General features: G+C 72.4%; 52 protein-coding genes and 1 pseudogene (1 of these 53 running past the window's edge). 30 read left to right on the forward strand and 23 right to left on the reverse strand.

Annotation, left to right across the window (positions count from 1 at the left end; all coding sequences use genetic code 11):
• Positions 1 to 229: 229 nt before the first annotated feature.
• Positions 230 to 1,459: a cation:proton antiporter gene (locus OG899_RS26255; RefSeq protein ID WP_168131648.1), complete on the reverse strand. Its 1,230-nt coding sequence runs from the start codon at positions 1,457 to 1,459 to the stop codon at positions 230 to 232.
• Between the two features lie 6 nt (positions 1,460 to 1,465).
• A complete protein-coding gene (locus OG899_RS26260; RefSeq protein WP_125498151.1) occupies positions 1,466 to 1,936 on the reverse strand; it encodes a cation:proton antiporter regulatory subunit in 471 nt (156 codons plus the stop codon).
• Between the two features lie 221 nt (positions 1,937 to 2,157).
• On the opposite strand from OG899_RS26260, the gene OG899_RS26265 reads away from it, so the two are divergent.
• Positions 2,158 to 2,595 (forward strand): hypothetical protein, encoded by a 438-nt coding sequence (locus OG899_RS26265; protein ID WP_251505327.1) that lies wholly within the window; start codon positions 2,158 to 2,160, stop codon positions 2,593 to 2,595.
• 126 nt (positions 2,596 to 2,721) lie between these two features.
• Here the strand turns inward: OG899_RS26265 and OG899_RS26270 are convergent, their stop codons facing one another.
• A complete protein-coding gene (locus OG899_RS26270; protein WP_125498116.1) occupies positions 2,722 to 3,267 on the reverse strand; it encodes a nuclear transport factor 2 family protein in 546 nt (181 codons plus the stop codon).
• A gap of 94 nt (positions 3,268 to 3,361) precedes the next feature.
• Here OG899_RS26270 and OG899_RS26275 point away from each other — a divergent pair, with 94 nt between their 5' ends.
• Positions 3,362 to 3,970, forward strand: a complete 609-nt coding sequence (locus tag OG899_RS26275; RefSeq protein WP_125498115.1) for a TetR family transcriptional regulator — start codon at positions 3,362 to 3,364, stop codon at positions 3,968 to 3,970.
• A 199-nt stretch (positions 3,971 to 4,169) separates the two neighbouring features.
• Here OG899_RS26275 and OG899_RS26280 read toward each other — a convergent pair whose 3' ends face one another.
• The gene (locus tag OG899_RS26280; protein WP_125498114.1) at positions 4,170 to 4,667 is read right to left on the reverse strand and encodes a MarR family winged helix-turn-helix transcriptional regulator; all 498 of its coding nucleotides are present in this window, start codon (positions 4,665 to 4,667) and stop codon (positions 4,170 to 4,172) included.
• A gap of 75 nt (positions 4,668 to 4,742) precedes the next feature.
• Between OG899_RS26280 and OG899_RS26285 the strand changes: the two genes are divergently transcribed.
• The 3 genes from OG899_RS26285 to OG899_RS26295 all read left to right on the forward strand — a co-directional run bounded on the left by OG899_RS26285 (position 4,743) and on the right by OG899_RS26295 (position 8,695).
• Complete coding sequence (locus tag OG899_RS26285) at positions 4,743 to 6,872, forward strand: MMPL family transporter (protein WP_125498113.1); 2,130 nt, start codon at positions 4,743 to 4,745, stop codon at positions 6,870 to 6,872.
• A gap of 236 nt (positions 6,873 to 7,108) precedes the next feature.
• The gene (locus OG899_RS26290; RefSeq protein WP_125498112.1) at positions 7,109 to 7,960 is read left to right on the forward strand and encodes an oxidoreductase; all 852 of its coding nucleotides are present in this window, start codon (positions 7,109 to 7,111) and stop codon (positions 7,958 to 7,960) included.
• Positions 7,961 to 8,098: 138 nt separating this feature from the next.
• Positions 8,099 to 8,695, forward strand: coding sequence for a TetR/AcrR family transcriptional regulator (locus OG899_RS26295; RefSeq protein ID WP_406311185.1), 597 nt, complete (start codon positions 8,099 to 8,101; stop codon positions 8,693 to 8,695).
• Between the two features lie 126 nt (positions 8,696 to 8,821).
• On the opposite strand, the gene OG899_RS26300 is transcribed toward OG899_RS26295, so the two are convergent.
• Positions 8,822 to 9,811 (reverse strand): YafY family protein, encoded by a 990-nt coding sequence (locus OG899_RS26300; RefSeq protein ID WP_125498110.1) that lies wholly within the window; start codon positions 9,809 to 9,811, stop codon positions 8,822 to 8,824.
• A 91-nt stretch (positions 9,812 to 9,902) separates the two neighbouring features.
• Here OG899_RS26300 and OG899_RS26305 point away from each other — a divergent pair, with 91 nt between their 5' ends.
• From OG899_RS26305 to OG899_RS26320, 4 genes are all read left to right on the forward strand, one after another.
• Positions 9,903 to 10,304 (forward strand): VOC family protein, encoded by a 402-nt coding sequence (locus OG899_RS26305; protein WP_189428070.1) that lies wholly within the window; start codon positions 9,903 to 9,905, stop codon positions 10,302 to 10,304.
• A 248-nt stretch (positions 10,305 to 10,552) separates the two neighbouring features.
• Complete coding sequence (locus OG899_RS26310; protein ID WP_125498108.1) at positions 10,553 to 10,954, forward strand: hypothetical protein; 402 nt, start codon at positions 10,553 to 10,555, stop codon at positions 10,952 to 10,954.
• Between the two features lie 202 nt (positions 10,955 to 11,156).
• A complete protein-coding gene (locus OG899_RS26315; protein WP_373296061.1) occupies positions 11,157 to 11,846 on the forward strand; it encodes a molybdopterin-dependent oxidoreductase in 690 nt (229 codons plus the stop codon).
• Complete coding sequence (locus OG899_RS26320) at positions 11,830 to 12,486, forward strand: cytochrome b/b6 domain-containing protein (protein WP_125498106.1); 657 nt, start codon at positions 11,830 to 11,832, stop codon at positions 12,484 to 12,486. Before OG899_RS26315 ends, OG899_RS26320 begins: the two co-directional genes overlap by 17 nt.
• A gap of 240 nt (positions 12,487 to 12,726) precedes the next feature.
• On the opposite strand, the gene OG899_RS26325 is transcribed toward OG899_RS26320, so the two are convergent.
• Positions 12,727 to 13,329: a TetR/AcrR family transcriptional regulator gene (locus OG899_RS26325; RefSeq protein WP_125498105.1), complete on the reverse strand. Its 603-nt coding sequence runs from the start codon at positions 13,327 to 13,329 to the stop codon at positions 12,727 to 12,729.
• 471 nt (positions 13,330 to 13,800) lie between these two features.
• Here OG899_RS26325 and OG899_RS26330 point away from each other — a divergent pair, with 471 nt between their 5' ends.
• The 3 genes from OG899_RS26330 to OG899_RS26340 all read left to right on the forward strand — a co-directional run bounded on the left by OG899_RS26330 (position 13,801) and on the right by OG899_RS26340 (position 15,327).
• Positions 13,801 to 14,364, forward strand: coding sequence for a hypothetical protein (locus tag OG899_RS26330; RefSeq protein WP_125498104.1), 564 nt, complete (start codon positions 13,801 to 13,803; stop codon positions 14,362 to 14,364).
• A gap of 396 nt (positions 14,365 to 14,760) precedes the next feature.
• A complete protein-coding gene (locus tag OG899_RS26335; RefSeq protein ID WP_125498103.1) occupies positions 14,761 to 14,988 on the forward strand; it encodes a DUF2945 domain-containing protein in 228 nt (75 codons plus the stop codon).
• A 6-nt stretch (positions 14,989 to 14,994) separates the two neighbouring features.
• Positions 14,995 to 15,327: a DUF3140 domain-containing protein gene (locus tag OG899_RS26340; RefSeq protein ID WP_125498102.1), complete on the forward strand. Its 333-nt coding sequence runs from the start codon at positions 14,995 to 14,997 to the stop codon at positions 15,325 to 15,327.
• A gap of 21 nt (positions 15,328 to 15,348) precedes the next feature.
• Here OG899_RS26340 and OG899_RS26345 read toward each other — a convergent pair whose 3' ends face one another.
• The 4 genes from OG899_RS26345 to OG899_RS26360 all read right to left on the reverse strand — a co-directional run bounded on the left by OG899_RS26345 (position 15,349) and on the right by OG899_RS26360 (position 19,795).
• The gene (locus OG899_RS26345; RefSeq protein ID WP_168131642.1) at positions 15,349 to 16,143 is read right to left on the reverse strand and encodes an SDR family NAD(P)-dependent oxidoreductase; all 795 of its coding nucleotides are present in this window, start codon (positions 16,141 to 16,143) and stop codon (positions 15,349 to 15,351) included.
• 110 nt (positions 16,144 to 16,253) lie between these two features.
• Complete coding sequence (locus tag OG899_RS26350; protein WP_125498100.1) at positions 16,254 to 17,819, reverse strand: FAD-dependent oxidoreductase; 1,566 nt, start codon at positions 17,817 to 17,819, stop codon at positions 16,254 to 16,256.
• Positions 17,816 to 18,538 (reverse strand): methyltransferase domain-containing protein, encoded by a 723-nt coding sequence (locus tag OG899_RS26355; protein WP_125498099.1) that lies wholly within the window; start codon positions 18,536 to 18,538, stop codon positions 17,816 to 17,818. The genes OG899_RS26350 and OG899_RS26355 overlap by 4 nt, the downstream gene beginning before the upstream one ends.
• 51 nt (positions 18,539 to 18,589) lie before the next feature.
• Complete coding sequence (locus OG899_RS26360) at positions 18,590 to 19,795, reverse strand: lycopene cyclase family protein (protein ID WP_125498098.1); 1,206 nt, start codon at positions 19,793 to 19,795, stop codon at positions 18,590 to 18,592.
• A gap of 285 nt (positions 19,796 to 20,080) precedes the next feature.
• On the opposite strand from OG899_RS26360, the gene OG899_RS26365 reads away from it, so the two are divergent.
• The 5 genes from OG899_RS26365 (at position 20,081) to OG899_RS26385 (ending at position 26,116) form a co-directional block, all read left to right on the forward strand.
• Positions 20,081 to 21,367 (forward strand): polyprenyl synthetase family protein, encoded by a 1,287-nt coding sequence (locus OG899_RS26365; RefSeq protein ID WP_189428073.1) that lies wholly within the window; start codon positions 20,081 to 20,083, stop codon positions 21,365 to 21,367.
• The gene (gene crtI / locus OG899_RS26370) at positions 21,364 to 22,905 is read left to right on the forward strand and encodes a phytoene desaturase family protein (protein WP_189428074.1); all 1,542 of its coding nucleotides are present in this window, start codon (positions 21,364 to 21,366) and stop codon (positions 22,903 to 22,905) included. The genes OG899_RS26365 and crtI overlap by 4 nt, the downstream gene beginning before the upstream one ends.
• A complete protein-coding gene (locus tag OG899_RS26375) occupies positions 22,902 to 23,921 on the forward strand; it encodes a phytoene/squalene synthase family protein (protein WP_125500616.1) in 1,020 nt (339 codons plus the stop codon). The genes crtI and OG899_RS26375 overlap by 4 nt, the downstream gene beginning before the upstream one ends.
• Positions 23,918 to 24,940 carry a DUF5914 domain-containing protein gene (locus tag OG899_RS26380; protein WP_168131639.1) on the forward strand — a complete coding sequence of 341 codons (1,023 nt, stop codon included), beginning with the start codon at positions 23,918 to 23,920 and terminating at the stop codon, positions 24,938 to 24,940. Before OG899_RS26375 ends, OG899_RS26380 begins: the two co-directional genes overlap by 4 nt.
• Before the next feature lie 261 nt (positions 24,941 to 25,201).
• A complete protein-coding gene (locus OG899_RS26385; protein WP_125500614.1) occupies positions 25,202 to 26,116 on the forward strand; it encodes an acetamidase/formamidase family protein in 915 nt (304 codons plus the stop codon).
• Positions 26,117 to 26,253: 137 nt separating this feature from the next.
• Here OG899_RS26385 and OG899_RS26390 read toward each other — a convergent pair whose 3' ends face one another.
• Both OG899_RS26390 and OG899_RS26395 read right to left on the reverse strand, forming a co-directional pair.
• Entirely contained in the window at positions 26,254 to 27,153 is a 900-nt protein-coding gene (locus OG899_RS26390; protein ID WP_229814148.1) for an NADP-dependent oxidoreductase, read from the reverse strand.
• Positions 27,154 to 27,439: 286 nt separating this feature from the next.
• Positions 27,440 to 28,195 (reverse strand): SDR family NAD(P)-dependent oxidoreductase, encoded by a 756-nt coding sequence (locus OG899_RS26395; RefSeq protein ID WP_125500612.1) that lies wholly within the window; start codon positions 28,193 to 28,195, stop codon positions 27,440 to 27,442.
• A 157-nt stretch (positions 28,196 to 28,352) separates the two neighbouring features.
• On the opposite strand from OG899_RS26395, the gene OG899_RS26400 reads away from it, so the two are divergent.
• Positions 28,353 to 28,787 (forward strand): Rrf2 family transcriptional regulator, encoded by a 435-nt coding sequence (locus OG899_RS26400; RefSeq protein ID WP_125500611.1) that lies wholly within the window; start codon positions 28,353 to 28,355, stop codon positions 28,785 to 28,787.
• 216 nt (positions 28,788 to 29,003) lie between these two features.
• On the opposite strand, the gene OG899_RS26405 is transcribed toward OG899_RS26400, so the two are convergent.
• Complete coding sequence (locus OG899_RS26405; protein ID WP_189428075.1) at positions 29,004 to 29,477, reverse strand: MarR family winged helix-turn-helix transcriptional regulator; 474 nt, start codon at positions 29,475 to 29,477, stop codon at positions 29,004 to 29,006.
• Positions 29,478 to 29,682: 205 nt separating this feature from the next.
• Between OG899_RS26405 and OG899_RS26410 the strand changes: the two genes are divergently transcribed.
• On the forward strand, positions 29,683 to 30,660 hold the full coding sequence (locus tag OG899_RS26410; RefSeq protein WP_168131638.1) for an alpha/beta hydrolase: 978 nt from the start codon (positions 29,683 to 29,685) through the stop codon (positions 30,658 to 30,660).
• 171 nt (positions 30,661 to 30,831) lie between these two features.
• Here the strand turns inward: OG899_RS26410 and OG899_RS26415 are convergent, their stop codons facing one another.
• Positions 30,832 to 30,957, reverse strand: a complete 126-nt coding sequence (locus OG899_RS26415) for a hypothetical protein (protein ID WP_260604214.1) — start codon at positions 30,955 to 30,957, stop codon at positions 30,832 to 30,834.
• Between the two features lie 1,148 nt (positions 30,958 to 32,105).
• Between OG899_RS26415 and OG899_RS26420 the strand changes: the two genes are divergently transcribed.
• The 4 genes from OG899_RS26420 to OG899_RS26435 all read left to right on the forward strand — a co-directional run bounded on the left by OG899_RS26420 (position 32,106) and on the right by OG899_RS26435 (position 36,165).
• A complete protein-coding gene (locus tag OG899_RS26420) occupies positions 32,106 to 32,888 on the forward strand; it encodes an HAD family phosphatase (protein ID WP_125500609.1) in 783 nt (260 codons plus the stop codon).
• A gap of 1,090 nt (positions 32,889 to 33,978) precedes the next feature.
• The gene (locus OG899_RS26425) at positions 33,979 to 34,779 is read left to right on the forward strand and encodes a thaumatin family protein (RefSeq protein WP_221886905.1); all 801 of its coding nucleotides are present in this window, start codon (positions 33,979 to 33,981) and stop codon (positions 34,777 to 34,779) included.
• A 13-nt stretch (positions 34,780 to 34,792) separates the two neighbouring features.
• Positions 34,793 to 35,647 carry a glycoside hydrolase family protein gene (locus tag OG899_RS26430; RefSeq protein ID WP_125500673.1) on the forward strand — a complete coding sequence of 285 codons (855 nt, stop codon included), beginning with the start codon at positions 34,793 to 34,795 and terminating at the stop codon, positions 35,645 to 35,647.
• A gap of 80 nt (positions 35,648 to 35,727) precedes the next feature.
• Positions 35,728 to 36,165 (forward strand): septal ring lytic transglycosylase RlpA family protein, encoded by a 438-nt coding sequence (locus OG899_RS26435; protein WP_229814149.1) that lies wholly within the window; start codon positions 35,728 to 35,730, stop codon positions 36,163 to 36,165.
• 105 nt (positions 36,166 to 36,270) lie between these two features.
• Here OG899_RS26435 and OG899_RS26440 read toward each other — a convergent pair whose 3' ends face one another.
• From OG899_RS26440 to OG899_RS26455, 4 genes are read right to left on the reverse strand one after another with little or no spacing between them, the layout of a single operon-like run.
• Complete coding sequence (locus OG899_RS26440) at positions 36,271 to 37,212, reverse strand: hypothetical protein (protein ID WP_168131637.1); 942 nt, start codon at positions 37,210 to 37,212, stop codon at positions 36,271 to 36,273.
• Positions 37,209 to 37,952: an SDR family NAD(P)-dependent oxidoreductase gene (locus tag OG899_RS26445; RefSeq protein ID WP_168131636.1), complete on the reverse strand. Its 744-nt coding sequence runs from the start codon at positions 37,950 to 37,952 to the stop codon at positions 37,209 to 37,211. Before OG899_RS26445 ends, OG899_RS26440 begins: the two co-directional genes overlap by 4 nt.
• Positions 37,949 to 39,178: an MFS transporter gene (locus tag OG899_RS26450; protein ID WP_168131635.1), complete on the reverse strand. Its 1,230-nt coding sequence runs from the start codon at positions 39,176 to 39,178 to the stop codon at positions 37,949 to 37,951. Before OG899_RS26450 ends, OG899_RS26445 begins: the two co-directional genes overlap by 4 nt.
• A gap of 10 nt (positions 39,179 to 39,188) precedes the next feature.
• A complete protein-coding gene (locus tag OG899_RS26455; protein WP_168131634.1) occupies positions 39,189 to 40,637 on the reverse strand; it encodes a radical SAM/SPASM domain-containing protein in 1,449 nt (482 codons plus the stop codon).
• Positions 40,638 to 41,480: 843 nt separating this feature from the next.
• Here OG899_RS26455 and OG899_RS26460 point away from each other — a divergent pair.
• The 3 genes from OG899_RS26460 to tpg all read left to right on the forward strand — a co-directional run bounded on the left by OG899_RS26460 (position 41,481) and on the right by tpg (position 45,431).
• A complete protein-coding gene (locus OG899_RS26460; protein WP_168131633.1) occupies positions 41,481 to 42,143 on the forward strand; it encodes a hypothetical protein in 663 nt (220 codons plus the stop codon).
• A 465-nt stretch (positions 42,144 to 42,608) separates the two neighbouring features.
• Complete coding sequence (gene tap, locus OG899_RS26465; protein ID WP_168131632.1) at positions 42,609 to 44,861, forward strand: telomere-associated protein Tap; 2,253 nt, start codon at positions 42,609 to 42,611, stop codon at positions 44,859 to 44,861.
• 12 nt (positions 44,862 to 44,873) lie between these two features.
• Positions 44,874 to 45,431, forward strand: a complete 558-nt coding sequence (tpg, locus tag OG899_RS26470) for a telomere-protecting terminal protein Tpg (RefSeq protein WP_125500663.1) — start codon at positions 44,874 to 44,876, stop codon at positions 45,429 to 45,431.
• Between the two features lie 285 nt (positions 45,432 to 45,716).
• Here tpg and OG899_RS26475 read toward each other — a convergent pair whose 3' ends face one another.
• The gene (locus OG899_RS26475) at positions 45,717 to 47,036 is read right to left on the reverse strand and encodes a hypothetical protein (RefSeq protein WP_168131631.1); all 1,320 of its coding nucleotides are present in this window, start codon (positions 47,034 to 47,036) and stop codon (positions 45,717 to 45,719) included.
• A gap of 96 nt (positions 47,037 to 47,132) precedes the next feature.
• Positions 47,133 to 47,783, reverse strand: coding sequence for a DUF6518 family protein (locus tag OG899_RS26480; RefSeq protein ID WP_206345493.1), 651 nt, complete (start codon positions 47,781 to 47,783; stop codon positions 47,133 to 47,135).
• 1,166 nt (positions 47,784 to 48,949) lie between these two features.
• Here OG899_RS26480 and OG899_RS26485 point away from each other — a divergent pair.
• The gene (locus OG899_RS26485) at positions 48,950 to 50,032 is read left to right on the forward strand and encodes an LLM class flavin-dependent oxidoreductase (protein WP_168131630.1); all 1,083 of its coding nucleotides are present in this window, start codon (positions 48,950 to 48,952) and stop codon (positions 50,030 to 50,032) included.
• Positions 50,033 to 50,408: 376 nt separating this feature from the next.
• Positions 50,409 to 50,585, forward strand: coding sequence for a hypothetical protein (locus OG899_RS26490; RefSeq protein ID WP_168131629.1), 177 nt, complete (start codon positions 50,409 to 50,411; stop codon positions 50,583 to 50,585).
• A gap of 46 nt (positions 50,586 to 50,631) precedes the next feature.
• Here the strand turns inward: OG899_RS26490 and OG899_RS26495 are convergent, their stop codons facing one another.
• The gene (locus OG899_RS26495) at positions 50,632 to 51,081 is read right to left on the reverse strand and encodes an AfsA-related hotdog domain-containing protein (RefSeq protein WP_338105790.1); all 450 of its coding nucleotides are present in this window, start codon (positions 51,079 to 51,081) and stop codon (positions 50,632 to 50,634) included.
• Positions 51,082 to 51,145: 64 nt separating this feature from the next.
• Positions 51,146 to 51,898 (reverse strand): annotated as a pseudogene (locus tag OG899_RS26500) (methyltransferase); the annotation flags it as partial.
• Between the two features lie 512 nt (positions 51,899 to 52,410).
• Here OG899_RS26500 and OG899_RS26505 point away from each other — a divergent pair.
• Complete coding sequence (locus OG899_RS26505) at positions 52,411 to 53,283, forward strand: sigma-70 family RNA polymerase sigma factor (protein ID WP_168131627.1); 873 nt, start codon at positions 52,411 to 52,413, stop codon at positions 53,281 to 53,283.
• 924 nt (positions 53,284 to 54,207) lie between these two features.
• Here the strand turns inward: OG899_RS26505 and OG899_RS26510 are convergent.
• A complete protein-coding gene (locus OG899_RS26510) occupies positions 54,208 to 54,684 on the reverse strand; it encodes a carboxymuconolactone decarboxylase family protein (protein WP_168131626.1) in 477 nt (158 codons plus the stop codon).
• A 279-nt stretch (positions 54,685 to 54,963) separates the two neighbouring features.
• On the opposite strand from OG899_RS26510, the gene OG899_RS26515 reads away from it, so the two are divergent.
• A protein-coding gene (locus OG899_RS26515; protein WP_168131625.1) for an AfsR/SARP family transcriptional regulator crosses the window boundary here: on the forward strand, positions 54,964 to 55,766 show its 5' portion. It continues 19 nt past the right edge of the window; the window shows 803 of its 822 coding nt (coding positions 1–803); it begins with the start codon at positions 54,964 to 54,966; the stop codon falls past the right edge of the window.

Here is a 55,766-nt window from a genome sequence, read left to right on the forward strand (position 1 = left end):
GTTTCCTGCGCCGGATTGGCCCGTCGGCAGGGAGAGGGAGCCCGCGGACGTCACCGCGCGAAGGCAGCGGCGCCGTTGCGTGGGGAAGACCCGTGCCCGAGCGGCGGGTCGGGCGCCCGGTGACACGACGTCACGGGCAACGTCACGGGCACGACCCGGCGGGCGGACGGCCGGGGCGGCGCGGGCGGGAACCGGCCCCGTCCGGCCGGTGCCGCCCCGCCGCCCTCGTTCAGCCGACCGTCTCCTGGTCCACCGCCGCGTTCTTGGCCTGCGGCTGCGGTGCCGTCCTGCCGGACGTGCCCCACCGGGCGGTCAGGCGCAGCGCCACCGGCTCGGTGAAACGGGCCGTCAGGGGACCGAGGATCACCAGGATGAGCACGTACGCGGTGGACAGCGGGCCCAGGGAGGGCTCGATCCCCGCGGTGACCGCCAGCCCGGCGATCACGATGGAGAACTCGCCGCGGGCCACGAGCGTGCCGCCCGCACGCCACCGGCCCTTGGGGGAGACACCGGCCCGTCTCGCGGCCCAGTAGCCCGTGGCGATCTTCGTCAGTGCGGTGACGACAGCCAGTGCGAGGGCGGGCAGCAGCACCGGCGGAATGCTGGACGGATCCGTGCGCAGTCCGAAGAAGACGAAGAACACGGCGGCGAACAGATCCCTGAGAGGGGCGAGCAGATTGTGCGCCCCCTCGGCGACCTCACCGGACAGGGCGATGCCCACCAGGAAGGCGCCCACCGCGGCCGAGACCTGCAGCTGCTGGGCGACACCGGCCACCAGCAGGGTCAGACCCAGCACCACCAGCAGCAGCTTCTCCGGATCGTCGCTGGAGACGAACCGGGAGATGTGCCGGCCGAAGCGCACCGCGAGCAGCAGGACGAGGCCGGCCACACCGAGCGCGATCGCCAGCGTCACGCTGCCGGCCGCCAGCCCGCTCCCGGCGAGCAGGGCGGTGATGATCGGCAGGTAGACCGCCATGGACAGATCCTCCAGCACCAGGACGCTGAGGATCACAGGTGTCTCCCGGTTGCCGAGCCGCCCCAGGTCACCGAGGACTTTCGCGATCACTCCGGACGACGAGATCCAGGTCACGCCGGCCAGCACGACGGCGGCCACCGGCCCCCAGCCCAGCAGCAGCGCCGCCGCGGCCCCGGGCAGCGCGTTGAGCGCGGCGTCGACGAGACCGGCCGGGTACTGGGTCCTGAGGTTGGAGACCAGGTCGCTGGCGGTGTACTCCAGCCCCAGCATGAGCAGCAGCAGGATCACGCCGATCTCGGCGCCGATCGCCACGAACTCCTCGCTCGTGCCGAGGGGCAGCAGGCCGCCCTGACCGAAGGCCAGCCCGGCCAGCAGGTACAGAGGGATGGGGGAGAACCGGAAGCGTCCGGCGAGGCGGCCCAGAAGTCCCAGACCGAGGATGATCGCGCCGAACTCGATCAGGAAGGTGGCGGACGAGTGCACGGATGGTCACTCTCGTCCGAGTATCTCGGCCGCGGCCTCCACGCCCTCGCGGGTCCCGATCACGATCAGGGTGTCACCGCCGGCCAGCCGGAAGTCCGGCCCCGGAGACGGGATCGCCTCGGCCCGGCGCAGCACGGCCACGATCGACACACCGGTCTCGGTGCGCATCCGGGTCTCGCCCAGCACACGGCCGTTCCAGTACGACGTGGCCGACAGGCCGATCCGCTCGGCCACGAGCCCCAACTCCGTCGTCGACAGCAGGCTCGGGCTGTGGTGCGCGGGCATCAGCGCGTCGATGAGCGCCTCGGCCTCCCCGGCGGACAGCCGCACCGACAGAGCGCACGCATCGGGGTCGTCCTGGCCGTACGCGCTCAACGTCCGAGATCCGTCCCGGTGCGCGACCACGGACAGACGACGCTGTTCCCGCGTGGTCAGGTCGTAGCGGACCCCGATCCCCGGCAACGGCGTACTGCTCATACGCGCAGCGCCCACAGCTTTCTCCCTGTCTGATTCGGGTGTTTCTTTGGACAATCTTTGCTGACACCCTAACGTGACGGCGTCCGGCACCCGGCCACGCCGGCACTGTCCCCGCCCCGTTCGGCGCCGAGCCGTGATCCGGCCGCCCCGCCATGGGGTCCGCCCTGGTGGTGGGCGACGCGTGCCTGTCCGGGGGCGGAGAGCACCGGAAGGAAGGCAGCATGATTGAGTGGACGTCACTCGGTGCCGGAGCGAGACCCGTTCCCAGGCCCGTGGCCACGCCGCTGGTGTGGGCCGCCGCATCCGGCGGCGCACTGCTGCTGGTGGCCGTCCTCGACGTCCTCGTGGGCCCGAACCGGCCAGTGCTCGCCCTCGCCGTCCTGGCCCTGCTCGCCGCCCTGCTGGGGCGGCGCGCCCGCTTCACCGCCGCCCCCGGCACGGCCGTGCTGTGCTGGCTGTTCCTGAACGGCGTCGCCGTCCCGCCCGCGGGCACCCTCACCTGGGACGGGCACCGTGACATGCTGTGGCTCTCCTGCCTGCTGGCCGCCGCCCTCACGGGTACGGCGCTGGCCCGCCTGCTCCACGCCCGCGCCGCCTACCGGCGCGTCACCACAGGCCTCGACACCACGCGGCCGACGCATCCCGCGGGAGGACTCTGAGCCGCCGCCGTACGTGCAGAAGCAGCCGTACCGAAGGCGAACGGACGCGACCGGCAGGGCCGCGGGCCCTCCGGCCGGTCCGCCGAGGTGTGCGACACGCTTCCGCGTCCGGGTCGGGGACGCCGGTCAGGTTTCCTGTTCCTGCCGGGCGTGCTGCAGATGCGCCCTGCCCGCCTCGCGCAGGAGCTCCACTGCGGGTCCCGAGCCGTCCATCGGCCTCAGAGTGCGCGATGCGACGCGCCAGCCGTCCTGGCCGCGTTCGAGCGTCCAATGGTTGGCCAGCACACGGTGGATGCGGTAACCCTGCGACGAGCCGTGGTTGGCCAGCTCCCGGGTTTCGCCGCCGGTGTCCGGGGTGATCAGCGCGAGATAGGAGACGGCGACCGCCGTGTCGCCGTCGATGTCCACGAGCGGCAGACCGCCGAAGTGAGCCAGGCCGCCGGCGATGGCGGCCCGGTGCTCGTCGCGCTGGACGAGCTGCACCATCGCCTCGCGTCCCTGTGCTCCGTCGAGGCCCGGGCCGCGATCGAAGACGAAGTCCTCGGTGTAGACGGCCTCGATGAGGTCGCGCTCGCCCGTGTCGCCGCTGAGTGGGTGCGTGGCGAGCAGGTTGTAGATCTCCAGACGGTCCTCGATCGCCCGCAGCCGGGCTTCAAGTGTGTCGGATGTCATACGAGTCCCTTCGAATTCCAACTGAGGGGTTGGAGTCTGTCACCGGCCGTCCGTCACCGCAACCGGCTGGTGAGGCTTTGTTTCAATGGGGCACATGGCATGGGACACCCAGCGGACGAAACAGCGGCTCCTGGACGCCGCGGTGCACGAGTACAGCGAGCACGGACCGCTGGGGGCGCGTGTCGACCGGGTCGCCGAGCGGGCCGGAGTGAACAAGGAGCGCATATACCAGTACTTCGGCAGCAAACAGAAGCTGTTCGCCGCGGTCCTGGAACAGGAGATGACCAAGCTCGCCGCCGCGGTGCCGCTCACCGCCGAGCAGGCGCACGACCTGGGAGAGTTCGCGGGACGGGTCTACGACTACCACCGTACTTACCCGCACTACCTGCGGCTGCTGCTGTGGGAGGGGCTGGAGATCCGCCCCGGACGAGGCGAACCGGGGCCGGTCGCGGCCGCTGCGGAACGGGCGGCGCACTACGCGGACGACATCGCCGCCGTCGTGCGCGCCCAGCGTGCCGGGGCGCTGCGCGACGATGTGCGCCCCGGCTACCTGCTGTATCTCGCCCGTGCCCTTGCTGTCTGGTGGCTGGCCGTTCCCTCCACGGCCGCACTCATGCTCGGGCAGGCCGCCGGGGAAGGGCCCCTGGAGCGTCGGCGTGTGCTGGCCGACCTCGTCCGCGACGCGACGCGCCCACGCCCCTGACACCCTCACGCGACGCGCGCTCTGCGGGCACGCCCGTGCCCTCGGACGGCCCGCCGAGCGCGACCCTGCGGTGGCCGAAGGACACGGACACCCGTCTTGCGTCCGACGTGTCCGCTGACGAGGAATCAGAAGACGTGTGAGCGGAACCCGGCGCGGGGGACGGTCCTCCGGCTCGGGCGACTCGGGCCGGCCGGGTGTGTCAGTCCGTCCGCCGGCGCAGCAGGGCGAGTTCCCGGTTCAGGTCCGCCAGGAAACGGACGACCACCCGCAGCTCGTCGGTGGTGAAACGCTCGCGCACCGTGTCGGTGGTGCGGGCCAGAGGCCTGAAGTACTCCCTGGCCAGGTCCTTCGCGCGGTCCGCGTACTCCAGGTGCACCACCCGGCGGTCGTCGGCCGCCCGGACGCGCCGGATGTGACCCGCGCGTTCCAGCCGGTCCAGGCAGGCGGTCATCGCACCCGAGGTGAGGTTGAGCTGCCTGCGCAGACGTCCGGGGGTCATGGGTGTGTCCGGGTTCTCGATGTCGAGGATCGCGATCAGGGCCTGCATGTCGGTGAGGTGCAGGCCGTGCGCCTGAGCGAACTCCTGGACGATGCGGTTGAACTCGCTGTTCATGCGCCGCAGTTGGACGGCGAAAGACGGTAGTCCGGTCGGGCAGTCCTCCGGCGCGGGTGGTGCGGGGGTCGTGGAGCCGCTCATGCCGCCAGTATAAGATCGCTCGATGATTGACATACTTGATCGTCGACCTAGATGTCCCGTGACGTAGGAACGTACATGACGACCGCATCACGCCGGGCCCGGTGGCTCGTGCCCCTCGCTCTGTTGATCGTCTGGCTCGGTGTGGGCGGGATGCTCGGCCCGTACGCGGGCAAGCTGGGCGACGTGGCCACCAACGACCAGGCCTCCTTCCTGCCGCAGAGCGCCGAGTCCACGAAGGTGCTCGACGCCCGCGAGGCGTTCGACCAGCGCGAGACACTTCCCGCGATCGTCGTGTGGACGGCCGACGGCGAGCGGATCACCGCAGCCCAGCGCTCGGCCGCCACCCGCGCCGTCGCCCGACTCGCCGGCCGGACCGGCGTCGTCGGCACCCCCTCACCGGCCCTGCCCTCCGAGGACGGGCTGGCGCTGGAGGCCGTCGTCCAGCTGGAACCCGACCTCGGCCACGGGTTGTCCGACGTCGTGGACGCGGTGCGCGAGACGGCGAAGAGCGTGCCCGGCACCACGGCCCAGGTGGCCGGCCCGGCGGCCAGCCAGGTCGATCTGTCGGGCGCGTTCGCGGGGATCGACGGACTGCTGCTCGGCGTGGCGCTCGCCGCGGTGCTGGTGATCCTGCTGCTGGTCTACCGCAGCGTCCTGCTGCCCTTCGTGATCATCATCGGTTCGGTCTTCGCTCTCGGCCTGGCCTGTGCGATCGTCTACGCCCTGGCCGACCACGGCGCGGTCCGGGTCGACGGACAGGTGCAGGGCATCCTGTCGATCCTGGTGATCGGCGCGGCCACCGACTACGCCCTGCTCCTCGCGGCCCGCTTCCGCGAGGAACTCGCCGAGCGCGGCGACCGGTTCGCCGCCGCCCGGGCCGCCGTGCGCCGGTCCTTCGGCGCCATCACCGCCAGCGCCGCCACCGTGGCGCTCGGCCTGCTGACACTGCTCGCCAGCGACCTCACCAACAATCGCGCCCTCGGGCCGGTCGGTGCCGTCGGCATCGTGTGCGCCGTGCTCTCGGCCCTCACCTTCCTGCCGGCCGTCCTCGCCCTGCTGGGCCGCAGCGCCTACTGGCCCGCCCGGCCGACGACGCCGGACACGTCCGCCGAGGGCCGCGGTGTGTGGCGCCGCGTCGCCGCCGTCGTCGACCGCAGGCCGCGCCGGGTGTGGGTGGTGACCGCACTGGCCCTCGCCGTCTTCGCGGCCTTCGCCCCGTCCCTGTCCGCCAAGGGCGTCCCGCTCGACGAGATCTTCGTCAACGACGCGCCCTCGGTCGCCGCACAGCGCACGCTCGGCGAGCACTTCCCCGGAGGCTCCGGCAACCCGGTGGTCATCATCGCCGACGCCGACCACCGTGCCGAGGTGACAGCCGCCGCCCGCGCGACGAAGGGGGTGGACTCGGCCGACGCCGTCTCCGCCTCCGGGCGGCCCGGTGGCGGAGAGCCGCTGGTCGTCGACGGCCGGGTGCGCATCGACGCCGTCCTGCGGGACGCGGCGGACAGCGACGCCGCGAAGAAGACCGTCGAGCGGCTGCGCGCCAGGGTGCACGCGATCCCCGGAGCCGACGCACTCGTCGGCGGCTACACCGCTCAGCAGTACGACACCCAGCAGACCGCTGCCGCCGACCGCACCCTGATCGTCCCGGTCGTGCTCGCCGTGATCCTGTTGATCCTCGTGCTGCTGCTGCGCTCCCTGCTGGTGCCCGTGCTGCTGGTGGCGACCGTCGCACTCAACTTCCTCGCCACGCTCGGTGTCTCCACGCTGGTGTTCGAGCACCTCTTCGGATTCAGCGGCACGGACGCCTCGGTCCCGCTGTACGGCTTCGTGTTCCTGGTCGCCCTGGGCGTCGACTACAACATCTTCCTGATGTCCCGGGTCCGCGAGGAGGCGCTGACGCTCGGCACCCGGCAGGGTGTGCTGCGCGGTCTGACCACGACCGGCGGAGTGATCACGTCGGCCGGTGTGGTGCTCGCTGCGACCTTCGCTGCGCTGATGGTCATCCCGCTGGCCTTCCTGGTGCAGGTCGCCTTCATCGTGGCGTTCGGTGTGCTGCTCGACACCCTCGTGGTCCGTTCGCTCCTGGTGCCCGCGCTGGTGATCGACATCGGACCCCGGGCGTGGTGGCCCGGCGCACTGGCACGTGCCGGTGGCCGGAACACCGAGGAAGGACAACCCAACGCGGTGGCTCCGAAGGGGAGTTGACGCATCGGTCCGCCATGGGCCACCCGGGCCGGCCGCGGCAGGCCGCCCGGGACACAGCACGGCAGAGCGCCGGGGCTTCGCGCCCCGGCGCTCTGCCGTGTGCGGTGCCGAGAGGCAGGTGCGGATCACGAAAATCAACGCGGTGTCGAAAAAACTCGACGTGGTGTAGATTCGAAGACGTGGCGGGAACTCCGCCATGGCGGTACGCCGCCACGGACGAAGGAAGTGAGTGCGGCGTGAAAACCTTTCTGATCACCGGGGTGAGCAGCGGACTCGGCCGGGCGTTCGCCCAGGGGGCCCTGGACGCGGGACACACCGTCGTGGGCACGGTCCGCAAGGAAGCCGACCTGACCGCGTTCGAGCAGCTGGCGCCGGGCAGGGCGCACGGCCGTCTTCTCGACGTCACCGACGACGAGGCCGTCTTCCGTGTGATCGACGACGCCGAGGCGACCGTCGGTCCGCTGGACGTGGTGATAGCCAACGCCGGGTACGGCCTGGAGGGTGTCTTCGAGGAAACCCCCCTGTCCGAGGTCCGCGCCCAGTTCGCGACCAACGTGTTCGGTGCCGCCGCCACCTTGCAGGCGGCCCTGCCCCACATGCGCGCGCGTCGCTCGGGACACCTGATGGCGGTGACCTCCATGGCCGGTCTCATGACCGTGCCGGGCATGTCCGCCTACTGCGCGAGCAAGTTCGCCCTGGAGGGCCTGCTCGACAGCCTGCGCAAGGAGGTGTCGGGCTTCGGCATCCATGTCACGGCCATCGAGCCCGGTTCGTTCCGCACCGAGTGGGCCGGCCGGTCGATGACCCGGGCCGAGCGGTCGATCGCCGACTACGACGAGCTGTTCGAGCCGCTCCGTGCGGCACGCATCAAGGCCAGCGGGAACCAGCTGGGCAATCCGCAGAAGGCCGCCGAGGCCGTCCTGCACATCCTGGACGTGCCCGAGCCGCCCGGCCACCTGGTGCTCGGCTCGGACGCCCTGCGCCTCATCGGGCAGGCACGCCAGGCCGTGGACGACGACATCCGTACCTGGGAGGCGCTGTCGCGCACCACGGACTTCCCCGACGGTGCGCAGATCACGAGCAACTGACCCCCGGACGCGTGCCCGGCCGGCTCACACCGGCCGGGCCGGTCGGCGGGGCGGCCCCGGCGGCGCGGCGACCCGTGGCAGGGCCGTTGCGCGGCCGAAGTAGAGTGCTGCGGAGTTCGAACAGCAGGGGAGAAGACCGTGGGAAGGCGCAGTGATGCCCTCCGCAAGGGAGACCTGCGTGAGCAGGCTCTTCTGGATGCCGCCGAGGCGCTGCTCGCACACACCAGCCTCGAGAACCTGACGGTGGAGGCGATCGCGCAGAAGGCCGGGATCTCCCGGGCATCCCTGTACTTCTACTTCGGCAACAAACACGAGGTGCTGGCGGCCCTCGTCGAGCGGACCATGCGCACGATCCGGACGTACGCCGACGTCACGGAGCAGCAGGGGAGCGTCCCGCCCGTGGAAGCCATGGAGAGGGCCGTCCGCGCGACCGAGCAGGTGTGGCGGGAGCACAGCACCGTCATGCGTGCGGCCGTCGATTACGCGGCGCTTCACCCGGTCATCGGCAACGCCTGGAGCGAGACCGTCGAACGGTTCGCCCGGACCATGACGCACGTCCTGAGGCGGGCGGGCCTGCCCGACGGCGACGACCCCGGCAGCGCTCAGGCCCTGGCGGACGCCCTGTGCTGGATGACGGAGCGCACCTTCTACCGCGCCGCCGGTGCTCCGGACGAGGACCTGGGCCGGGCGAGCGCGACCATCATCGAGGTCTGGCGCAAGGTGATGACGGCCTGACGGGGCAGGTCCACGGGTGCACCCGGCCGTCGCGCCTCCGCGGGGTGCGGTGGCCCATGGCCGTGCGCTCGCCCTGCGCCCCTGTCCGTCTGTCACCCGCCATGCCGACCGGATCGATGAGGACCCTCATGCCTGCCGGGCATTGCGGTCGAGACGGCGCGCGAGCGCGAGCACGAGAGCGCGCAGCTCATCGGGTTGCTCGACGACGAAGGGCCGATCGAGGGCGGCGATGAGGGGAGGCAACCAGTCCAGTCGGTCGGTGCGGATCTCGACCCGCAGCCACCGTTCGGTGAGCGCGCCCGCATCCGCAGTGGCCCCGTGTTCCTCGGTGATGGGCGCGTCGGGCGGCAGCCATGCGCGGATCTGCTGCACCGTGCCGTGGACCCGCAGCTTCACCGTGTAGCGGAACTCGTCCTTGGCGAAATGCGACAGCAGACGCGCTGCCGGATCCTGGCCCTCGGGTGCCTCGAACGAACCGGGCAACGTACGCGCGTCCGCGATGCGGTCGAGACGGAAGATGCGGTCCTGGCCGATCCCGGCGTCCTGGCCGGTGACGTACCAGCGGCCGGCATGTCCGACGATGCCGTACGGGTGCAGCACGCGTTCGCTGTGCCGTCCCGTCCGGTCGGTGTAGCGGATCGACACCGGCCGACAGTGCCGTGCGGCGTCGGCGAGGGTGAGGAACAGCTCCGGGTCGGGGGTGGTGAGCGCACCGGGCCGGTGGGTGTAGGTCACCGATCGCAGCAAGGTGTCGAACCTGTCCGCGAGGTGCCGGGGCAGCACCCGGCGGATCTTCGCCGCCGCCGTCTCACCGGCGGTGCGCTGCTCGGGTGTCAGACCTGCCGTGCGGCCGGTGGCCAGCCCGATCAGGACGGCCAGTGCCTCGTCGTCGTTGAACATCAGGGTGGGCAGACGGTACCCGGGTGCCAGCCGGTAGCCGCCGTAGCGGCCGCGCACCGACTCCACGGGCACGCCGAGGTCGATCAGATGCGTCACATAGCGCCGCACGGTGCGCCCCTCGACCCCGAGCCGGTCGGCGAGTTCGGCGACGCTGCGAGTGCCGCCCGACTGCAACAGTTCCAGAAGGGCCAGGACACGGCCGGTCGGTCGGGACATGACGACACCGTAAACCACATACCGGACCGATTCTGTCCTCTATTTCGCCTACCGTGCCGCGTGCAGCCCGCACCACAGGCAGGAGAGCCCCATGGATTTCGTGTCGACCCGGATCATCACCGCCGACGTCGCCCGCCTCGTCGCGTTCTACGAGCGGGTCACGGGGGTGGAGGCGACCTGGGCCACCGAGGATTTCGCCGAACTCGTCACCGCGCACGGAACCCTCGCCGTCGCGTCCGAGCGCACCGTCCCGCTGTTCGCCGAGGGGTCCGCCCGTGCGGCGGCCAACCACAGTGCCGTGATCGAGTTCCTCGTCGACGACGTGGACCGCGTGCACAAGGAACTGGCCGACGTCGTCGGCGAGTTCGTCAACGGTCCCGCCACCATGCCGTGGGGCAACCGGGCCCTGCTCTTCCGTGACCCCGACGGCAACCTGGTCGACTTCTTCACCTCCCACACCCCGGCCGCCGTCGCGAGGTTCGCCGGGCGATGAAGCAGCCCGTCGGTCGCGGCGGCGGACACCCGCCCGGCTCGCCCCGCCGCGCCGCGGACATCCGGGGGTCCGACATCCCGTGCGGACGTCGCCGCAGGTGCACGGCGCGTCTGCCCCACACCCCGGAACACCACGGCACCGGACGTTTCCCCGAACCGGCCGGCCCGTGGCGGGAACGGCCCTCGTCGGACCACCTCGATGCAACACCCCCGAACCATCACCACGAAAGACCACCAGGGAAGGAATCCATGATGGAAACTGTGCTCAGCGTGGGACTCGACCCCCGTGTCGTCGGTGACCCCGCGGCGCCGAGCGAGGCGTTTCCCGAGGTCGACGCGGCGCAGGTCCGAGCAGGTCTCGCGCAGGCGGAGAAGGAACTCGAGAGCATGGGACTCGGCTTCGAGATCTGCCTCCTCGACCGGAGCGAAGCAGCCGCGGACGCCTTTCGCGCCGCGGTGACCCGGAAGCACTACGCGGTGATCGTGATCGGCGCCGGCGTGCGCATGGAGCCGTCTCTCACTCCGCTGTTCGAGAAGCTCGTCAACATCGCCCGGACCCACTCACCGAGGTCCGTGCTGTGTTTCAACACCGGACCGGACACGACCGTCGAGGCGGTGCGGCGGTGGTGGCCTCCGGCCGCAGAGAACTGACCGCCGGCCGGACCGGCTGGGGTAGAACGTTCTGTCTTGACTCTTCCGGGTGCTCTTGCGATGCTGACGAGCAGTCTGTTCCCTCTTTCGGACATGCCGTCGACGGACGCGCCCGGGTGCGCAGGAGACCGTCGGCCGGTCCGGCGAACGCGGAGGAGTCGAGCGCGTGAACCCAGAGACATCTCAGGAACGGGGCACCCCCGTGGGACGTCGCGTGTTTCTCGGCACACTCGCACTCGGTGCGGTGGGTGTCGCGGCCGGCCCCCACCTGCAGCGGGGTGTGGAGGCGTTCCTGGGGGGTGCCGCCGAGCTGGACCCGTCCGGTCTGACCGGGCTGCTGCCGAACGGAGGAGGTTTCCGCTACTACACGGTGACCTCCTCCGTGCCGCACAAGGACGAGCACACCTACCGTCTCACCGTCGACGGGCTGGTCGACCGCCCGGGGAGCTACACCCTGGCCGACCTCAGGGCGATGCCCCAGACACGTCTCGTCCGGGACGTCCAGTGCGTGACCGGCTGGCGGGTCCCCGGCACTCCGTTCGAAGGGGTCAGCCTGTCCCACCTGCTGGACGCCGCAGGAGTGCACCCGTCGGCCGGCGCGGTGCACTTCACCTGCTTCGACGGGGCGTACACCGAGAGCCTCACCCTGGAGCAGGCGCGCCGCGCGGACGTCCTGGTCGCCCTGCGCATGCAGGACAAGGACATCGGCCACGCCCACGGCGGTCCCGTTCGCCTCTACGTGGCACCCATGTATTTCTACAAGTCCGCCAAGTGGCTGTCCGGGATCACGGTCACCGAGGAGGTCCGCCCCGGATATTGGGAGAAGCGCGGCTACGACGTCGACGCCTGGGTGGGCCGGTCGAACGGACGGGACGATGAGCCCACGGCCTGAGATCTCGCCCGACGGCGCACACCTGCACCGGTTCAGCCGGGCGGAGCGCTGGGCCCATCGCACGACGGCCGCCCTGATGGGTGTGTGTGTCCTGACCGCGGCCTTCCTCTACATCCCGGTGCTCTCCGAACTCGTCGGCCGTCGCACCCTGGTGGTCACCGTGCACGAATGGGCGGGCATCGCTCTCCCGGTCCCCGTGCTGGCCGCGCTGGGCTCGCGCGCCCTGCGCGCCGACCTCGGTCTGCTGAACCGCTTCGGTCCGCACGACCGCCGCTGGCTGGCCGCAGCTCTGCGCCGGGACAAGCGGCCCTCGTCACGTCCGGCACACAAGTTCAACGCCGGTCAGAAGCTGTACGCCTCCTGGAGCGCCGGTGCCGCACTCGTCCTGCTCGGCACCGGGCTGATGATGTGGCAGACACACCTCGTCCCGCTGCAGTGGCGCGTGGGCGCCACGTTCATCCACGACTGGCTGGCGCTCACCCTCGGTGTCGTCCTCGCCGGTCACATCGGAATGGCCATGGCGGACCCGGAGGCCCGGCACGGCATGCGCACCGGGTGGGTCGCCCGCAGCTGGGCGCGGCGCGAACACCCGCTGTGGGAGGCGGAGGCGCTGCGGGAGACGGGGAAGACGCCGTCGTGACGGATGACGGCTCGTCGGTCCTCGGGCGAGCCGTGCACGCAACGAAGACGGAGCCGTGCGAACGGCGAGACGGTCGGGCGCCGCCGCGCCGTCCGTACGTCGACCGCGCTTCGGCCGGGTCCGGGCGGCGTCGTGGCCGGGAGAGCCTCCCCGCGCGGGTGCGATGTCGACTCGCGTGTCCGCGTGTGTCACCGTACCGCGTGCGGGCAGGGGGCACCGGCCGCACGAGGTGCTGCCCGGCTACGCCTGCGCCGAGGAGGCGCCGCGCAGCTTCAGCATGTCCTCGACACCGTCGAGGAAGGTCTGGGTGATCAGACCGGGGTCGAAGAGGCAGCCGGCCGCCATGGCGCCGTCGCGGAGCATGGCGAAGTGCCGGGCGGCCGCGTCCGCGGGTGTGCAGCCCGCCTGCGCCAGCAGGTGTGTGACGGTGTCGAGGAACCACTGCCGGTGGGCGAGAACCGCCTGATGGACCGGGTGAGCGGGGTCGTGGTACTCCGCGGCGGCGTTGAGGAAGGCGCATCCACGAAAACCGGAGGACTTGATGGTGTCGGCGATGGCCGTGGCGATGGCCCGGACCTGGTCGGCAGGGGCCGGGTTGTCCGCCACCGCGGCGGCGACCTGCCCGCGGATCGCCTGGTCGGCCTGCTCCAGATAGGCGAGGACGAGCTGTTCCTTGCCGGCGAAGTGACGGTACAGCGTGGCACGCGTCACCTGCGCTTCGGCGATGATCCGGTCGATGCCGACGGAGTGGATCCCCTCCGTGTAGAAGATCCGCGCTGCGGTGTTGAGGAGGCGCGTGCGCGCCTTGGACGTGCTGGCGCCTTCGGTGGTGGTCCGGCTCATGGTGCGCCACCCTATCAAACGGTAGAACGATCGGTCTCATCTTTGGGGGCGCCTCGTTCCGCGCACGGTGCGGCGCGACGGGGTGCGTGGTGTCGAACCCGACCCGTCGAATGCCCGCGATCCGTACCGCTTCGCCGCCCTCCGGGGTCGTCTGCCGATCGGGGTGGTCGGTAGGTAGAACGTTCGGTCTTGACAGCCGGATCCCGGTCGGTCCATGCTGCTGAGACAGAACGTTCGTTCTTCCTCTCGAGTGGCGTCGGAGGCACCTGACTCCTGGCCATTCCCTGGGGACGAACGACGCACAGCACCGCCCGTCAGGCGCCCCACCTGCGAGACACACCAGGTCCCGCAGCGCAGCCCCTCGCACACCGTCGCGGGGCGGGCCCGCCCGGCCGGCCGGCGTCACCCGCGGACATGGCGATCGCGGGACGTTCGACGCCTCCTTCTTCATCGGCCTTCGAGAGGATCACCGTGACCACCACGATCGCTGCCCCGTCCGGCATCGCCGGGACCGCCTCCGCACTGCGGCGGCTGTACTTCGTCCGTTTCGCGTTCGCCATCGTCTGGGCTCTCGTGATGTTCACGATGGCCTCGAAGATCACCCCCATCGGGGCCGTCCTGCTGGTGCTGTACCCGCTGTTCGACGTCGGTGCGGTCCTCTACGACGCGAAGGTCTCGCGCAGCACGGGCTCGCCCGCCCTGCTGTACGTCAATGTCGCGGTCAGCCTCGCCACCGCCGTCGGGGTCGCCGCCGCCTGCACATCGGGCATTCCCGCGGTGCTGCGTGTGTGGGGAACCTGGGCGGTCGTGGCCGGCCTGGCCCAGCTGATCGTGGCCGTCCCCCGCCGCAGCATGGGCGGCCAGTGGCCGATGATCCTCAGCGGCGGCATCTCGGTTCTTGCCGGAGGGTCCTTCATCGTCTCGGCCGGTGCCGATCAGCCCTCGCTCACCGGCGCCATCGGGTACGCCGTGCCGGGTGCCGTCTTCTTCCTCCTCTCGGCCCTGCGCCTGGGCCGCACCGCGAAGGGCGCCTGACCGGAGCGACCGGCCGCCCATGACCGGTCGTGACCGGTGCCGGGCCGACCGGGGAACGTCGCCGACCGGGTGGTGCGGCACGGTCCGACCGACGATCCGCGGTGGCCTGGACCGCCCTGCGGGCCCTGCCCTCGACCGCCCCTCCGCCTGACCGCCGAGCCCGGCGGGCAGGCGGAGGCGAGCCGCCTGTCCCGCCGTATTTCCTGGCGGAGCGTGTCGGGGCGTGGCGCAGGCCGCGCGGTCCGGTGCGGTCGCGACCCCGCTGCACAGCCCCCGCCCAATCGCGCACGCCGCAGTGTTCCGGGCCGTCCGGCGGTGCTCACCTCGCGGGAGCGGGCGGAAGCCGCCACGCTGGAAAGGAGGGGGGCCGTCGGCGCAAGCGTGAGGAGAGTCGGCATGGCCAAGAAGCGCGACGAGGGCGGGAAACCGAAGAAGGGTGATCACGTCACCTGGAGCAGTCACGGCAGTCAGGCCGAGGGCGAGGTGGAGGAGAAGATCACCGAGCGGACCGAGGCCGCGGGCCGGACGGTGGACGCCTCGCCGCAGGACCCGCAGTACCAGGTGCGCAGCGAGAAGTCCGGCCGGTCGGCGGTGCACAAGCCGTCCGCTCTGAAGAAGAAGTGAGCAGCCGTGGACGACGGTGAGCGCACAGAGGTCAGCCGGGCGTTCCACGAGCTGGTGAACATGAAACCGGCCGCGCTGGAGAAGTGGCTCGAGACCGACGAGTCACGCAGCGCCGGACAGCACAAGGACGGCGGGGAGTCGACCGGGCACGCCTCCGGCCGACGGATCGTGGAGATCCTGCGGACGAAGAAGAGCGACCTGTCGGACGACGACTACCAGCACATGCGCAAGGTCGTGGGGTACATCCGCCGCCATCTGGCCCAGCAACCGTCCGGTGACGTACGGGACACCCGGTGGCGGTACTCGCTGATGAACTGGGGGCACGACCCGCTGGAGTGACGGCCCGCCCGCCCGAGCGGGTCAGGGCAGGATCGAGTCCACGTATCCGCCGTCGACCCGCAGGGCCCCTCCCGTGGTCGCGGAGGCCTGGTCCGAACTGAGGTAGACGACCATGTGGGCGATCTCCTCCGGCTCGATGAGCCGTTGCAGCAGCGACTGCGGCCGGTGCCGGCGCATGAACGCGCGCTGGGCCTCCTCCCAGGGCAGCTCCCGGTCGACGAGCTGGTACACGAAGTCCTCCACGCCGGCGGTGTGCGTGGGGCCGGCGATGACGCAGTTCACCGTCACCCCGGTGCCGGACGCCTGCTTGGCGAAGCCACGGCCCACGGCGAGCAGCGCCGTCTTCGACATGCCGTAATGGATCATCTCCGCGGGGATCACCACGGCCGAGTCGCTGGCGATGTACTGCACGCGACCCCAGCCGCGCTGCATCATGCCCGGCAGATACAGCCGGGTCAGGCGCACGGCGGCGAGCACGTTCACCTCGAAGTAGCGCCGCCACTCCTCGTCGGTGATCTCCAGCGGGTCGGCGGCGCCGAAGATGCCGAGGTTGTTGACGAGGACGTCCACCTCGGGCAGCGCCTCGGCCAGCCGGGCCGTGCCGTCCTCGTCGGTCACGTCCGCGGCGACCGGGACCACGTCGGCCCCCGGCACCTCCTCCGCCAGCCGTGCCGCCGCATCGGCCACCCGCCGCTCGGTGCGGCCGTTGAGCGCCACACGGGCCCCGGCCCGGGCCAGTCCGGCGGCGATGGCCGCGCCGATGCCCTGGGTGGAGCCGGTGACCAGAGCGGTCCGTCCTGCCAGTTCGATGCGCATCCCACGGCTCCCTTCCGGGTGTCCTCGCCCCTCGCCCCGTGCCGGACCCGTCCAGGGGGCCCGCGGCGGACGTGATGCCGCGGCGCCCGAGTACCACGCCCCGGCACGGCTCATCTCTTCAGCCGGCGGGCCAGCCCGCGCAGGACGGGACTGCGGCCGCGGAGCGGCACCGTGTACACCGGGTGGCCCTGCAGCCCCCACCGGCCCAGCAGGGCGTTCGCGGCGAGCAGCCCCGTCGTGGCGGCACGTTCCATCAGCGCCACGGGCAGGTGGCAGCGGACCAGGTCGCCGGCGACCATCAGACGCGGATGCGGGGTGCGCACGGTCGGCCGGTCGCGGTAGCCGCCCACGGGGAACAGCGGACAGTCCGCGTGCCACTCGTGACGTGCGTCGACGACTCCCGCGGTGCGGGTCTCGGGATAGACGCGGTGCAACTGGTCGATCAGATGCCGCTGCGCGGCGCTGCGCGAGATGCCGTCCGGCAGTGCGTAGGCGTGCAGTTCCACGACGGACCCGCCGGTGCGCGCGGCCCACCGCCGGGCCTCGTCCTCCCAGCGGTCCAGGACGCTGACGTTGTCCAGGGCGCCGAAACCGCCGGTCGCGAGGAACCCCGGCCGGTCCGGGGCGACCGGCCGGTCCAGCCACAGCCGGCTGACCAGGAACGGCGGGGCGGTGCGCAGCCGGGCGATCCGCTCCCGCCAGGCCGCGTCGCCGAGCTCGCCGGAGCGGGCGACGAGACCGCGCAGCGCGGCGGTGTCCAGTGCGAGGACGACGCCGTCGTGCACCGTCGCCTCCCGGGCGGTGGCGACCCTCAGGCGGCCGTCGGGCGCCGGCGCGACGTGCTCGACCGGGGTGCCGGTGCGGACGCGGACCCCGTGCCGCCGCAGGCGCTCGGTGAGCGGATCCCACAGGGCGGCCGGGTAGGGCGCGCGGGGCACGTCGAACAGCAGACCCTCGGACGAGCCGAGGAAATAGATGTGGAACATCAGCGCCAGCTCCGCCGCCGACAGCTGCCGCGGGTCGGCGAAGAAGCTGCGCGAGAACACCTCGAAGGCGAGATGGCGCGCCGCGTGCGGGAACCGCACGGCATCCAGGTAGTCGTGGGCGCTGAGACGGTCCAGCCGGTCGTAGACGTCGGGCACCCGGACGTCGCACAGGGGCAGCGCCGACTTCACATCGAGGCGGAACAGGTCCCGCACCCCGAAGGTGGGACTGAGCAGGGCGAAGGCCAGCGCGTTGAAGGGCGGGGTCCGGGGCAGGTGCCGGAAACTGTCGCGGACTCCTCCCGCGTGCAGCAGCGGATAGTCCGGCAGGCCGGTCAGCCGCCCGAGCGCCGGGTCGGTACGGCGCAGCAGCGCACGCAGGTTGTAGTACTGGCGGAAGAAGGCGTGGAAGCCACGGCTCATGGTCACCTCGGTGCCGTCCTTCAGCCGGGTGCTCCAGCCTCCGGCGCGTCCGCCGACGTAGGGCTGACGCTCGTACAGGGTGACGGCCACACCGCGTTCGGCCAGTGCGGTGGCGGCGGCCAGGCCGGCGATCCCCGCGCCGACGACGGCCACGGCAGGCCGGAACCCGTCGGCGCGGCGGCGTCCCGGAGCGGCGGGCAGGACACCGGCCCGCCGGTCCCTGCCCCCGTGCGGAACGCACACGGCACGGGCCGTGCTGCCCTCGGTCATGATCTGCTCTCCTTGCGCTGGGCGAGAAACGTGTGCGTGATCCCCGTCTGCCAGCCCGGCAGCGGCAGGGCCCGTACCCGGTCGAAGCCGGCCGCGCGGAGCCGGCCGGCGAAACGGCCGGCGGTGTCGAACTCCACGACGGAGCGCCACAGGTGACGGACGAGAGCACCGTCGGCGAGAAGGACGGCGGCCAGGGGCTGGACGATGCCGCGGCACACCAGCGTCCACACCGCTCGATCGGTGCGGCGGCCGCTGAGCGTGTACTCGTGCACCGCGAGCCGCCCGCCGGGCCTCAACAGATCGTGCACGGCGGCCAGGACCGCGTCCGGGTCGCGGATGTTGCGCAGCAGATACGCCGCGAACACCGCGTCGAACGGCCCGCGCACCCCCGCGTCGGACAGGTGCTCGACCGGCGCGTGCACGAACGTCACGTCGTGCGCCCACGGCTTGGCGGCGGCCCGGCGCAGCATCCCGGCGGAGGCGTCCACGGCCGTGATGTGCGCGGCGGGCAGCACCGAGCGCAGGGCGGCGGTCGAGGCGCCGGTGCCGCAGCCCAGGTCCAGCAGGCGCAGTCCCGCACCGCCCGCGGGCAGACCGAGACGGCGCACCGAGCGGCGCAGGTGCGCGTGATAGCCGGGATTGAGCGCCACCAGCGTGTCGTAGTGGCGGGAGGCACGGTCGAAGGCGGCGGCGAGCGACTCGTCGCGCAGCAGGGTCACACGGACTCCACAGGTGTGTCGCGTCCAGTACGGCGCAGCGGCGGCCGGGTGTCACACGGGAAGGCTCTCCTCGAAGGGGCGGCGGGGCAGGACCGGCAGTTCGAGGGCGGAGCGCAGCATCGGCGTGACCGGGGTGTGCAGGCCGATGGACAGGTCCTCGTACAGACGGGTGTCGCCGTCGAGGAACCGCAGCAGCCGTACCGGGGGGACACGCGCGAAGAGCCGGCTGAACAGGGCGGGGCCGTCGACCCGGCCGGTGGACAGGGCCCGCAGCAGCACGGCGTCCATGGCGCGGGACCGCCGGGAGTGGACCTCGGGCGGCACCGGCCGCCGCCCGCGCCGCAGGGCGGCGGCGACGGCACGTGTCTGCCGCTGCAGGCCGGCGAAGGTGTAGCCGGTCGCCGGGCGGGTGGCACCGCCGGCGGCGCCGATGCGGAACACCGACGCCCCGGTCTGCCGCGCGGGCACGGCGTCCGTCATCGGGATGACACCCGCCTCGGTGCCGAGGATCCGCCGCTCGCCCAGGTGCAGCACGTCGTCGCAGTAGTGACGCAGCGCCTGCTCGTAGCCGCTCGAGGTCAGCGGCCGCGGCGAGAACTCGGTGTACTCCACCAGCGCCTCGTGCGCACTCGTCGGCAGGACGTAGCCGAACGACAGGCCCTCGGCGGGCTGCGGAGTGCGGAAGTCCATCAGCTCCGCGACCTGGGGATCGAACACCGGCCGGGACGTCCGCACGAACCAGCCGCAGAAGTGCTGCAGCAGCGTCGTCCGCGCGGCCGGCAGGCTGCCCAGCGGCCGGGAGTCGAACACCCAGCGGGAGCGCAGCACACCGCGGGCGCCGCCGGCGTCGTGGAACCGGACGACGGCACCGCCGACGACGTCCTCCACCGCGTCCACGGTGGCCTGCAGACGGCGCACGTTCGGGCTGCCCGCGAGCGTCCGGCCGACCAGGGCCTCGAAGTCGTCGGAGCGGATCATCTTGTACCGCAGCGGAGCAAGCACGGCGACAACCGGATCGCCCGCGGGCGGACGCACCCGCAGCCGCTGCCAGCACGCGGTGACCGCCGCGTCGAACCGGCCCCGCCCCTTCTCCCAGAAACACCAGGTCCGCCGCGGCGGGCGCAGCGGCCCCGGCGGCGGGTCCACCAGGACCACCGACGGGGTCCGCAGTCCCGGCGCGGGCCCGGCCAGGCGGTGCGCCAGCGACAGCCCGGCGGCTCCCGCCCCGATCACGGCGACCTCCGACTCCAGCAGCATCCGTGTTCTCCCGGCCGTCCTGCGGTGCGTGGCGTACGCGCTTCCTGCGGTGCGCGCACACGTCTCGTGCGGTGCGTTCCGTACGCGGTATTCCCGTCGGCGGGCCGCCCGGGGCATGCCTCACCCGTCTGCCGCAGCAGGTGGGCAGCCGGCCGCCGCCGCGGGGAAGGGACAGTGCGAACCAGCGCTCCCGGCGCCCCCGGCCGGTGCAGCGCCGTGTCCGTCGTCTGCCGTCCGGCGAGCGCAGCGGCGGAGCGAAGGGCGAACGCGACGGAAGGAAGTGGGATGCGCCCCACATCGGCTCAGGATCACCGCGGCGGAGCCCCGCCGCCCGTCCCCGGCCGGCCCTCCGGCACGGTATCGCCCACCCGGCCGCACCCGGACGCGGCGGACGACCCCACCGCCCCGGACCCGGAGGGACCGGTGTCGGCCGACGACCCGAGCCTGGTCGACGCCGATGTCCCCGCCGCCGTCGGACGCGTCCTCGACACCGTGCTCCACCGGCGTGTCGCCCGCGCCCGCGCCGTCGACGACCTGTTCGGCGGCGATGTCGCCCAGCGTGTCGCGGACTTCACCCGGACCGGCGGCAAACGGACCCGGTCGCAGCTGCTGTGGTGGGCGGTGCGCGCCTGCGGCGGCAGCGACCCGGACACGGCCGAGGCGGCCCTGCGGATCGGCGCGGCACTGGAGCTGCTGCAGACCTGCGCCCTGGTCCACGACGACGTCATGGACCGATCGCTCCTGCGGCGCGGACGGCCTGCCCTCCACGCCGACCTGGGCGCCCGGTACGCCGCGACCGCGCCCGCCGCAGACGTCGACCGGTTCGGCGAAGGCGCCGGCATCCTCGCCGGTGACCTCGCACTCGCCTGGGCGGACGACCTGGTCGCCGACACACCGCTCCCACCGCCGGCCGCACATCGGGTGCGCAGCCTGTGGAGCGACCTGCGCACGGAGATGGTGGCCGGGCAGTACCTCGACCTGCACGGCCGGCTGACGGCCGCGTACACACCGCAGCGCGCGCTGCGCACCGCGTGCCTGAAAAGCGCCCTGTACTCCGTCGCACGACCCCTCGCCCTGGGCGCCGTCCTGGCCGGAGCGCAGGAGAGCACCCTGCGCGCACTGAGCGCCGCCGGCCGCGACGTCGGCCTCGCCTTCCAGCTCCGCGACGACCTCGACGACCTCTACGGCGACCCCGAGCGCACCGGCAAGGACAGCGGCGCCGACTTCCGCCAGGGCGCACCCACCTATCTGCTGGCCCTGGCACGGTCCAGAGCACGGGCCGCCGGCGACCGCACGGCCCTGTCCGTCCTGGCCCGGGCCGCCGACGGCACCGCTACGGACCGTCCGGGGCTCGGCGAGGTACGGCAGGCCGTGACCGGCACCGGCGCGCCCGGTGTCGTCGAGGCCACCATCCGCCGCCTGGTGACCCGGGCACTGCGCTGCCTGGACGACGCACCCCTCGAGGCACACGCCGGCGCACGGCTGCGCTCGCTGCTGTGCGCGGTGGCCGACACCGGCGGCACACGCCCCGACCCCTGCCCGCCCCCGGACCCGGAGGAGCCGCAGCGATGACCCGTACGCTGCCCGGTCGCACCGATCATGTCGTGGTCGTCGGAGCCGGACTGGCCGGACTGTCGGCCGCCCTGCACCTGCTGGGCGCCGGACGCCGGGTCACCGTGGTGGAACGCGACCTCCACCCCGGCGGCCGGGCCGGGCGGCTCCGGCTCGGCGGCTACCGGATCGACACCGGCCCCACCGTGCTGACCATGCCCGACCTCGCCGACGAGGCCTTCGCCGCCGTCGGCGACAGCCTGTACCGGCGCGTGGAGCTGATCCGGCTCCAGCCCGCCTACCGCGCCCTGTTCGCCGACGGCAGCAGCCTCGACGTGCACAGCGACGCCGACCTGATGGCCGCGGAGGTGGAACGGTTCGCCGGAGCCCGCGAGGCGGACGGCTACCGACGGCTGCGCACCTGGCTCGAACAGCTCTACAGGGCGCAGATGCCCCGGTTCATCGACGCCAACTTCGACTCCCCCCTCGACCTGCTCACCCGTGACCTCGCCCGCCTCGCGGCGCTCGGCGGCTTCGGCCGACTGCACGCCCGCATCGGCCGCTTCCTCACCGACGACAGGCTGCGCCGCGTCTTCTCCTTCCAGGCCCTGTACGCCGGCGTACCACCCCAGCGGGCCCTGGCCGCCTACGCCGTCATCGCCTACATGGACACCGTCGCCGGGGTGTACTTCCCCCGCGGCGGCATGCACGCCCTGCCGCGGGCGATGGCCGACGCCGCCGCCGAGGCGGGCGCCGAGCTGCGGTTCGGGCAGCCGGTGACCCGCCTGGAGCGCACAGGCTCCCGTATCACCGCGGTCGTCACCGCCCAGGACCGCATCCCCTGCGACGCCGTCGTCCTCACCCCGGACCTGCCCGCCGCCTACCGCCTCCTCGGCCACCGGCCCCGCAGACGGCCGCGGCTGCGGCACGCGCCGTCCGCCGTCGTCCTGCACGCGGGCACGCACCGCACCTGGCCGCAGCTCGCCCACCACACCCTGTCGTTCGGCGCGGCATGGCGAACCACCTTCGACGAACTCACCCGCACCGGGCGGCTGATGAGCGACCCGTCCCTGCTCGTCACCCGCCCCACCGCCACCGACCCCGCACTCGCCCCGCCCGGCCGTCACCTGCACTGCATCCTCGCACCCTGCCCCAACACCGACATCGGCCCCACGGCCGCCGCCTGGAGCGACCTCGGCCCCCGCTACCGCGACACCCTGCTGCGGGAGCTGGAACGCCGGGGTCTCGACGGACTCGCGGCCGCCGTCGAGGAGGACTGCCTGGTCACACCGGCCTTCTGGCACATGCAGGGCCACGCCGCGGGCACCCCGTTCTCCGCGGCTCACACCCTCACCCAGACCGGCCCGTTCCGCCCCCGCAACCTGGTGCGCGGCACCGAGAACGCCGTCCTCGCCGGCTGCGGCACCACACCGGGCGTGGGCGTGCCGATGGTGCTGCTGTCCGGGAAACTCGCCGCCCGACGCATCACCGGCCCGCACCGCCGGGCCTCCACCACGGTGCACACACCCGCGCTCACCACGGCGGAGGGCACCCGATGACCGACCGGGAACTGGACGCGGCCGGCATCACCGACCCGGCGCTGCGCACCGCCTACCGGGTGTGCCGCACGCTCAACGCACGCCACGGGAAGACCTACTTCCTCGCCACCCGGCTGCTGCCCGTCGCACGCAGACCCGCCGTGCACGCCCTGTACGGCTTCGCCCGCTGGGCCGACGACATCGTCGACGCGCTCGATCCCGCCCTCGGCACCGACCGGCGGCTGCAGGCGGTCACGGACCTGTCCGCGATGCTGGAGACCGCCCTGCGCACCGGTCGCGCCCGGGAGCCGGTGGTGGCCGCCGTCGCCGACACCGCCCGCCGCTACCGCATCCCCCACGCCCACTTCCGCGACTTCATGACCGCGATGCGCAGCGACCTCACGGTCACGGACTACCCCACCTACGCCGACCTGCGCGCCTACATGCACGGCTCCGCCGCCGTGATCGGACTGCAGATGCTGCCCGTGCTCGGCACGGTCGTACCGCAGCACGAGGCCGCCCCGTACGCCGCCGCGCTCGGCGTCGCCTTCCAGCTCAGCAACTTCCTGCGCGACGTCGGCGAGGACCTCGACCGCGGCCGCGTCTACCTGCCCGCCGACCTGCTCGCCGCCCACGGAGTGGACCGGGCACTGCTGCGCTGGAGCCGCGACACCGGACGCCACGACCCGCGGATCACCGGCGCACTCGAGGAGTTCGAGGCCCTCACCCGCGACGTGTACCGGCAGGCGGCACCGGGCATCGCCCTGCTCCACCCGCTGTCCAGGCCCTGCATCCGCACCGCGTTCGTCCTCTACGGCCGCATCCTGGACGCCGTCGCCCGGGACGGCTACGCCGTGCTGCACCGCCGCGCCGTGGTTCCGCGCCGGCACCGGGCGCTGCTCGCCGCCGACGGGCTGACGCGGGTGACCGTCGCCCGGTTGCGCGCCCGCAGGGCCGGACATCCCGTGCTGCCGCTCCCGCCGGCCGGGGCCGTCACCGTGCCACCGGGCCGGCCCGTCGCCGAGGAGACCGTATGAGCCCGCGTCCCCTGCCCTTCACCCTGCGCCGCGACCCCGTGCCGTGGGCCCGTCAACGGCCCACCTGGCGCGACGCCCAACCCGCGGTCGTCGCACAGGCCCTGAAACGGGCCCAGACGCGCCCCACCGGCAACTGGTACGTCGTCGGTGCCTCCCGCGACCTGCGCGCGGACCGGCCCCTGGCCCGCACCGTCGCCGGCGAGGAGGTCGTCGTCTGGCGCGGACCGGACGGCCGGGCCGTGGGCGGCCCCGGCATCTGCCCCCACCTGGGCGCACCACTGCGCGACAGCCCGGTCCACTGCGGCACCCTCGTGTGCCACTGGCACGGACTGGCCCTCGACGGCACACCCCGGGCGGGCTGGCAGCCGCTTCCGGTGCACGACGACGGCGTTCTGGTGTGGGTCCGGCTCGATGCGGCAGGCGGCGAACCACCCCTGGAGACACCCGTCGTGCCCCGTCGGCCCGACCCGGAGCGGTCCTTGACGGCCGTGTTCGCCGGCACGGGCCGATGCGAGCCGCAGGACGTGGTGGCCAACCGTCTCGACCCCTGGCACGGCGCCTGGTACCACCCGTACGCGTTCGTGGACCTCACGGTGGTCGACGTCCCCGGGAACGGCGTCGGCGCGGACGACGAGGACGGGGACGACGGGGACGGGGACGCCGTCACCGTCGACGTCTCCTTCCGGCTGACGGGGCGCCTGGTCGTGCCCGTCCGGGCGGTGTTCACCGCTCCGGGACCGCGCACCGTCGTCATGCGCATCACGCGCGGCGAGGGAGAAGGGTCCGTGGTCGAGACGCACGCCACCCCCCTCGGCGAGGACGAGCGGGGTACGCCCCGGACGGCGGTCGTCGAAGCGGTGCTGGCGACTTCGGCCCGGCGCGGCTTCGCCGCCGCCCGGCGGGCCGCCCCGCTGCTGCGCCCCTTGATGCGGGCCACCGCCGGGCGACTGTGGCGCGACGACCTGGCCTACGCCGAACGCCGCTGGGAACTGCGGTCCAGGGGACGCTTCCCCGGCTGACCCCGGACGCCCCCGGCGCCGCGCTCCGCGGCGTGGGCCGCCCGCCATCGACTCCGCACGCGGGCACCCCGCCCGAGTGTGTGCCCAGGCCATCGTCGCGGGCACACACCTATGGAGCGTGACTCCTGCGGACCGGGGCCGTCGTCCAGGACCGTGGCTGTCGCCCCCTCGTCACAGGCACGGGTGTCCTGCTGTACTACCGGCCTGACCCACCGGATCAGCGGCCGTGCCACCGCGCGTCCCCACGGAGAGGCGACACCCATGCACCTGCAGGCGACCGAGGCCCACAACGTCTGGGACAACACGATCCCCCCGGCGCTCACCGTCGCGCCCGGTGCCACCGTCACCGTCGCGACCCAGGAGTCGAGCGGCGGACAGCTCGGCCGCACGTCCACGGCGGCCGACACCGCCGAGCTGGACTTCGGTCGGCTCAACCCCGTCACCGGCCCGATCCGCGTCGACGGCGCCGAACCGGGCGACGCCCTGGTGATCGACGTCCTGGACACCCAGGTCGACGACTGGGGCTGGACCGCCTGCATCCCCGGATTCGGGCTGCTCGCCGAGGACTTCCCCGAGCCGCACCTGCGCATCGTCTCCATCGACGGGGCCCGCGCCGAGCTGCTGCCCGGCCTCGGTGTGCCGGTCCTGCCGATGGTCGGCACCATCGGGGTGGCCGTCCCCGAGCCCGGTGCGCACTCGGTCGTCCCGCCACGCCGCTGGGGCGGCAACATGGACATCCGGCAGGTCGGCCCCGGTGCCCGTCTCAGGCTGCCCGTGGGGGTGGAGGGCGCCCTGCTCAGCCTCGGTGACGTGCACGCGGCGATGGGCGACGGCGAGGTCTGCGGCACCGGCGTCGAGACCTCCGCCACGGTGCGGCTGCGCGTGGGCCTGGAGAAGGGCGCGGCACCGCGGACCCCGGTGCTGGAGACCGCCCCCGCAGCCCGCCGTACCGGCGCCGCACTGCTCACCACCGGCATAGGCCCGGACCTGATGACCGCCGCGAAGGACGCCACCCGCCGGCTGATCGACGAGGTCGTCCGCCGCACCGGCATCGACGCGGCCGACGCCTACCTGCTCGCCGGCATCGCGGGCGACCTGGTGATCTCCGAGATCGTCGACGCACCGAACTGGGTGGTCAGCATCCACCTGGACCGGTCGCTGCTGGCGGGTCTGTGATGCCGCACGGTGAGCGGGGGAGGGGCGCCGCACGGTGAGCGGGGGAGAGGAACGGCGGGCGTTCGCGAGCCCCTCGGCGGCCGGGCGGGGCGCACGCGGTCCTCGTGCGCCCCTCCGCGTGAACGCTGACCGCGCTGTCACGCCCGGTGTCCGAACTCCAGCACCAGGCGTCCGCGGGTGCCGCCGGCCTCCAGGACGCGGTGGGCCTCGGCCGCCTGCTCGGCCGGAAAAGTACGGGCGACGCGGAGCGTGACGGCACCCTCCTCCGCCTGACGGCGCAACTGGTCGAGCTTGGCCTGCTCCCGGGCGTACTCACGGACCCAGACGGGCACGAAGGTGATCCCGCGCTCCGCCTCACCCGCGTAGCCGCGCAGGGTGGCGATCGTGCCGCCGTCCCGGACCGCCGGGACCATCAGGTCGTTGAGCAGAGCGGAGTCGATCACCGCGTCGACCCCGTCGGGCACCGCCTCCCGGACGGCGGCCGGGAATCTCTCGCCCCGCGGAAGCACGACGTCGGCGCCCAGCTCGGCGACGAGCTTCTCGTCGGCCGGCGACGCGTCGGCCACGACCGTCAGGCCCTCGGCCTTCGCCAGCTGCACCGCGTACCCGCCGACCGCTCCGGCGGCCCCGGTCACCGCGAGCGTCTGCCCCGGCCGCAACCCCAGCAGGTCGAGGGCGAGGCGGGTGGTGAGACCGTTCATCGGCAGAGTCGCCGCCTCCACGTCCGAGGCCCCGGCGGGCACCCGGGCGACCGACTCGGCGGGGACCACGATCTGTTCCGAGTACGCGCCGTAGGAGCCGTAGGGCACCACGATCGCCATCACATGGTCGCCGACCTTCAGGTCCGTGGTGAGACCCTCGCCGATCTCCTCGAGCACCCCGGCGGCGTCCATCCCCGGCACGTACGGCGGGGGCGGCACGTCCGTACCCCGGTACCGCATGCCGGACCGCACGACCGTGTCGGTCGGGTTGACCGCGGCCGCGTGCACCCGGATGCGCATCTGTCCCGGCCCGGTCTCCGGCTCGGGCAGCTCCACGACCTGCAGCCCTCATCACACGCTCCTCACGGCCTCGACAGCGGCAGCCCCCGGCACCGGTCGGCTCCCGCGCACACGAGCAGAGCCTCCCGTGTGAGGCACGAGCCGAAACGAGTCCGGTACGGCACCGGTGGACAAGGAAGTGAATCGTGGAACAGCGTGGTGTGTTCCGCAGGGGTGCGCCCCCCGCGCCTCGATGACGCCCGCCGTGCGCCCCGGAGGCGGGGTGCGCTCCGGGGCGCACGGCAGGCGTCCGGTCGAGGCGGGGTGGCCGCCGGCGCCCGGCTCAGGCGTTGTAGCCGCCGTGGGCGTCCAGGACCGCGCCCGTGACGTACGACGCGGCCGGGCTCGCGAGGAACGCGATCGCCTCGGCGATCTCCTCGGGCTTGCCCAAGCGCTGCAGGGCCAGCGAGCCGAGCAGGACCTCGAGGGTCTCGGGGCCGGGCCCGTCCATGCCGCCGTCCATCAGCCCGGCCTCCACGACATTGGCCGTGATGTTCCGGGGCCCGAGGTCACGCGCGACGCCCAAGGTGTACCGCTCGATCCCCGCCTTGGTCGCCGCGTAGTCGGCGAGGCCCGGGACGCCGGTCCGGGAGCCCAGTCCGGAACTCACCGTGATGATGCGGCCCCCCTCACGCAGGACACGGGAGGCGGCCCGGGTGACGGCGATCACGCCGAGGTAGTTGGTGGCGTGCATCCGGTCCAGCGCGGCGGTGTCGGCGTCCGGGTCGTCCACGGTGCGGCCTTGCTCCACCGAGATCGCCGCGTTGTTGACGAGGATGTCCAGGCCGCCGAAGTGCGCCACCACGTCGTCGATCAGCCTCGGTGCGCCGCCGGTGTCGGCCTGGTCGCTCCGGAAGGCGACGGCCCGTGTCCCCTTCGCGATCACCTCGTCGACGACCGCCTGCGCCCGCTGTGCGGAGCTGAGATAGGTGAAGGCGACGTCGGCCCCCTGTTCGGCCAGCAGACGTACGGTCGCGGCCCCCAGCCCTCGCGAACCTCCGGTGACCAGCGCGACCTTGCCCTGCAGTGGCTTGCTCATCGTTCTCGCCTCGTTCGTCGTCGATCTGTCGAGTGGTGCAACCGAAGTGGTTACGACACTGACGCAACTGTAAGTGTTACGACGAAAGGATGCAACCATGGTTGTTACGACAGTGCGGACGTACCATGAGGCGTCGCAGCCGGGGAGGAGGGGCCTGATGAGCGCCAACAGCAGGTTGACCATTGCCGCCCACGCGCTGGCGTGGATCGGTCTGTATCAGCGCCAGGGGAACGAGGTCGCCACCTCCGAACAGATCGCGGGCAGCGTGAACACCAACCCGGTGGTCATCAGGCGGCTGCTCGGCGACCTGCGCAGGGCCGGGCTGGTGGAGTCCCGGCGTGGTGCGGGAGCGGGCTGGTCACTGGCGCGCGAGCTGGATGCGATGACCCTGCTCGATGTGTACGAGGCGGTGGAGCCCGGCCCGCTGTTCGCGATGCACCGCGCGCAGCCGGACCCGGAATGCGTGGTGGGATCCGGCATCCAGCCGGCGCTGCAGGGCATCTACGAGGGCATCGAGGAGACCCTGAGGCGGGAGCTGGCCCGTGTCACGCTCGAGAAGGTGCTCGACGACGTGCTGGCGGTACCGCGCTGACGGGTGCCGCGCGGCACGACTGGTGCCGGCTGGCTGGAGGGCGCCGTGCGCGGGGTGACCTTGCTGCAGCAGGTCCCGGATGGCCGGCGCAGCGGCGCGCCGCTCGCCCGCCGGTCGAGCCCGGCGCACGAGTGGCGCGCCGGCGTACGCGGTGGAGTGCTCAAGCGGCGGGGGCGCGGTCGCGCACCCACGGCCGTCCTCGATGCGCCGGTGCGCTCAACCGGTGCCGGTGTCGGCGCCGGTGACGTTGGCGGTGAGCCGGCGCAGCAGCGCCTTGGCCGTCCGGTGCTGCTCGGGGGTCAGCCCCATGGCGTCGGCCATCGCCGGGGGGACACGACGCGCGCGGTCCTGCAGCGCCCGCCCTGCGTCGGTCAGGCTCACGACGACCGACCGTTCGTCGTCGGGGTGGCGTCGCCGGATCACGAGGCCGGCCGCCTCCAGCCGTTTGATCAGCGGTGACAGGGTGCTGGACTCCAGCTGGAGGGCGGTGCCGAGGTCGCGCACCGAGGCGGCACCGCGGTCCCACAGCACCAGCATCACCAGGTACTGCGGATAGGTGAGGTCCAGCTCGTCCAGCAGGGGCCGGTACCGGGCCGTGACGGCGCGGGACGCCGCATAGAGGGCGAAACAGAGCTGGTCGTCGAGGAGCAGGGAGTGTTCCTCGGTGGTGCTCTCGGGTTCTGTCGTCATGTCGTTCTCGCCTCTGATCCGCCGTGGAGGGCCTGCCGCGGCTCTCCCGTCTTCACTGTAGTCCACTCATGGCGCATCCGACTCAGTCGTTCCCAAATTAGTTGCGCACAACTAAATCGAGCGCTACATTATCTCCGTGCCCGCCGGAACGGCCGGCACAAACCCGCCGGAGCCACCTGGCCCGGCCTCTATGGAGGAGACTCTGATGAGCGAGAACAACACGACCTTCGGCCCCCGCCCCGTTCTCGAGCCCGCCGCCCGGGAGTTCGCGGAGGCGACCGCCAACCCGCCGTACCTGTTCGACCTCGGTCCGGTCGAGGGCCGCAAGACGGTCGACGAGGTGCAGTCCGGCGAGATCGACAAGCCGGACGTCGACGAGGAGTGGGTGACCGTCCCCGGCGGCCCCACCGGCAGCGTGCGGGCCCGGATCGTCCGCCCGGCCGGCGCCACCGGCACCCTCCCGGTGATCCTCTACATCCACGGCGCCGGCTGGGTGTTCGGCAACGCCCACACCCACGACCGGCTGGTGCGCGAACTCGCCGTCGGAGCGGACGCCGCCGTCGTCTTCCCCGAGTACGCCCTCTCGCCCGAGGCCCGCTACCCGGTCGCCATCGAGCAGAACTACACCGTCGCCCGGTGGATCGTGCAGGAGGGCGCGGCCAAGAACCTGGACGCCACCCGCATCGCGGTCGCCGGCGACTCGGTCGGCGGCAACATGAGCGCCGCCCTGACCCTCATGGCCAAGGAACGCGGCGACGTCCCCCTGGTGCAGCAGGTGCTGTTCTATCCGGTCACCGACGCGAGCTTCGACACCCCGTCCTACCACCAGTTCGCCACCGGCTACTTCCTGCGCCGCGACGGCATGCAGTGGTTCTGGGACCAGTACACCACCGACGAGAGCGAGCGCGCCGAGATCACCGCCTCCCCGCTGCGCGCCACCACCGAGCAGCTCGCCGGCCTGCCGCCGGCGCTGGTCATCACCGCCGAGGCCGACGTCCTGCGCGACGAGGGCGAGGCCTACGCCAACAAGCTCCGCGAAGCCGGTGTGCCCGTCACCGCGATCCGGTATCAGGGCATCATTCACGACTTCGTGATGCTCAACGCGCTGCGCGGAACCCACGCCGCCGAGGCCGCCATCACCCAGGCCATCACCACCCTGCGCGCCGCCTTCCGCACCGCCTGACCCCTGGTGCGCGACCGGCGGCCCCCGCCCGGCTCGGTCACCGTGCGCACCGGTTGTGCACGTCACTGCGCGCACTGCGGCCCGCTCGCAGGCCACACCGTCCAACGGTGGGCCCTGCGAGCGGGCCGCAGGCGTGGTGAAGGAACGTGCCGGAACGGGCGCGCCGGCCGGTCAGATGGAGGCGCCGACCGGTTGTTCCTCCGTCTCGGCGAGATGCGGCTCCGGCGGCTCCCGGCGCAGTCCGCCGGTCAGGACGCACAGATGCACCACGCCCACCACCAGCCACAGATCGAGCACCGGAGTGCAAAGCCGGGTATCGAGGCGGCCGCAGACGCGGCGCGGCAGCACACCGTCGCGGCCCACCCGCGTACATCGGACGGCTGGGTGCTCGCCTGGATCGCGACGCACGAGGCGAGCCCGCCGACGAGCCCGATCGCACGGGTGGCGTTGACCACCGCGGTGAGGCGATCACCACGACCAGCCACCCCTGGACGGGCAGCGCGGGGAACCGCACGTGCACGTACAGGGCCTGGATCAGCCAGGCCGCCATCGGCAGGAAGAGGTGGTCCAGCAGCAGAGCGCCGGGAACCAGGCGTCGTAGCAGATCGACACGCCCACCCGGCCGGACTCGCCCATGTCCACCACCACGAACTGTGTGCCGGGCGTCGTCGTCTCCCATGGGCCTCACGGGCGGATCCCGCGGTACGCGGCCACGCGCCGCCCCTCGGGCGCGTACACCGGCGCGGTGTTGCGGATCGGCCCGTCGTCGCCGCGCTCGTACACGCTGCCGGGTGTCGGCCGGACACCGAGGTCACCGGTCGGCTCGGCGAGCCGACGGTCACGTGGGCCGTCCAGGGGCTCGGCGAGGTCCTCCGGACTGCACCGGCAGGTGCTGCAGGAAGGCGAGGGCAGCGGCGACGTCCGCCTGACCGCCCCCGCCGGCTTCCTGGCACGCGCTTCGTGGCCCTGGAGGACGGCTACGGCATCGACGTCCTGTCGGGTGCCGCCATGCCCAGGACGTCGAGGAACGCCTGCTGCGCCACGCGCGCCCGGTCACCGGGGTCACCGACGGCGGTGATCCGGCCGGACAGCCGGCGGCGACCCCGGCACCTGCCCCGAACAGTGCGCAGCACCGGTAGCCCCGCCGCGGTGCTGCGCCGTGTGGGGTACCGGGCGGGGTCACCCACACGTGCGTATTGCGTTGGTAAACGTCCATCGGATCGGTAAGTGGAGCGTACCGTTCGAGGTGTTGACGGTTCCGGATGCGTGCAGGAACGCCGCCGTCGACCGCGTGCGACCGCCGTGTCCGGCAACCGGACACGGCCGCCTGCGGAGTCCCGCTTCACTGAAGTGAAGGATCTCTCAGCAGGCGCTCCCCTCGACCATGACCGGTGGATCCAGTCGGCCTACCCGGCGGTTCCGCCCCGTGCCAGAACGGCAAGCCCATGACCCGAATCCCCGCGCTGGACCCTGACTGGACACCTGAAGCCGTTGTCTTCGACTGCGACGGCACCCTGATCGACTCCGAGCAGCACTGGCAGCGAGCCCGTGCGATCGTGCTGCGTGCCTTCGGCCACGCCCCCGACGAGGAGTTCGCGCAACGCGCCAAGGGCCTGCACTACCGGGACTGCGGCGCCCTGATGGCCGAGCTCGTCGGCGCCCCCGAGCACACCGAGGACATGACGCAGCAACTGCTCAGCGCCTTCCGCTCCCTGGTCGCCCGGGAGGCGGTGACCACACCCGGCGCCCGCGAACTGGTGTGGACACTGCAGCGGGTCGCGCCGCTGGCCGTGGCCAGCAACTGCCCCGAGGACGTCGTCCGGTTCTCCCTCGAGTCGGTGGACTTGCTCAAGTACGTCCGGCACATCGTCGTCCCGGACGACTCCATCCGCCCCAAACCGCACCCCGACACCTACGCCGAAGCCGTGCGCCGCCTCGGTGTGCCCGGCAGCAACGCCCTGGCCTTCGAGGACTCGGTCAACGGGATGAAGGCCGCGGTGGCCGCGGGCCTGCGGGTCGTCGGACTGGGACCGCGCCCCGCGACGCAGGACGCCGACCTCGCCGAGCTGTGGGTGGACTCGCTCGACGATCCGGCCCTGGTGGACTGGGCGGCAAGCCGTCCCACGGCGCGTGCCGGCCGCCCGGAGACCCCGGCGGGCGACACGGCCGACGCGAAGGTCCCCAGGCCGGGCGGCCCCACCCGCCAGGATCCGGCAGGCACCTCCTGAGAGCGCCCGCAGCGCATCCCGTCGCATCCAAGGGCGTCCGGCAGGAGGCTCGCCCGCGACGACGCGATGACGCGTGCGGAAACACCTGATGCGCCGGTGGCGACGGCCGCACGGACAGCACAGCGCCACCCGGGCAGCTGTGCATGCCGCCCCGCGCAACCAGGGTTTCGGGGGCGCACGTCGCCGGCCTTCTCCGTGTCACACGTTCCCCGTGCACGCGGGGTGCTCCGCTCGTCACCAGGGTGGTACGGACGGAGCGAACGTGCACCCCGCGCATGCGGAGGTGGGCCGGCGGCACACGATGCCGACCGGTGGTACGTCATGTGCTCCCGCGCACGCGGGACCGCTCGAGCCCGCCCCCCGCGCGCAAGCACAGCGAGCCGGTGCTCCCGGCGCGAACGCGGGCGGTCCCGGCGTGTGCTGAACGGGTGTGCGCACCTCCGGCTGTCGGCCGAGCTGCCGTGCACCGCCACGCATACCGCCCCGCTCCCGGCCGGGAGGCCGACGAGTCCACGTTCCGGCCGGGACGCCGACAGGCCCACGTTCCCGACTGACGGAGCCACAGGTTTCCGGAGGATCGGACACGTTTCCCGGCGATACGCGCAAACCATCACAGGGCGGCACACGTCACCTCAGCCGAGCGGGCCGCGACCGGCCGGGACCGCCATGCCCGGCCCTCCGCGCACCGAGGCGCTGTCTTGCGTCCGCCTCGCAGCGCCGGAACCGGGCATGGGACGGGCCGATCGACCTCCTTCCCGGACACCTGCCCGAGGGCCGCACGGTCGCCCCGGGCGCCCCGCGCGGCCCCTGACGAGCGGCGCAGCGGACGCCTCGCGCATGTGGCATACGGGCACACCGGGCGGTCGGTCTGTGGCCGTTCGGACACCTGACGAGGTGTTCGGCCGCCGGTCGATGACCGGTTTCCCATCGAACTGAGGCTCGGGGATTGACATCTGAGAGCGCTCTCGCTGTCATGTCCTCGCCGGATTCGGCGGTCGGAAGCGATGCTCGACGATGGCGTCCGCAGTCTCCTGCTCCGTGCCCGCCCGCCGGTCACCCCCCACTTCCACACGCCTTCCACGGAGGAGTCGTGCGCAAAATCCTGACCACGCTCGCGACGGCGGCCGCCGCAGCCCTGGTGGCAGTGGCGGCCCACACGGGCGCCGCGGCCCAGGGCGGTGAGGACACCGCCCGGGCGGCCGAGCGAGCCGTGCCGGCCGCGGCCGTGGCGATCGACCACACGGTCACATTCGTCAACAGCACCGGCCGGACCATCTGGGTCGGCAGCGAAGTCAACGCCGACGGCTCGAAGAACCTGTCCGGACTGCCGGTGCTGCAGCCCGGGCAGTCCGCCACCGTCACCATCCCGGAGACGTCCGACCCCGGCCACTGGCGCGGCAAATTCTTCGCCCGCATGGGCTGCTCCGGCGAATCCGGCAGCACCTTCCACTGCGATCTCGGCGACTGCGGCACGTACGCGGACCACTGCGAGACCGCTGAACAGCCCGTCAGCCTGGCGGAGTTCAACTTCGACAGCGCCGACGGCCTGGCGCCCTGGTACAACGTGAGCTACGTCAACGCCTTCTCGGTGCCCATCACCATCACGCCGGTCGACGTCGGCCCCGGCGGCGGTGGCTGCGGCGTCGTGGGATGCCCGGAGAACCTCCTGCCCTACTGCCCGCCCGAGAACCTCAGCCACTGGCCCGACGGCACGCCGAAGCTGTGCACGAACCCCAACCGGGACGCCAAGACCTCGTACAGCGACATGATCGCCACCCACTGCCCCAAGGCGTACGGCTGGTCGCGGGCGGACCAGGAGCCCGGCAACCAGGTGATGCAGCAGTGCAGCACCTGCTCCGGCTTCATCGTCGAGTTCCACGCCGGCGCGTGACGGGAGGACGACGTTGCGACGCATACGTCTGCTGACCGTCCTGCTGGCAGCGCTGGCCCTGTTCAGCGTGGGCGGCACCGCAGGAGCGGCCACCAGCACGCAGACCGCACAGGCGACCTCCCAGGGCGTCACCGACGTGAAGAAGAAGGGCGTCAGCGCCTGGAACTTCGACGGCGTCACCGACGCACTGCGCGACTCCCAGGTTGGCTGGTACTACGACTGGGCCACCGATCCGCAGGGCATCTCCACCCCGTCCGGTGTGGAGTTCGTCCCCATGATCTGGGGCTCCGGCGCCGTGAACGACGCCGACCTCGCCCGTGCCCGCGCAAGCGGCACCACCCTGCTCGGCTTCAACGAACCCGACCTGCCCGGACAGGCCGACATGCCCGTCCAGCAGGCACTGGACCTGTGGCCCCGGCTGCAGGACACGGGGATGCGACTCGGCGCACCGGCCGTCGCCTACGGCGGCGACACCCCGGGCGGCTGGCTCGACCAGTTCATGCAGGGCGCCCAGGCACGCGGCTACCGCGTCGACTTCATCCCCCTGCACTGGTACGGCGCCGACTTCGACCCGACCCGCGCCACCGAGCAGCTGCGGTCGTACATCCAGGCCGTGTACGACCGGTACCACAAGCCGATCTGGCTGACCGAGTACGCCCTGATCGACTGGTCCACCGGTACCGCGCGCTATCCCAGCCAGGACCAGCAGGCCGAGTTCGTCCGGCAGTCCACCGCGATGCTCCAGCAGCAGTCCTTCGTGGAGCGCTACGCCTGGTTCACCCTGTCCACCAGCCGTGGCGACGGCACGGGCCTGTACGACGGCGCGACGGCCACCACGGTGGGCGCCGCCTACCGCTCTGCCGGCTGAGCACGACAGCGCCGGCCGCGCCCGATCGGGTGCGCACGAACCGATTCCACTCACACCACAGCAAGGAGACGAGGAAACCCATGCGCCGTATGCGTCCCGCAGTCCGCGTCGGTGCGGCGGCTGCCGCCGTGTGCGCGATGGTGGCCGTCGCGGCCCCGGCCGGCGCCGCCGAGAGCGCGCCCGCGAGCCAGGCCGCCGAAACCTGCTGGGCCACCCACTACGGTCCCCAGCCTGCCGGTGCCCTGACCGCGAGCGGTGAGCTGTTCGACAACAACGCCGACACCGCGGCCACCTCCCTGACCCGGGACCCGCAGCTGCCGTTCGGCACCCTGGTCCGGGTCACCAACGTCGCCAACGGCGCCTCGCTGGTCGTCCGCATCAACGACCGCGGAACCTTCCAGCAGACGCCCGACTCGCCCAAGTGCCTGGACCTGACCGACGGCGCGTTCAGCCGGCTCGGCGGTGTGCTCAACCCCGACCAGGGGCACATCGTCGTGACCCAGGAGGTTCTCGGCTGAGACCGGCCGGTGCAGCGACCTGACGCCGCCCGGCGGGAGGAGCCTGCTCCCCTCCCGCCGGGCGGTTCGCCGTCGTCACGGCCAGTTCTACGGCGGGTTCCGGCATCACCCCGGCCGGCGGGGCCCGCGCGCACCGGTTGCCGCAGGAACACCGAGCTGCTGCGCCCTGTGCACCTCCTCGACGACCCCGGCGAGGAAGGCGGCGATCACCTCGGCAGTGGTGGCCGCATCCACCATCTCCACACGCCTGCCGCCGAGCAGCTCGTGAGCGGTGGTGAGCATCCCGGACGGATCGCCGGCCCCGTCGGCGATCCAGGCGCCCATCGCCTCCCGGATCGACCGGCGTGCCTGCTCAACCCCGTCCCAGCGGAACATCGGGAGCTCAAGGGTGAACACCGGGATGCCGAGCACCCGCGGCAGGAACACGCCCGCGGCCTCCTGGCCGTGGACGCCGAGACGGGCGGCCGGGAACCAGGCGTACGTGCGAGCGCCGATGCGTCGTGTCCAGCCGGGCCGTTCCAGGGTGCCCGAGGGGAAGCCGTCCGTCTCCAGCAGCCGCCGCTCGGCGAACGGGCGGGGCCGGTCGGCATACAGGTAGGGGAACCGGGCGAAGGGGTCGTTGTGCAGCAGCACCAGCGCGGACGGCTCCGCCGCGCGCACCGCGCGACGCAGCGTGTCGGCGCGGCGTTGGGCCGAGGTGTGCGGCACGACGGCCCCGTGGGCGAACTCGACCTGGTCCCGCAGGGCGGGCAGCCGCCCGAGGGCGAGAAACTCGGTCAGTTCGCACGGCAGCGGGAACCGGGCGTCCGGCTCGGGCGGCTCGATGGGCCCCAGCAGCCACAGCCTCCCGAACCGGGCGGCCAGCTTCTTGGCGACGGGAAGGACGGCGCTGCCGAGCGGTTCGTTGGCATGCGGCAGCAGTCCGATCGCGATGCCGGGGCCGCCCGAGCCGTACTGCGTCACGGTGAAGTCGTCGCCGTCCGGCCAGCTGTAGGAGGGGACCGGACCGGTCGGCGCGCTCGGACCGGGTGTGCCGACGGTGCTCACCAGATGCTGTACCCGCCGTCGACGACCAGGACGTGCCCGGTGACATGATCGGACATCCGCGAGGACAGGAAGATCAGCGGGCCGTCGAGCGCGTCCGCGCGGCCGACGCTGCCATGGGGCATGAACCGCTTGGTGAACGCCCGGCCGACCTCGGAGGCGAAGTAGTCCGCGTTCTTCGGCCCTTCCAGGTAGCCGGGAGCCAGCACGTTCGCCTGCACGTGGCGTGGCGCATACTCCAGAGCGATGCTGCGGGTGAACCCGATCAGCGCGGCCTTGGAGGCGCTGTAGGCGGCGACCGTCGGCACCGGGTGCAGGGCGAGCACCGTCGACACGTTGATGATCTTCCCGTGTCCGCGGCGTCCCATGCGCGGGGCGAGCAGCCGGCACAGGCGGGCCGCAGGACGCAGGTTGGTGTCGAGCATCGCGTCGAGGACATCGTCGCCGGTGTCGGCGAGCGTCTTGGAGCAGCCGGCCCCGACGTTGTTGATGAGGACGTCGACCTCCGGCCAGTGCAGGGCGGCCTCCTCGCAGAACTCCGGGTCTGCGAGGTCACCGGTGACGAAGTCGGCGAGCGAGCCGGCCGCCTGCAGGTCCTTCAGCGGCTGCTCGTTGCGGTCCACGCCCAGCACCTCGGCCCCGGCCGCGGTGAGCGCGGCGGCCGCGGACCGGCCGACGGTGCCCGCCGCGCCGGTGAGCAGAACTCGGGTTCCGTGCAGGGACCACAAGGAAGTGTCGGTCACGCGGCCTCCTCGGCGGTCATGCGGTCTTCTTTCCTCCGGGCGGCCACTTCGGGCCCGTCGCCCCGGTGAAGCCGTTCCGTCATGGTGATCCCGGCCCCGAGCAGCAGCACCGTGCACAGCACGGCCAGCCCCGTCGGGCGAAGCGTGTCGGTGAGCAGCCCGAGCACGGGGGCCAGCACGGCGAATCCGACGCTGGCGGTGGTGGTGACCACGCTCATGGCGCTCGCCTCACCCCAGCTGCCCAGATCGGCCATGGTCTGGGCACGGAACCGCGGCACCAGGCGGGCCTGCCCTGCCTGCACCAGCACACCCGCCAGCAGGGCGGCCGCCGCATACGGCAGGACGAACAGCAAGGCGCCGACCGCTGCCAGCACCACCGTGATCCGCAGGTTCCACGAGCCGGGCAGCAGATAGCCGACGCCGGCCGCGGCCAGGGAGATCACCGCCGTCGCCGCGCCCGTCAGATGCTCGTCGATCCCGGACGCGACCAGGTAGGCGGGCACCAGATAGAGCAGGACGGAGAACGCGGTGCCGGTCAGCACCATCGCCAGCAGATCCAGCCGCAGCGACCGTGACTCCTGCAGCGCGGCGCGCAGACGCCGCAGCCACGTGCGAGGAGTGAGCCGGTCCGCGGCGTCGGCGAAGGAGGTCCGCGCGTCCGGCAGCGTGCACAGCAGCACCACGGCGAACAACTGCACCACTGCGGTGGCCAGGAACGTGGTCGCGAAACCCTTCAGGGACAGCAGGCTGGCCAGCGCGAACACGGCCGCGTTCCAGCCCAGACTGGAGGACTGCAGGATCCGTTCGGCGCGTTCGAACCGTTCCGGCTGCCCGCCCTCGCGCAACAGCGCCCCGGCCAGACCGGAGTCGGCACCCTGGGTCAGCGCCAGCGCCAGCGCGAACAGCGGCTGCACCGACCAGAACACAGCAGGGTGCGCCGTGAGGGCGAGCAGCAGTGCCGCCGCCGCCTCGGCGCTCGCGCCGATGATCAGCGCCTGCCGGGGGCCGATCCGGTCGGCGATCACGCCCACGGGCACGTCCACGACCACGACCAGCGCGGAGAAGAACGCCTCGACAGCGAGCAGGGTGCCCAATGACACCCCGATGTCCCGCGCATACAGGACGATGAACGGGACGAAGAAGTAACTGCGCAGCAGCACCCGGGCGGCGAGCAGACGGCGGTAGCCGCGCGGCCACCGCCGGTCCGGCAGACGGTCGGAGGTCATACCGGTCATCTCACCGTCCCGCGGGGCTCAGCGCGTCCCAGCTGCCGGGCTCCGCCTGCTCCAGCCAGATCAGTTCCTCGTAGATCCGCTTGTAGTAGGAGCAGTGCTCCGACTCGCGGTCCAGTCGCTTGAAGTGGGTGTAGCTCTTGTGCACGCATCCGCCGTGGCACAGCTGCTTCCAGGTGCAGCGGGAGCATTCAGGGATCTCCTCGACATGTCGCTCGCGCAGCTTCTGCACCACCGGGCTGGTGTCGATGGCCTCACGCACCGAGGTGTCCGCCAGGTTGCCGATGACGAACTCGGGCTTGCCGACCATCTCCTCGCACGGGTACAGATCACCGTTGACGTCCACGGTGATCATATTGACGCCGGCGCCGCAGGGATTGCGCATGCACATGTACTCACGACGGAACGAACGCAGCGACCCCAGTTCCCCGGCGATGAGATTGGCGAGCGGCACGACCGGCTCTCCGCGACGGCCGAGGGCAGCGACGTGTTTCACCACGCGGAGATAGGCCTCGAAGTACCGGTCGCCGGTCAACCAGTCCTTCTCGTCCGCCTTGCCGGTCTTGAACACCGGCAGGAAACGGATGCTCTGCACACCGAGGGCGGCCATCGAGTCGTACATCTCGACGATGCGATCGGTGTTGCCGATGTGCACGACGCAGACGGCGTGCACGGGCACCCCGCGGTCCTGCAGCCGCCGGATCCCGGAGACGACACCCCGGTACGAGCCCTTTCCTCCGCGGTCCACCCGGAACTCGTCGTGGGTCTCCTCGGTGCCGTCCAGCGACACCCGGACGGAGAAACGGTGCTCGGCGAGGAAGTCGCAGATCTTCTCGCTCAGGTAGTAGCCGTTGGTCTGGATGGAGAAGGCGGCCCGCTTGCCCGCCTTCGCATAGACCTCCTCGGCGTACCGGGTCACCGCCTCGATGTCCGGCATCGCCATCGTCGGCTCGCCGCCGTGGAACTCGAAACCGGTGAAGGCGGTGGGCAGCCGCACCATGTCGTCGACCGCCTTGCACATGTGCTCCCGCGTGAGCCGCTCCGGGGGTACGCCGTCGTCGATGGTGTAGCAGTAGGTGCAGGCCAGGTTGCACCAGTTGTGGACATGGAAGACGGCCAGCACCGGGTACGTGTTGTGCGCCGACTTCGGCGCGACGATCTGCAGACTCTCGCTGCGGCTGCTGGACGTACCGTAGGCGATGCCGTCCAGCGACAGGAGCCCGCGCCGGAACAGCTCCATCACGCAGTCCCGGGGCACGCTTCGTTCGATCTCGCCGAGCGGCAGAGGACGTGCACCGTTCACGCGGTGCAGCAGACCGAGCGTGCCGGCGTCGTCGGTGACCGTCCAGCCGGCGGTGCCCGGCGCCACCACCAGGGTCTTGCCGTCACGTTCGATGAACCTCAGTTCGTCGGTCGCCGCAACGCTCGTGGCGGGCCCCAGGGACAACTGCACGATCCACAACTCCTCAGCAGCGACGACGGATCCGGCGCGGTGGCCGGAAATGATGCGGGGTGCGGGCTGACATCGCGGGACGGACGGATGCCCGCCCGTCCCGCGACGTGAAGGATCAGGTGGCCACCCACGCGTCGGCCACGGTCTCCTCCTCCTGGGGGATCTCCACGGTCTCCTGCATCGTCAGCACCTCCCCTCCCCATGGGCCGGGCACCACCCGGCTGACGAACCCGGGCGGGTTTCGACGTAAGAGAGAACAGCACGCCTTCGCGGCACACAAGACCTGCTCGGTGCCGCAGCCCTCCCGACGGTGGCGCGAATCGTTCGGTGCTCGACTCCCGTTCCGTCGTTCAGGCAGCTGACGTCCGAAAGACGACCGGGGCCCATTCGGCCGGTGTGACCGAAAATCCCCGGTTGAGTAATGCGGAGGTAAAGGACAATGCTCTGATTCGGGTGGCATGGAGGTGAAATTGGGCGGCGGCAGTGGTTCCGCTCCCTGTCCCGCGGACGACGTGTGCGACAGCGGGCACGTGCCGTTTTCGTCGGCCGGAGAGGGTGGCCCAGGTCGCAGCCGCCGGCCATGAAGCCCCTGATCGAATCCTTTCTCCCAGCCCGCGGTTCCCCCGCGGCGGCGAGAGTCACAGGCCGAACCTCCACGACACCTTCCCACGGGGATAGCAGGCGCAATTCCCGGGGAATCACCGCTCAGTGAAGGCAACGGGGTGCAAGCGGGACTGGTACAAGGGACGGCTGCCCGTCTGGATTCGCGGGCTGGTCGTCCTGGTGATCGGGTGGGCAGTTTTTCTCTGCGGTCAGCAGGTCGCCGATGGATACAGGGCGACCATGGCGTACCGCGACGCGCCGGTCTGCGACGTCGGGGACCGGGGAGGGAACGGAAACGACAGCGTGGCGTGCGTGCGGCTCGAGACCGGCATGGTGCTCGACCGCTGGACGAGCTGGGAATGCACCTCCAACGGCACGAGTCACGACGGTGGTAGGACGTGCACGACGTACCACGAGATCAAGATCGAGTGGCCCGACGGGGCGGACTGGCTGAGAGTGCCGTCGCACATGTACGACCAGGCCAAGAAGGGCGACCGCGCCGAAGTCCGTCTGTGGCGGGGCGAGGTCGTGGGGGTGGAGGTACGTGGCCGCGACCACTCTTACCCACCGTCCTCACAAACCAGCGTCCTGGTGGGGATCGCGCTGAGCTTCCTGGGCCTGCTGGTGGGAGTCTGGGGAGCGGTCAGCGGACGGCTCTCCGACCTCTTCGCGTTCCCGAACTGGGGATGGCCGATGGTGGCCTTCGGCGTCGGAGGCATCGGTAGCCTGGCGCTGTTCGGCGGACACCCTGTGGCATGGGGCATCGCGATCCTGTGGACGGGGTTCATGGTCTACTGGGTCGTGGGGGCCTGGGAGGTGACGGGCCGTTCGGGCCGGCTCGCTCGGCGCACGAGCTCTCTCCTGCGGTTGCCGAGGCGGCGACGACGTCGACGGACGTGTTGAGGACGCACACGGCACGTTGCGTGCGGGCCACTGCTGACGCTTGCTCTCGTGGCGCCGGACATGTCACGTTCCGAGAGCGTCGCCACCGTCCAGGGCACGGGCAAGGCACGGCCTGTCGTCGCTGCCGTCAGCTGCTTGACCGACCACGGCCGGTACGTCACCTGGCTCAAGGACTGGCATCCGTCGGGCGACGTCGTCCCTACCGCCGGGATCCACCCTCCGGGACTGCCGTTCGACAGCACCTGGCCCGCTCCGGACAGCTGGGCGCTCCGGCACTCCGACACTCCGGCGCCTCGGTACCGGGCGGCTCGCCATGCTGCCGGTCACCCTCTCCGCCCCGCCCCCAGGCTCTGGCGGGTGCCGGTTGCACCCGCGGCCACCGGCACGCCTTGTGCGTGGCTTGTACGGTGAATACACGCCAGGTGTGCGTGTCCGGGGGATAGGGTGTTGGCCGGGAGGTGTGGGATGTCGGAGTTGTTCGATGCGGTCGATGCGCTGGTCGCGTCTCGCTCGCCGTTGCCGCCTGCTGCGGAGCGTAAACGGCTGCGGCAGGCTCACGGGCTGACTTTGGAGGAGGTGGCTTCCGCGCTGAAGGTGCGCCGGGCCACGGTGTCCGCCTGGGAGTCGCTGAAGAAGCCCACGGAGCCGCGCGGTCCGGAGCGGGAGGCGTACGCGCGGCTGCTGAACAAGCTCGCCGAGCTCTACCCCGCCCCTGCGCCACCGGCACAGGTCCCATCGGCGCCGGCACCCGCCGTCCCCGCCGGGCCGCAGACCGCACCGGGGGAACAGGGCCCCGCCCCCGCGACCCCGGCCCCGGCCGGCACCCCCCAGACCCCCGTTCCTGCCCCGCCTACGGCTCCTGGCCCGGCTTCGGAAGCCGCTGCGGCCTCCGGCACCCGCCCGCAGTGCACCACCGGCAGGCCGCCCGCGCCGCGCCGCCCGCGTGCGCAGGCGGCCCCGGCCCCGGCCGCCACCCCGGCGGAGGGCACGGATCCGCGGTTCGCCAACGGCCCGCTCGCCGTCGTCGACGCCGGCACCGACGGCACCGTGCTGGCCTGCTGCACCGGCGGCCTGATCCTGGACGTGCCCGCCAGGACCCTGCCGGCTCTTGTCGACTGGGCCCTGAAGGACGCCCGGCTCGGGCAGCCGAGACTGTCCGGGGCGGGCAAGGATGCCGACCCTCTGCTCGTGCTCACCGAGGCCGCCTTGCGGTACTACGGCCTGCCGGTCGTGCTGACGGACGAGCAGCGGCTTGCCGGGCGCCTTCCCGACGACCACAAGGTGGTCAAGCAGCTGGCCCGTGCGGACTGGAAGCTGACGAAGCGCGGGTTCGGGCCGTGGGCCAGGATCTACCGGCCGGCCACGGGCGCACAGCGGCAGTGCGTGCAGCTGTGCATCCCCTCCTGGCACGCACTCGACGCCCGCCACTGGGGCCATGCCGCACAGCTGCCACCGGCCGAACTCGCCCGCGTGCTGGGCGTGTACGCGTCCCGGGTGATGACCCCGTGCGGCTCGACCGCGGTGACGGGCCTGGAACTGATGACCGCGCTGCACCCTCCGACCCGCGCCTCCCGGCCGGACGCCGACGGCAGACGGCACTCCGAGCACAACCCCGGCAGCCTGGGCACGGAACCGGTCGACCCGGCGCCGTGCGAGGCCCCCGACGGCCATCCGCTCCTGGCGCACCTGCCGCGCTTCCACGTCCGCGGCCCGTCGGAGAAGCTGTTCGAGGAGGCCTACGACTGGGCACGGCCGATGACCGACGACGAATGCCGACACCGCCACCTGGTGGGCATCGACGTCAATCTGGCCTTCGCCGCCGGTGCCAACGGTCTGACCGTCGGCCTCGGTGCCCCCACGCACGTGAAGAACCCGGAGTTCGACCCGAAACTGCCCGGCTCCTGGCTGGTCGACCTCTCCCACGTCGACCTGTCGAAGGTGAAGATCGGCAAGCAGTGGGCGGAACTGGACGGCTCCCTGCTGCCCTCCCCGTTCACCCCGAAGGGAGACCGCCCCGAGGGCCCCGCCTGGTATGCCACCCCGACCGTCGCCTACGCGGTCGAGCTGGGCTACGAGGTCCGCCCGATCGAGGCCTACGTCCGCCACGACCACGGCCGCTACCTGGACGCCTGGTACCAGCGGCTGCGCGACGCCTATCTCGCCACGATGGCCGACCTCGGCATCCGCGCCGACATGGACCCGGCCGACTTCCTCACCGCGATGGACCGCTACCAGGACCGCGACCCGGAACTGGCCCTCGTCGTCTCCGCGATCAAGGCCACGGTCAAGGGCGGCATCGGCAAACTGCGCGAACGCCCCCGCGGCGAGGGATGGCGGCCCGGCCGTCCGTGGCGCGCCCTGTCCCGGCCCACCTGGCGCCCGGACATCCGCGCGGCCGTCATCTCCCGCACCCGGATCAACCTGCACCGCAAGATCCTCAAACACGCCGCGGCCACCGGACAGTACCCGGTCGCGATCCTGTCCGACTGCGTCGTCTACGCCTGCGACAGCCCCACCCCGCTGGACCTCCTCCACCCGGGCGGCGCGCCGGTACCCGGCGGGTTCAAGCTCGGCGTCAACCCCGGCCTGGTCAAACACGAAGGCACTCAGACCGTCCTGTGGGGCGAAGAGGTCCGCGAGCGCTTCGACGCGCCGGAACTCAACCTCGCCCGCTACATCAAGGACGGCACCGTCACCGACGCCGACAGCGGAGAGTAGGAGAGGCTGACGATGGGCCTGTTCGACGACGGCCTGGACGCCGCCGTACGCAAGGCGTTCACCCGTCCTGTGCCCAAGAGTGCACCGGCGCAGATGCGCTACCTGGTCCGGCAGCTGAAGGGCACCCGGGCGGTCGCCGAACTGCTCGGCGTCTCCCGGCGCACCGTCGAACGCTACGTCAAGGACCAGATCCGCACACCCCGCCCCGACCTCGCCGCCCGCCTGGAACGCGAAGTCACCGCGCGCTGGCAGCCGCGGGTGCGGGCACGCGCCCGGCAGCAGGCGGCCACCACCGGCGGGATCGTCATCGACACCCGCGCCCGCATCGGCTACACCGCCCCCATCGGCACCACCGACGACGCCCGCCTCCGCCACCTGACCGTCGCCCTCCCGCCCCGCTGGGCCGCCCGCCTGTTCGACGCCCAGGAGGCCGGGGCGGGGGAGCGGCAGTTGCAGCAGATCGCCGCCGAGGGCCTGAAGGAGATCTACTTCCAGGACGACGGCCGTCGCGCGGGCAGCCTGGAGGAGGTCCGCTTCACCGACGTCGAGCACGTCGAGTTCGAGCTGTAGCAGCGGGCTGCTCGAAGACACCTGTCCGACCCCGACTCGGTGCCGACCGCCTGCGACCATGACCGGGGCTCGCGCACCCTGCTCACCGCCTACCGCTCCTGAGCGGGCATGTCAGCTCCTCCGCACACGGCGACTCGAACGGACGTCTGAGGTCCGCATGTGCCCCGCTTGCGGATACGCAACCGGTGCCGGCGCGGGAGAGGGCGGTGGGATGCGCGGCGCCGCTCGACGGGCCGAGGTGCCGCGGTCGCGGCAGGCGGCGACGCCGACGGTGTTCGGCGGGAATCACAGGTGGCCGACCACGGCCGAGCTGTCCGGCCAGAGCCAGTTCACCGGGGCGTACCGCTTCTTCAGCGCGGTGCGCTCACGCCCGTAGCTCTTCAGCGCGGCCTCCACCGCCGGCGCCAGTCCGTCGAGGTCCTGAGGCACCGGTACGCGCAGCACCAGGTGCTGCTTGCGGTGGGCGAGGAGCAGCTCGCCGGCGGGGCTGCACTCCAGCAGCTTGAAGTGGACGAGGGGCTTGAACGGCTTGTCCGCAGTCGGTATCCGGGCCCGCAGCACCCCGTCGGCGGTCCAGGCGTACAGGCCGTAGCGGTTGAGGTGGAAGGCGCGGCCGCGGTACGGGTCGGCGACCACGGTGAAATTCAGACCGGTGAACGGGCTGTCCTCGTAACGGTGCAGGCCGCCCAGGCGGCCCCGCAGCCCCCCGCCGTCGTCGACCAGGGCGAAGCTGAACTCCTGACCCCGGTTGCCCGAGCGGTACATGGCGCCGAAGACCGGGACGACGAACAGGTCGTCGCCGAGCGCTGCCGGGCGGCTCATCGAGGAGTCGAGGTAGCCGTGCAGGCTTCCGCTGGTCCCGGTGAGCTCCGACAGGGCCTGCGTCAGCGAGGGCGAGGGCCGGTTGCCGCGCCACACCGGCGCGTCGCCGTACCGGACGTGCGTGTGACGGTCGGCGTCGCCCTGGCGGTCGGTACGCGCGTCCAGGGTGGCGACGGCGTGCAGTACGGGCTTGTGGCCCGTGCCGAGGGTGGTGCCGGGTCCGGACACGGCGACGATGTTGGGGCGGGCGCCGGCCCAATTGCTGATCCCGTACTCGGAGACCATGCACAGCAGCCGGCCCGCGGGAGTCACGGCGATCGACGCGGCGAACGGGTCCTCCCGGCAGTCCTCTTGCCTCGTCAAGCTCCAGGGCATCGGCCAGGAGACGAGGACCTCGTCGAGGTCCGGGGACAGCAGGTGGGTGCTGCCGGGCGGGGAGCTGACGGCGATGGCGCCGTCCGGGAGAACGGCCAGGGTCGCCTCGGAGGACTCCGGTAGGACCGACGGGGCACCGCCCGGCACCGCCTGTCCGAACACGGCGCAGGCGGTCGGTGTTCCGTCGGTGGTGCAGCGGGTGATCAGCTGGTAGCCGAAGTCCTGCTCGGCCGGGTCGGCCGAGCCGTCCGCGTGCGCGCCGCAGCGGCGCAGGCCGCTGAGCACATACGTCTCGCCGGCTGCCGTCGCCACGGCGTGGTCGACCCGGAAACCCCACCCTGCGCTCGCGGGGTCGAGGCGGTGGACACTCAGCAGGGACGCGGGAACAGTGGCCGGTAGCAGGGTCATGAGGACATCATCTGCCCTGCCACTGACAGTCCCCGCCGGGCCTGCCGCACGGCACAGCGTTCACCCGGCCCACGTGCGTACCGGGTGTGCGCACGGTCAGCCGAGGACAGTAGTCAGGATCAACTGTATGAAGACGAGGTAGGCCAGCAGCGAGAAGACGACGGCGGCCAGGAGAGACCATGCGCGTTGCCTGAGGGTGTGGCCCATGAGCAGCGGCACGGCGACCGCGACGGCGAGGCAGGCCCATGCCTGGGGGGCATAGTGCAGGATGAAGGCGTAGTGGATGCCCTCCATGCCGAAAACGCCTGCAAGGGCGGCCAGGCCGATGATGCGGCGGCGCGGGGTGCTGCTGCATCGCCACCAGGAGCCCGCCACCCCGAAGAGGGGGCCGGCGACGCATGCCATGCCGAGCCAGACGAGGGGAGCGAGCACAGAGCCCATGCCGCCGCGTGCGACCTCCGCATAGCCGTAGTAGCCGACGACGAGACCCGACTCGGCGCACAGGCCCGCGACGGTGGCTGCGGGCAGACCGGCGTGACGGGCCACCAGGGCGCCTGCGGCGAACGCGGCGACGCACCAGACCGCTCCGGAGTTGGCGATCTGATTCCAGGCTCCGGGAAGCCAGCCCTGAGCCAGGTTGGTCAGGACACCGAGAAGAAGTCCTCCGGCCACGGCCGAAGCCGTGGCACAGGCCCAGACTCTTGCGCTCGTTCCGGGCAGTGAGGCGGTGGCAGGGGACGCGTTCATGTGGTACTCACGGTTTGTTCGGGGGCTGCAGGGGCTCGCGCCCCTCGTTGCGGCTGTAAGGACGCACGGGACCGGTGCGGCGTTCCCTCCGGCCTGCCCGGTCCCCGCCGCCCGGCGAACTCCCTCGTCATTTCTCCACAGGTTCTGCTACAGGGGCGCCGGCCACCGACGCCGAGCGCCCGGGTCCTGCCGGCTGCAACGACGGACAGGCGTCCGCACACGGGACCCGGCAGCCGCAGCCGCAATGGAGACGCCCAGGGGTGACGGCCGGGGTGGGACGGGCTGCCCTGGTTGCCGCGGTGTCGGGTTTCTGGGCACGCAGGCAGCGGTCGTCCGGCAGGGCTCCCGCCGTACGCCGTCACTGATGGCGGTGAGCATGGCGCTGCTGTGGTGCTCAGCGCGCCGTCGCCGGTCAGGGCCGTGCTGTTGTTCGTCCGGGCCACCGAGGCCGGCACCGGACAGGCGCTTGCCCCGGAGCCGAGTCCGCAGGTGCGGCCGTACCGGCCCCGCCGAAGCAGACGTGCCGCCGGTGATGGACGGGCTCCGGATCCTCCCGGCGCCGTCCGGCCCGTACCGAGCGGCCTGCTAGCCGGTGCGCACGTCGGAGACGTGCACGACCTCGGCGTGGTCCCGCCGACACGCCGGGCCGCTGGTCGTGACGGCCGGGGGACGAGCACGTGATCACACGCGGGCGGGCTCCACGCGGGCTCCCCGCCGCAGGGCAGTTGCCCCCGCTCCTCGTGCCTGCCGGTGCCGGACAGCGCGGTCCCGTCCGCCGCGAAAGACAGGCGGTACCTCGGCGAACGTGTTGTCCGGGGCGTGCGTGCACGGACCCCGGACGGAACCCGGACCGCCGTACCGCCCAGCCCCTGTGGCCCGGCCCGGGTCCGCCGGTCGTGCCCGAGTGCACCGCGTCGGCCAGTCACCGCGGCCCTGTCCGGGCAGGGCCGGCGGCCGTCGCCCGCCGTGCCGCTTCGGCGGGGACGTGCCCGGACGGAAATGCGGGGCCGCCGCCCAGCGTTGCCGGAGAAGGGGCCGTGTGTTGCGCTGCGGGCGATCATCGTCCGGTCGCCGGGTGCGGTCGGGACACAAGGGCTCCCGCCATGACCTGACCGACGTGCGTGCGCGGCCACCGGACGACCGTGCCGCCGACCTGGGAGGACACCGTGTCGCCGAGCTCGAAACCACTGCGCAGACTGGGCTTTTTGACCATCGGTCTCTTCGACGGTGCCGATCCCCGTCCCGGCCACGAGAACACACTGAAACTCATCGAACTGGGCGAGCAGCTCGGCTTCGACAGCGCCTGGGTGCGCCACCGCCACCTGCAATACGGCATCTCCTCGCCCATCGCGGTGCTGGCCGCCGCCTCTCAGCGCACGAGCCGCATCGAACTCGGCACTGCCGTGATCCCGTTGGGCTGGGAGAACCCGCTCCGGCTCGCCGAGGACCTGGCCACCGTCGACCTGCTCTCCGGCGGCCGGCTCAACCCCGGCGTCAGCGTCGGGCCGCCGATGCACGCCGACCGGGTCCTGCCCGCGCTGTATCCGGACACCGCCGAGGCGGAGGACTTCAGCTTCGAGCGAGTGCGGCGCCTGCTGTCCTTCGTCCGCGGCGAACCCGCCACCGACTTCTCCGGCTCCGAAGGCTTCGAGGTGTACTCCGACCGCGTCCAGCCGCACTCTCCCGGGCTCAGCGGCCGTATGTGGTACGGGAGCGGCAGCCTGCGGTCCGCCCGGTGGGCGGGCGAGAACGGCATGAACCTCCTGCTCAGCAGCGTCGTCAAGGTCGAGGAGCCCGCCGGCGGCTCCGGGGAGTCCGGCGGCACCGCTGAGGGCACAAGCTCCGGCACCGAGGGCTCCTTCGACTTCGCCGCTATCCAGCTCTCCCACATCCGTGCCTTCCGCGCCCACCACCCCGACGGGGAGCGCGCACGGGTTTCGCAGGGGCTCGTCGTCATTCCGACCGACACCGCGACGACCGCGCAGCGCGAGAAGTACGAGGCGTTCGCGCGGCAGCGGACACCGCGCACCGCCACACCGCAGGGGCCCGCACGCCTGCTCTTCGCACGCGACATCGTCGGCACCTCGGAGCAGATCGCCGAGCGGCTGCACGCCGACCCCGCCTTCCGCGAGGTCGACGAGGTCGCCTTCGCGCTGCCCTTCACCTTCGAGCACGAGGACTATGTGCAGATCCTCACCGACATGGCCACCCGTCTGGGGCCGGCGCTCGGGTGGCGGCCCGGAGGGTGAGCACCCCGCGCTCTGCGTTGCCCATCTGGCATGTTCGCGGGTCTCGCCCCGTCCGAGAGTGGGTCGGTGTGGGTGGACGGGCCGGGCAGTATGCGAAGCGGTGGTGGATTGTGGCGGTGTGAACCGGCGGGGGTGGTGGCTGGGGCCGGCGAGCCGGAACTGTGCCGGTTGCACACCACGGTGCCGTTTGGCTGCGTTGCCGGGGCGCAGCGGGGTGGAGGACGTGCCGGACGGCACCTGCAGGTTCAGCTTGGGTCCGGCGGCCGCGGATGGCCTGCGCGTCCCACGGCGAGGCGTCATCGTGTGCGTGGTGCCCAGTCTCGTGGCTTGGGTGCGCATGATGTCTCAGCGTCCGTCCCCCCGGGGGGTGTCTGCCGTGGCCGGCCTGCTCATCGCCGCGGGCGAGGGGTGGGTCTCGTGGCGCGCGGACGTGTTGACTGCCGTGCAGGCCGCCGGGTTGGTGTTCGCGGAGTGCGGTGGCCGTGTCACCGGCGGCCGCGGCGTCGTCGCCCGCCCGGTCGGCGACGCTTTGCCGAAGGCGGCGGTGGTCTGACCGGAGCGGCCGGCACCGGCTGTGCGCCGCCGGTGATGAGGCGGCGTCAGAGCGTGGCGGGTACCGCGGTCAGGGTGGCGGTGAATGCCGTGCGGTCCTCCTGGCGGCCTGTGACGAGGACATGGTCGCCGGTGTCCGTGTCCCGGGGCAGGGTGCGGGCCTCGATCATGCAGGGGGCGTCCAGTTCCACGTTGTGGGTGAACTCGCCGGCGAGACTGATCGGGAGGCAGGGGTGGCCGAGGAGGGCTGCCGCGGCTTGCCGGGCGGCTTCCGGCAGGACCATGCCCGGTACGTGGTCGACGGAGTGGTCGAAGAGGACGGGGTGGCAAGTGTCCGCCCTCAGCTGCCAGCGGCCGGGTTCCGGGGTGGGGGACAGGACGACGTCCGTGGGGGACACCCGGCCCACGTCGTGCGGCGCCGTCGGGACCGTCAGCGGCAGTGGGGCGCCGTCGCCGGTGCGGGCTGCGTGCAGGCGACGGTAGACGGCTGGGGACACGCAGGTGAACGTGGCGGCACTGGTGCCCGTCCGCTGCTCGTCGCGGTGTATCACCGAGGAGGTGGGCGTCGGCGCCGGCAGGCACGGAGGTGAAGAAGTCACCGCCCTCGACGCGCCAGTGTCCGGCCGGCTCCGGGATGTCGAGGACGTGCTGTGAGACCACGGCGGGAAGGTCGAACAGGGTGCCCGTCAGGTGCGGGTCGCGCCGCGGCACCGCGCGCAGCAGGCCGCCGCGTCCGCCGCCCACGTCGACGGCGCTGCCGGCAGCGGAGAAGCCGCAGGCGCCGGCGACGTCGTCGCTCAGGGTCTCCAAGAACGCGGCCATGCTGGAGTGGAACGCCCGGCCGAAGGCCGGGTCGGCGGCCACATGGTCGTAGAGGGGGACGCCGTACAGGCTCTCGGAGGCGGTGGTGCCGGTGCGGACCGTCGCGTGGAGATGGCCCGCCGACTGCCGGAAGGCGGCCTTTTCGCGCACCACGACGCAGTCCCGCAGCGACCGCTCCGTGTCCGTGCGCAGGGGCTCGGCGAGCGGCGTGAGGGGGAAGCGGCCCTCGTCGTCCTCGCGGAAGTCGCCCTTGGCGGCGAAAAACCGCAGCAGCCGGTACAGGTGCGGGCCGTGGACACCCGCCGCGGCGGCGAGTGCGTCGGCCGTGCGCGGGCTGTCCGCCAGGTGGTCGGCGATGTCGAAGCGGGCAGCGGTGTGCAGGGCCGCCGAGTACGCACATCCCAGGGACAGATCGAGCAGCTCGCTCGTCACCTGTCCGCTGGTGACCTGCCCGCTCGTCACTCCTGCCGCCTCAAGGCGAGCGCCTGCCATCGGTGCCGGTCCCCTCGTCGGCTCAGCATGTGCGTCCCAGCCTGCGGGCGGCCCATCGCGTGGCGCTCGAGTATCGGACGAGCACGGGTATCGTGCGCAGGCGCAGCAGACGGTGAACGACGGTCTGCCTGTGCGGGCGGCCGGCCCGCTGCCCAAGCGCCGGACCGCGGGGCGGACCTGCGGCCGGCTGATGTTCCACCGCCGCCCGGCGCGCGACTGCGACACCCTGCCCGCCCGCTCCCGAGCCGTGATCCGGCCGGCCACGACCGGCCTGATGGCCCGCCGTCTCACCGGCGCAGCACCCGTCCTCCGGCGCGGCCGGCACAGCAGGATCGCACTGCGGTTCCGAGACGAGACCTCGGCAGACAACGACCTCCGCAGACCAGGCGACGCCCTTTGTCACATCTTCGTGCTCCGGGTCGTCAGTACGGGGGCCGGGGGCGTCCGGGGCCGGGAGAATCCCCCCGGCCCCGGACGAACGTCCACCGGCGCCAACCACGAGGGAGAGCCCGATGGACGAACGCGAGTGGCTGGCGCGGCGCTTCGAGGAGGACCGGAGCCGTCTGCGGGCCGTCGCCTACCAGATGCTCGGCTCGCTGACGGACGCCGACGACGCCGTCCAGGAGGCCTGGCTGCGACTCAGCCGGTCGTACGACAAGGGCATCGAGAACCTGAGCGGCTGGCTCACCACCGTCGTCGGCCGGGTCTGCATGGACATGCTGCGCGCCCGGCGCGTCCGCCATGTGGAGCTGTTCGAAGCGACCACCCAGCCGGTGCAGCCCCTGCACGAGAGCGGCGGCACCGCCGACCCCGAGGAGCGGGCGCTGCTCGCCGACTCGATCGGCCTCGCGCTGCTCGTGGTCCTGGAGACCCTCGACCCCGTCGAGCGGATCGCGTTCGTGCTGCACGACATGTTCGGCGTCCCCTTCGACGAGATCGCCCCGATCATCGAACGCACCCCCGCCAACGCCCGGCAGATCGCCAGCCGCGCCCGGCGCCGGGTGCGCGGCGGCACCCCGGCGCAGGACGCGGACATCGCGCGCCGGCGGGACGTGGTCGAGGCGTTCGTCACCGCTGCGCGCGGTGGCAGCTTCGAGGGGCTGCTGGCCGTCCTCGACCCCGATGTCGTGGTGCGCTCCGACAGCAAGGACGCGCCGCCGGTGGTGCGCGGCGCCATGGCTGTGGCGAGGGGCGCGACCATGGCCAAGCTCGCCACGGCGGCCCAGACGGCACTGGTCAACGGTGCTCCGGGCGTCATCGCGTACGCGGATGCCGGGTACCGGGTCATGACCTTCGAGATCGTCGACGACCGGATCACCGAGGTCGAGGTGATCACCGACCCGGAGCGGCTGCGCCACCTGGAACTGGCCGTCTTCGGCGACTGAGTCCCCGCCGCGTCCCGCGTCCGGGTGCCGCCGTCCCGACACCGTGGTGAGCCACGTCACGTGGGGCGGCGGCCTGGTGCGCGGGCGCCGGGGCGTGTCACTGTTGCCGCACGCCTGCCGTGCCCGGAAGGCGGCCACGCGGGCTTGACCGAGTGCCGTGACCGCCTGTCGGCAGGTGTACCGCTCGCCGGTGTGGCGTTTTCCGCCGGCTCTCCCCGGCTCGCCGAGATCAGGCCGGCCCGCCCCCGGTCCGCGCGGCACCCGTGCGCGCTGCCCCCTGCGTCGATCCGGCACCCTCCGGTCCACGGCGGCTCCGCAGAACTCGGGCGCCGCCACCCCGTCACGGTCGGGAGACGCCGGTCGTCTTCTGCCGCACCGTCGACGCACCCGGCCGCCGGTCCCGACGGGACCGAGCCGCCGGCCGGCCGGGCAGCCGCGTCGCATCCGGCCGGGCAGCCGCGTCGTCCCGCGTTCTTCGCCGCGGCGGCCGCAGGGTCGGCGGACGGGGGTGATGCGACCGGAGGGGACGGGGCGGTGCGGGACCGACCGTGGCGGGGATCCCGTGCAGTACGGCGTCGACGGCGACGGCATCGAGACCCGCCCGCGCGGACTGCCCCCGGGTCGCGGCCTTGGTCTCGAAATGGAAGTGCAGCGCGCCCCGGCTCACGGCGCTCATGTCGCCCAGCGGCACGCTGTCCATCGCCTGACGCCCGGCAGGGTCTCGGTCCGGGGTTCCAGTGCCCGGCGTCGTCCGACCGGCTGCGCACACTGCTCGGCGACCACCCGCTGCTCGGCCTCACATGGCCCAGAGTGTGCAGCACAGCGGTCAACTCCCGCTGGAGAAAGCGCCGTCGGACACGACGGCGCCCTGGGCGTACGGGGGCGCCCAGGGCGGTCGGTGCCGGCCGGCACGGTGTCAGGGGTTCAGCCGAGCGTGCCGGGCTTGTAGTGGCCGCCCTGCTGGCGGGTGATGACGCCGAGGCGGTTGGAGGCGTTGATGAGGGAGATCAGGCAGACCAGGGCGGTGAGCTGTTCTTCGTCGTAGTGCTTGGCGGCGTTGTCCCAGACCTCGTCGGGGACGCCGCCGGCGCCGTCGGCGATGCGGGTGCCGTGTTCGGCCAGTTCGAGGGCGGCGCGCTCGGCGTCGGTGAAGACGGTGGCCTCGCGCCAGACGGCGACGAGGCTGACGCGCTCGGCGCTCTCGCCGGCGTGGAGGAGGTCCTTGCTGTGGACGTCGGTGCAGTAGGCGCAGCCGTTGATCTGGCTCACGCGCAGCAGGACGAGGTCCTGGGTCGCCTTGGGGATCAGGCCGCTGTCGAAGACGGCCTTGCTCGCCCCGCCGATCCGCGCGAACACCTTCCCCGCGAGCGGGCTGCCGAAGAGGTTCAGCCGGGCTGTCATGAAAAGGTCACTCCCTGGTGGTCGAAGCAGTCGGTCGCACGTGCCTCTATGACGACGGCGCCCGCACCGATGTGACAACCAGCGGCGTGACCTGCATCACACCCACCCGGCGCCGTCCAGAACCCCCTCACGCACGACTACGGCAGTACGGAAAAAACGGACGGCGGAACTCCCCTTGAACTCGGCTGGAGAAAACCGGCCCTGCGCACGTTCTTCGCTACTGTGCTCGCGACGGCGGGAAGAGTCACCGAGGCGAGTTCTCAACACGGAGGAAAGTCCGTGGAGATTCAGGTTCCGGGACCGCTGAGTGCCGAAGTCAACGGAGGAACGGTCGTCCCCACCGCAGTCAAGCCGCGGCAGATCCTCTCCCTCCTCGCGCTGTACCCGGGACGCGTCATGCCCGTGTCCATGCTCATGGAGGAGATCTGGGGCGCCCAACCGCCGCAGAGCGCCCTCACCACCCTGCAGACCTACATTCTCCAGCTGCGCCGCCACCTCGACACCGCGATGGGCCCCGACGCCCCCGGCACCGCCAAGGACGTGCTCGCCACCCGGCACGGCGGCTATCTGCTGCAGATCCCACCGCAATCCGTGGACGTCCACCAGTACGAGCAGCTGATCACCCAGGGACGCGCCGCCTTCGAGGGCGGCGACGACCAGGTGGCCGCCGACTGCTTCCGCCGCGCCCTCGACCTGTGGCGCGGGCCCGCCCTCGTCGACGTACGCGTGGGACCCATCCTGGAGATCGAGGTGCTGCGCCTGGAGGAAAGCCGCCTGGGCACCATCGAGCGGCGCATAGACGCCGACCTGAGGCTCGGCCGCCACGCCGAACTCATCTCCGAACTCACGGAACTGACGGCACGTTACCCGCAGCACGAGGGCCTGCACTCGCAGGCCATGGTCGCTGTGTACCGCTCCGGCAGGCAGGGCGCCGCCCTCGACGTCTACCGCCGGCTGCGCGCACGCCTGGTCGAGGACCTCGGTGTCGAACCCTCGCCGCAGGTGCGGCGCCTGCACCAGGCCATGCTCTCCGCCGACCCCCAGCTGGACGTCGTGGCAGGCCCCCGCCGCACCTCCACCGT

The sequence above is a fragment of the Streptomyces thermoviolaceus genome (assembly GCF_045209695.1).
GTDB classification, from domain to species: Bacteria; Actinomycetota; Actinomycetes; order Streptomycetales; family Streptomycetaceae; genus Streptomyces; species Streptomyces thermoviolaceus.

What these genes read in the sequence shown, in the direction of transcription:
- OG899_RS26260 (WP_125498151.1), bottom strand. Translation starts at nt 1,936, where the DNA reads ATGAGCAGTACGCCGTTGCCGGGGATCGGGGTCCGCTACGACCTGACC.
- OG899_RS26265 (WP_251505327.1), top strand. Translation starts at nt 2,158, where the DNA reads ATGATTGAGTGGACGTCACTCGGTGCCGGAGCGAGACCCGTTCCCAGG.
- OG899_RS26270 (WP_125498116.1), bottom strand. Translation starts at nt 3,267, where the DNA reads ATGACATCCGACACACTTGAAGCCCGGCTGCGGGCGATCGAGGACCGT.
- OG899_RS26275 (WP_125498115.1), top strand. Translation starts at nt 3,362, where the DNA reads ATGGCATGGGACACCCAGCGGACGAAACAGCGGCTCCTGGACGCCGCG.
- OG899_RS26280 (WP_125498114.1), bottom strand. Translation starts at nt 4,667, where the DNA reads ATGAGCGGCTCCACGACCCCCGCACCACCCGCGCCGGAGGACTGCCCG.
- OG899_RS26285 (WP_125498113.1), top strand. Translation starts at nt 4,743, where the DNA reads ATGACGACCGCATCACGCCGGGCCCGGTGGCTCGTGCCCCTCGCTCTG.
- OG899_RS26300 (WP_125498110.1), bottom strand. Translation starts at nt 9,811, where the DNA reads ATGTCCCGACCGACCGGCCGTGTCCTGGCCCTTCTGGAACTGTTGCAG.
- OG899_RS26305 (WP_189428070.1), top strand. Translation starts at nt 9,903, where the DNA reads ATGGATTTCGTGTCGACCCGGATCATCACCGCCGACGTCGCCCGCCTC.
- OG899_RS26310 (WP_125498108.1), top strand. Translation starts at nt 10,553, where the DNA reads ATGATGGAAACTGTGCTCAGCGTGGGACTCGACCCCCGTGTCGTCGGT.
- OG899_RS26320 (WP_125498106.1), top strand. Translation starts at nt 11,830, where the DNA reads ATGAGCCCACGGCCTGAGATCTCGCCCGACGGCGCACACCTGCACCGG.
- OG899_RS26325 (WP_125498105.1), bottom strand. Translation starts at nt 13,329, where the DNA reads ATGAGCCGGACCACCACCGAAGGCGCCAGCACGTCCAAGGCGCGCACG.
- OG899_RS26335 (WP_125498103.1), top strand. Translation starts at nt 14,761, where the DNA reads ATGGCCAAGAAGCGCGACGAGGGCGGGAAACCGAAGAAGGGTGATCAC.
- OG899_RS26345 (WP_168131642.1), bottom strand. Translation starts at nt 16,143, where the DNA reads ATGCGCATCGAACTGGCAGGACGGACCGCTCTGGTCACCGGCTCCACC.
- OG899_RS26350 (WP_125498100.1), bottom strand. Translation starts at nt 17,819, where the DNA reads ATGACCGAGGGCAGCACGGCCCGTGCCGTGTGCGTTCCGCACGGGGGC.
- OG899_RS26360 (WP_125498098.1), bottom strand. Translation starts at nt 19,795, where the DNA reads ATGCTGCTGGAGTCGGAGGTCGCCGTGATCGGGGCGGGAGCCGCCGGG.
- OG899_RS26365 (WP_189428073.1), top strand. Translation starts at nt 20,081, where the DNA reads ATGCGCCCCACATCGGCTCAGGATCACCGCGGCGGAGCCCCGCCGCCC.
- crtI (WP_189428074.1), top strand. Translation starts at nt 21,364, where the DNA reads ATGACCCGTACGCTGCCCGGTCGCACCGATCATGTCGTGGTCGTCGGA.
- OG899_RS26375 (WP_125500616.1), top strand. Translation starts at nt 22,902, where the DNA reads ATGACCGACCGGGAACTGGACGCGGCCGGCATCACCGACCCGGCGCTG.
- OG899_RS26380 (WP_168131639.1), top strand. Translation starts at nt 23,918, where the DNA reads ATGAGCCCGCGTCCCCTGCCCTTCACCCTGCGCCGCGACCCCGTGCCG.
- OG899_RS26385 (WP_125500614.1), top strand. Translation starts at nt 25,202, where the DNA reads ATGCACCTGCAGGCGACCGAGGCCCACAACGTCTGGGACAACACGATC.
- OG899_RS26395 (WP_125500612.1), bottom strand. Translation starts at nt 28,195, where the DNA reads ATGAGCAAGCCACTGCAGGGCAAGGTCGCGCTGGTCACCGGAGGTTCG.
- OG899_RS26400 (WP_125500611.1), top strand. Translation starts at nt 28,353, where the DNA reads ATGAGCGCCAACAGCAGGTTGACCATTGCCGCCCACGCGCTGGCGTGG.
- OG899_RS26405 (WP_189428075.1), bottom strand. Translation starts at nt 29,477, where the DNA reads ATGACGACAGAACCCGAGAGCACCACCGAGGAACACTCCCTGCTCCTC.
- OG899_RS26410 (WP_168131638.1), top strand. Translation starts at nt 29,683, where the DNA reads ATGAGCGAGAACAACACGACCTTCGGCCCCCGCCCCGTTCTCGAGCCC.
- OG899_RS26420 (WP_125500609.1), top strand. Translation starts at nt 32,106, where the DNA reads ATGACCCGAATCCCCGCGCTGGACCCTGACTGGACACCTGAAGCCGTT.
- OG899_RS26435 (WP_229814149.1), top strand. Translation starts at nt 35,728, where the DNA reads ATGCGCCGTATGCGTCCCGCAGTCCGCGTCGGTGCGGCGGCTGCCGCC.
- OG899_RS26450 (WP_168131635.1), bottom strand. Translation starts at nt 39,178, where the DNA reads ATGACCTCCGACCGTCTGCCGGACCGGCGGTGGCCGCGCGGCTACCGC.
- OG899_RS26460 (WP_168131633.1), top strand. Translation starts at nt 41,481, where the DNA reads ATGGCGTACCGCGACGCGCCGGTCTGCGACGTCGGGGACCGGGGAGGG.
- tap (WP_168131632.1), top strand. Translation starts at nt 42,609, where the DNA reads ATGTCGGAGTTGTTCGATGCGGTCGATGCGCTGGTCGCGTCTCGCTCG.
- tpg (WP_125500663.1), top strand. Translation starts at nt 44,874, where the DNA reads ATGGGCCTGTTCGACGACGGCCTGGACGCCGCCGTACGCAAGGCGTTC.
- OG899_RS26475 (WP_168131631.1), bottom strand. Translation starts at nt 47,036, where the DNA reads ATGACCCTGCTACCGGCCACTGTTCCCGCGTCCCTGCTGAGTGTCCAC.
- OG899_RS26480 (WP_206345493.1), bottom strand. Translation starts at nt 47,783, where the DNA reads ATGAACGCGTCCCCTGCCACCGCCTCACTGCCCGGAACGAGCGCAAGA.
- OG899_RS26505 (WP_168131627.1), top strand. Translation starts at nt 52,411, where the DNA reads ATGGACGAACGCGAGTGGCTGGCGCGGCGCTTCGAGGAGGACCGGAGC.
- OG899_RS26510 (WP_168131626.1), bottom strand. Translation starts at nt 54,684, where the DNA reads ATGACAGCCCGGCTGAACCTCTTCGGCAGCCCGCTCGCGGGGAAGGTG.